Genomic DNA, 56830 nt, shown 5'->3' with positions numbered 1-56830 from the left:
AACCACAAGCGCGCAGCCGAAACCAAAGGCTGTGCCGACGCCCAGTCCGAGCATGTCCGATAAAATAGAACTTCGCGCAGAGGTGCCGTCCGAATTGGGCGGCCAACGCCTCGATCAAGTCGCCGCACAACTCTTTGCCGAGCACTCTCGCTCGCGCCTTTCCGCCTGGATCAAGGACGGCCGCCTGACTGTGGATGGGGCGGTGATTCGTCCGCGCGACATCGTCCATGGCGGCGCCATCCTCGAACTGACTGCCGAGCAGGAGGCCCAGGGAGAATGGGTCGCCCAGGACATCGCCCTGGACATCGTCTATGAAGACGATGACATCCTGGTGATCAACAAGCCTGCGGGCCTGGTGGTGCACCCGGCGGCCGGTCATGCCGACGGCACGCTGCTCAACGCCTTGCTGCACCACGTACCGGACATCGTCAATGTGCCCCGTGCCGGCATCGTCCATCGCCTGGACAAGGACACCACCGGCCTGATGGTGGTGGCCAAAACCATCCAGGCGCAGACACAGCTGGTCACACAGCTGCAAAGCCGCAGTGTCAGCCGCATCTATGAATGCATCGTGATCGGGGTCGTCACCGCCGGTGGCAAGATCAACGCCCCGATCGGTCGTCACGGCCAGCAGCGCCAGCGCATGGCGGTGATGGAAGGTGGCAAGCAGGCGGTCAGCCACTATCGTGTGCTGGAGCGTTTCCGTTCCCACACGCACGTGCGGGTCAAGCTGGAAACCGGCCGTACCCACCAGATCCGTGTGCACATGGCCCACATCAACTTCCCCTTGGTGGGCGACCCGGCTTATGGCGGACGTTTCCGCATTCCGCCAGCCGCCAGCCAGACCATGGTCGAATCGCTGAAGAATTTCCCGCGTCAGGCGCTGCACGCGCGTTTCCTGGAACTTGATCATCCGACGACCGGCAAGCGCATGAGCTGGGAGTCACCGTTGCCGGATGATTTCGTCTGGCTGCTGACGTTGCTCAAGCAGGACCGCGAGGCGTTCGTCGGATGACTGACTGGCTGACACCCGACTGGCCCGCGCCGGCCCGGGTCAAGGCCTGCGTCACCACCCGCGAGGGCGGCGTCAGCCTGGCGCCGTTCGACAGCCTCAACCTGGGCGACCATGTGGGCGACGACCCTAGGGCCGTCGCTGAAAACCGCCGTCGTCTCACCGATCAATTCGTCATTACCCCGGCCTGGCTTCAGCAGGTCCACGGCATTGCCGTGGTCGAGGCTGACCCGACCCAGGTGGCGACCGCCGATGCCAGTTGGACCGCCACGCCGGGTATCGCTTGCACGGCGATGACCGCCGATTGCCTGCCGGTGTTGTTCTGCAACCGTGCCGGCACCCGCGTCGCGGCGGCCCATGCCGGTTGGCGTGGGCTGGCGAACGGTGTGCTGGAAGCCACCCTCGACAGCCTTGCCGTGCCCGCGAATGAAGTCCTGGCCTGGCTCGGCCCGGCCATCGGGCCGCAAGCGTTCGAAGTCGGGCCGGAAGTGCGTGAAGCCTTCATCGCGCAACTGCCTGAAGCGGTAAAAACCTTTGCCGCGAGCTCCAATGCTGGCAAATTCCTTGCCGACATCTATCAGTTGGCCCGCTTGCGGCTGGCGGCGCGCGGTGTCACCGCGGTGTACGGTGGTGGCCTCTGCACCGTGAACGACCCTCGTTTCTTTTCCTACCGGCGCAACCCGCGCACCGGTCGCTTTGCCTCGCTGATCTGGATCGAACGCTAGACTTTCCTGATCTGCATCAAGGCTGCGCTGCTTGAAACTTCCAGAATCGACCACATCTATAAGGGTATCTGGCAGGTTTCTTCATTCAGGATGTGTTTAGGTCCGGCCTGCTCAAAAGGAAGGTGACCCATGCGTATTGATCGTTTAACCAGCAAACTACAATTGGCCCTGTCCGATGCCCAGTCCCTGGCCGTCGGCCTGGACCATCCCGGCATCGAACCGGCGCATTTGATGCAGGCCATGCTCGAACAGCAGGGCGGCTCCATCAAGCCCCTGTTGATGCAGGTCGGCTTTGACGTCAACAGCCTGCGCAAAGAACTGGCCAAAGAGCTCGATCAGTTACCCAAGATCCAGAATCCGACCGGTGACGTGAACATGTCCCAGGATCTGGCGCGACTGCTCAACCAGGCCGACCGCCTGGCCCAGCAGAAGGGTGACCAGTTCATTTCCAGCGAATTGGTGCTGCTCGCCGCCATGGACGAGAACAGCAAGCTCGGCAAGTTGCTGCTCGGCCAGGGCGTGAGCAAGAAGGCCCTGGAAAATGCCATCAACAACCTGCGTGGCGGCGAAGCGGTCAACGACGCCAACCACGAGGAATCCCGGCAGGCGCTGGACAAATACACCGTCGACCTGACCAAGCGCGCCGAGGAAGGCAAGCTCGACCCGGTGATCGGTCGCGACGATGAAATCCGTCGCACGATCCAGGTGCTGCAACGCCGCACCAAGAACAACCCGGTGCTGATCGGTGAGCCTGGCGTGGGTAAAACCGCCATCGCCGAGGGCCTGGCCCAGCGCATCATCAACGGCGAAGTGCCGGACGGCCTCAAGGGCAAGCGCCTGTTGTCCCTGGACATGGGGGCCTTGATCGCCGGTGCCAAGTACCGTGGCGAGTTCGAAGAACGGCTCAAGGCTTTGCTCAATGAACTGTCCAAGCAGGAAGGGCAGATCATCCTGTTCATCGACGAACTGCACACCATGGTCGGTGCGGGCAAGGGCGAGGGTTCGATGGACGCCGGCAACATGCTCAAGCCTGCGTTGGCCCGGGGCGAGTTGCACTGCGTCGGCGCGACCACGCTCAACGAGTACCGCCAATACATAGAGAAGGATGCGGCGCTGGAGCGGCGCTTCCAGAAAGTGCTGGTGGAGGAACCGAGCGAGGAGGACACCATCGCCATCCTGCGCGGCCTTAAAGAACGCTACGAAGTTCACCACAAGGTGGCGATCACCGACGGCGCGATCATTGCCGCGGCCAAGCTCAGCCACCGCTACATCACCGACCGTCAATTGCCGGACAAGGCCATCGACCTGATCGACGAGGCGGCCAGCCGCATCCGCATGGAAATCGACTCCAAGCCCGAAGTGCTGGATCGGTTGGAGCGGCGCCTGATCCAGCTCAAGGTCGAATCCCAGGCACTGAAGAAAGAAAGCGACGAAGCGGCGAAGAAACGTCTGGAAAGGTTGCAGGAAGAAATCGTTCGTCATGAGCGTGAGTATTCCGACCTCGAGGAAATCTGGAACTCGGAGAAAGCCGAGGTCCAGGGCTCGGCGCAGATCCAGCAAAAGATCGAACAGTCCCGCCAGGAACTGGAAGCGGCTCGCCGCAAAGGCGACCTCAACCGCATGGCCGAGCTGCAGTACGGGGTGATCCCGGACCTGGAGCGCAGCCTGCAGATGGTCGACCAGCACGGCAAGAGCGAAAACCAGTTGCTGCGCAGCAAGGTCACCGAGGAAGAAATCGCCGAAGTGGTGTCCAAGTGGACCGGCATCCCGGTCTCGAAAATGCTCGAAGGCGAGCGCGACAAGCTGCTGAAGATGGAAAGCCTGTTGCACCAGCGCGTGATTGGCCAGGAAGAAGCGGTAGTGGCGGTCTCCAACGCTGTGCGCCGGTCCCGCGCCGGGTTGTCGGATCCTAATCGTCCAAGTGGCTCGTTCATGTTCCTCGGCCCGACCGGCGTCGGTAAAACCGAGCTGTGCAAGGCGCTGGCCGAGTTCCTCTTCGACACGGAAGAGGCCATGGTGCGCATCGACATGTCCGAGTTCATGGAGAAGCATTCCGTGGCACGGCTGATCGGTGCGCCACCGGGTTATGTCGGCTACGAAGAGGGCGGTTACCTGACCGAGGCTGTGCGTCGCAAGCCGTACTCGGTGATCCTGCTCGATGAGGTCGAGAAGGCGCACCCGGATGTGTTCAATATCCTGCTGCAGGTGCTGGAGGATGGTCGCCTGACCGACAGCCACGGACGTACGGTGGACTTCCGCAACACGGTGATCGTGATGACCTCCAACCTGGGCTCGACACAGATCCAGGAGTTGGTGGGCGACCGTGAGGCGCAGCGCGCGGCGGTGATGGACGCGATCTCGATCCACTTCCGCCCGGAATTCATCAACCGGGTCGACGAAGTGGTGATCTTCGAGCCGTTGGCTCGGGATCAGATTGCCGGCATTACCGAGATCCAATTGGGTCGTCTGCGCAGCCGTCTCACCGAGCGCGAGCTCAAGCTGCAATTGAGCGACGAGGCCTTGGACAAGCTGATCGCGGTGGGTTACGACCCGGTCTACGGTGCGCGGCCGCTCAAACGAGCGATCCAGCGCTGGATCGAAAACCCGCTGGCGCAGCTGATTCTGTCCGGTCGCTTCATGCCGGGCGAAACCGTGACCGGTACGGTGGAGAACGACGAAATAGTCTTCAGTTGAAGGCCGGCTTTGCCGACGATGGAAATGGCCTTGCCTTGCAAGGCCATTTTTTTCATCAGGCCGTTGAACTCAAAGGAAAAGGCTTGTAAAGTGCGCCCCGCAGTACGTCACCCCAAGGACGACTTCCCACTGGGAAGGAATCCAAAATAAGTTGCAAATCATTGTCTTGAAAGCAATTTAAGGGGTTGACAGAGGTTTTTAAGATTGTAGAATAGCGCGCCTCAGACACACGAACGCAGCGATGCGTAAGGGTAGAAGAGGTTGAAGCTAGCTTCAACGTTGTAGCTTGAAATATCAGTTCCGTGATAGCTCAGTCGGTAGAGCAAATGACTGTTAATCATTGGGTCCCAGGTTCGAGTCCTGGTCACGGAGCCATTTCAATCGGGGTATAGCGCAGTCCGGTAGCGCGCCTGCTTTGGGAGCAGGATGTCAGGAGTTCGAATCCCCTTACCCCGACCATATTTGGGTCGTTAGCTCAGTTGGTAGAGCAGTTGGCTTTTAACCAATTGGTCGTAGGTTCGAATCCCACACGACCCACCATTTTTGAAACCAGTTCGCTGGAATCGAATCTTAAGATCAGAGGCCAAAAGCGCTGATCGAGAAGGCGACTTGCGAAGGTCGCCTTTTTTTTACCGGGGTATAGCGCAGTCCGGTAGCGCGCCTGCTTTGGGAGCAGGATGTCAGGAGTTCGAATCCCCTTACCCCGACCATATTGAAAATCCTCGTATCGAAAGATACGGGGATTTTTTTTGCCTGCAATAAAGTGGACTGACTTAAGTCATCGTACGACCTGCCGATAACCCAGCGACAGGGGCGTGGCCCCACCTCAGGCCAACAATAAAAAAGGCAGCCTTTATGGTTCTTCGTCAGTTGAATATCGCCCCGCGTGCCGCGTTGGGTTTTGCCTTGATCGCCGTGCTGGTGGCGTTGCTCGGGGTATTCGCGCTGGGGCAGATGTCGAGCATCCGTGACAGTGAAGTCGCCGTGGAAACCCAATGGCTGCCCAGCATCCGTGGAGGTGATGAAATTCGTGAGTGGATGCTGCGTATTCGCACGATTTCCCTGCGCATGGCCCTGGACCAGGACCCGAAGAATATTCCGGTGTACCGCGGACAAATGGACACCCGTGACAAAGAACTGGGCGAAAAAATCGCTGCCTACGAAAAACTCGTCGTCACGCCTGAAGGCAAGGCCCTCTATGACCAGTTCAAGCAGACCTTCGCCGCTTACCGCACGGGCATCGCCCAATCCTTCACCCTGGCGGAGCAGGGGCGCCGGGACGAGCTGATCAAGCTGTTGCTGGTGGACATGAAGACCGTGGTGGATGGTTCCGGTAAGCAGCTCAACGATCTGGCGGAGTTGTTCTCCAAGCAGGTGTCCATCGAAAGCCAGAAATCCCAGGAGCACTACGCCAATTCCCGGATGATCGTCAGTCTGTTCGTGGTGCTCGCGGCCCTGGCCACGGTCGTTCTGGCGATGCTGCTCACCCGCAGCATCGTCAAACCCTTGGGCGAGGCGCTGAATGCCGCTGAGAACGTGGCCCGAGGCGACCTGACCCGACCCATCGAGACCCATGGCAACGACGAAGTGAGCCGTTTGCTCAAGGCGCTGGCGACCATGCAGCAGAACCTGCGGGAAACCCTGCAGGGCATCAGCGGCTCGGCTGCACAGCTGGCCACCGCCGCTGATGAGCTGAACGCCGTCACGCTCGACAGTACCCACAGCCTGCAACAACAGAATAACGAAATTGAACAAGCTGCCACGGCGGTCACTGAAATGACCACGGCCGTGGAAGAGGTCGCGCGCAATGCGGTTTCCACCTCCGATGCCACGCGTCAGTCCAGTGAATCGGCGTCCCTGGGGCAGCAGCGGGTCAGCGACACAGTCGATGCCATCGGTGCCCTTGCCAGCGATGTGCAGGTGACGGGGGGGCTGGTGCAATCGTTGGCCAACCAATCGCAGGATATCGGCAAGGTGCTGGACGTGATCCGCGCCATCGCCGAGCAGACCAACCTGCTGGCCCTCAACGCCGCCATTGAAGCGGCCCGGGCGGGTGAGAGCGGGCGTGGGTTTGCGGTGGTGGCGGACGAAGTCCGGGCGCTGGCTTATCGCACGCAGCAATCGACCCAGGAGATCGAGCAAATGGTCCAGGGCATGCGCAGCGGTGCCACCCAGGCACTCAATTCCATGCAGGCCAGTTCCAGTCGCGCCGCCAGCACCTTCGCCATGGCGGAGCGGGCAGGGGACGCGCTGCAGACCATCACGACCTCGGTCAGTGAAATCCACGAACGCAACCTGGTCATCGCCAGCGCCGCCGAAGAACAGGCGCAAGTGGCCCGCGAAGTGGATCGCAACCTGGTGAACATTCGTGATTTGTCGGTGCGCTCGGCCTCCGGCGCGGGCCAGACCAGTGCCTCCAGCCATGAGTTGTCGCAACTGGCGAATTCGCTGCGCACGATGGTGCAACGGTTTCAGGTTTGATTATTGAAGGGATGATCGCTCCCACGCTCTGCGTGGGAGTGAATCCAGTGACGCTCTGCGTCACAAAGGACGCGGAGCGTCCCGGGCTGCATTCCCACGCAGAGCGTGGGAACGATCGTCAGTAAGGTCTCAGTGCAACTTCAGCCGTGGCTCGGTCCCACGCCCGATCTTGCTGCCCAGCATCAGCATGGCCGTGCGGAACATCCCGTACAGCGCCATCTGGTGCATGCGGTATAACGAGATATAGAACATCCGCGCCAGCCAGCCTTCGAGCATTACGCTGCCGGTCAGGTTGCCCATCAGGTTGCCCACCGCCGAGAACCGTGACAGCGAAATCAGCGAGCCGTAGTCGGTGTATTTGTAGTCGGGCAGGGCCTTGCCTTCGATCCGCAGCTTCAGGGATTTGGCCAGCAGCGAGGCCTGCTGATGCGCGGCCTGGGCGCGGGGCGGAACATTGCGATCACTGCCGGGTTGCGGGCAGGCGGCGCAATCGCCGAAGGCGAAGATGTTCTCGTCGCGGGTGGTCTGTAGCGTCGGCAGCACGTGCAGCTGGTTGATCCGGTTGGTCTCCAGTCCGTCGATGTCCTTGAGGAAGTCCGGGGCGCGAATCCCGGCGGCCCAGACTTTCAGGCTCGCGTCGATCACTTGGCCATCCGCGGTAATCAGGCTGTCGGCGGTCACCTGGCTGACGGAGGCGTTGGTCATGACGTTGACCCCGAGTTTCTCCAGGGTCTTGTGCACCGGTGCGCCGATACGCTCCGGCAGCGCTGGCAAGACCCGTGGACCGGCCTCGATCAGGGTGATGTGCATGTTCTCCGGTTTGATCCGGTCCAGGCCATAGGCGTGCAGTTCGTGAGCGGCATTATGCAGCTCGGCCGCCAGTTCGACACCGGTCGCGCCGGCGCCGACGATGGCGACGCTGATGCGCTGGACAACATCGGTCTGTCCAGCGTGGGCACGCAGATAGTGGTGGAGCAATTGCTGATGGAAGCGCTCGGCCTGCTTGCGGGTGTCGAGGAACAGGCAGTGCTGCGCCGCGCCTTCGGTACCGAAGTCATTGGTGGTGCTGCCGACGGCAATCACCAGGCTGTCGTAGCCCAATTCCCGAGCCGGCAACAGCTCGACGCCCGCCTCGTCATAGGTGGCGGCCAGCTGGATTCTCTTGCGCTCCCGGTCCAGGCCACTCATGCGCCCAAGCTGGAACTCGAAATGGTTCCATTTTGCCTGGGCGACGTAGTTGAGTTCGTCTTCCGAAGAGTTCAGGGAACCGGCAGCCACTTCATGCAGCAGGGGTTTCCAGATGTGGGTCAGGTTCGCGTCGACCAGCATCACACTGGCCGTGCCACGCTTGCCCAGAGTCTTACCCAGACGGGTAGCCAACTCCAGACCGCCGGCGCCGCCGCCAACGATGACAATACGATGAGTCATGGGGATATCTCGCAAGGCTAAAGGAATTCGGTGCCGTTACCCGAGCGAGCGCCAAGCGGCTCATAGCGTCAGGTAACTGATCAGTCGGCTCAACAGGCCCAGGCCAATCGTGATGGCCAGTACCACCACCAGGAGCATCCACGGCCGGAAAGGCCGGCGCTCGACTCGGTGCTGGGACAGTTGCAGGTACTCTTCGACATGCTTCTGGTCATCTGGGTTCAGGCGGCTGGTCATAAAGGCCTCGTCAGGTAGACGTTGCGAAAGGTGAAGACGTTACAGCGTCCGGCTAGCCGGCATTGAAAGCAGCGTAGCCGCTCGCCGGCACAGGCTCGACGCTCAGGCTGTCGTCCAGGCGAATGATTCCACTTTTTAACACCCGGGCGGTGATTCCGCCATGGCCGCGTACGGCCTGGAATGTGCCTTCGCCGAGGTTTCGCTCCAATCGGGCACAGGGCTGGCACCAGCCGGTGCTTTCAAAGATGGCTTGGCCGATGCGAAAGCGCCGGCCCTTGAGGCTGAACAGATTGATGCCGCTGACCACAATATTGCGGCGCAACTCCTGTGGCAGCACTGGCTGGTCCTCGGGGCGGCCCATCAGTGAGCCGATCACGGCCAGGTGCTCCCATTGGATCAGCGTTACTTGTCGCGCATTGCGCACACCGGGGCGGGCATGATCGCCGGTCAGTCCGGCTTCGAGGCGGGCCTCCACGGCGTCCAGTTCGATCATCGGCGCGTGCCCCTGGGGGCGCACGCCAATCCAGCGTACGCGGCCCTGCTGCGGCACGGCGGCGATCAGTTCCTGTAATGGGCTCACAGGCTGATCCCGACATCGAACACGATGCTGCGCCCCAGGTTGCCTCGCAAAAAGTCCGGTGCGTCGGGGTGGGCGAACAGCACCCGGGCAAACGTCGGCCCCACCAGCGACAGCGAGCGCCAGCCCTGGCGCAGGTATTCGGTCGGCGGTGGAAAGTGACTGTTGAGGTCCAACACTTCGCGCTTGAGGCTGGCGAAGGCGATGATGTCCAGGTCGCCCAGGTCCATGCCGCGTTCGGTGTAGTTGTGGGCTTTCTTGCGCAGGGTCGGGGCCAGGCGCATCAGGAATTCATTGGCCGGGATTCGCCGGGGCTTGGCCTCGCGACGCACCAGTTGGCTCAGGGAAAAGGCGCTGCGGCGACGTTGCAGTTCATCGCGCCATTCGTCATTGAGGCGGCGGCCCTCGTCGAGCACGAAAAACACCTCGAAATTGGCATCGCGAAACAATACGTCCGGTGGTTCGCCGGCCGGGGCGAACTCGTCGGCGCGATAAGGCACGTTCAGCCCTTGCAGCAGACGCTGGCAGACCCAACGCTCACGCTCCCATTTGCGGGCATTGGAGAGAAAGGCGTTGGCTTGCTCGGCCGCGATGGTCAGCAGGCGTAAATAATCGGAATCATCCATGAGCCCAAGCTTAGCGTTCAATTGCGACAAGCTGAAAGCATTGCGTGGATTAATGGACGTTATGGGTGGGGGTGTAGACTGCTGGTTTGAAGTAACCCCTGTTTGAGACAAGGGCAAGCGAAAGGAGTAGTCCATGATCGGTGCTGAACTGCTATCACCGCAAACCCTGGCGGTCGGTTGGCTGGTTTATGTGCCGGTGTTGGCCTGGGCTGTGGCGCGGGCACCGTGGGTCGAGCTGTTCACGGACAACCGTCGCCAGCATCTGCTGTTCGGCACGGTGCTGGCGCTGTTCATGCTGTGGCTGGTGCGACGGGATTTCGATACGGGCGTCTCGTATCACTTTATCGGCATGACCGCCGTGACGCTGCTGCTGGACTGGCCGTTGGCGATCCTGGGTGGCCTGTGCGCGCAGCTTGCGCTGGTGCTGCTGGGGCGTCAGGACATGGCGGCGGTCGGGGTCAACGGCGTGCTGCTGATCCTGCTGCCGGTAATGATCACCGAATGTTGCGCGATCCTGGTGGAGCGCGCCCAACCGCGCAATCTGTTCGTGTACATCTTCTGTTCGGGGTTTCTCGCCGCCGCGCTTTCGGCGTTGGCGTGCCTGCTGCTGGGGCTTGGTCTGCTGTGGTACGACGGTGTATTCGCCATGCCTTACTGGCTGGAGGATTTCATCGGCTACCTCTGGTTGATCATTTTTCCCGAAGCTTTCATCAACGGCATGGTGATCAGTGCGTTGGTGGTGTTCAGCCCGGAATGGCTGGAGACCTTCAACCGCACGCGCTACCTGTCGGCACCGTGGAACGATGATGACAAGCCTTGATTCACGTCAAGGCTGCCCCTGCGCACGCCCTGCATGCTCTGGAAAACTTCCAGGAGTACAACCATGAGTGTTTATGAGTGGGCCAGGCAAGAGATCAGGCGTAGCCACGATGCCGCCATGGAGATCGGTTTCGACCCGGGCTTGAGCCTGCGTGCCTTGCTCAGTGCGATCGTGCAGCAGAGCAAGACAGTGCGCAGCGCTGAAGACCTGGCCGACGAGTTGAGTTTCCTGGCGGAAAACCTCGACGACGAACAGGACTACGGTTTCATGCGGCCTTAATGGCGAATGCCGTACACCCAAGAAAACGATGACTCTGTGGCGAGGGGATTTATCCCCGCTGGGCTGCGTAGCAGCCCTGAAACCTGACACTGTGGTGTTTCAGATTCACTGCATTCAGCTTTTTGGGGCTGCTGTGCAGCCCAGCGGGGATAAATCCCCTCGCCACAATGACTCAGACCTTTCCTGAGTGAGCGACACTGCCTTAATGCCGGGGCTCGAAATCTTCGCTGAACAGCTCATCCTCGGCGTCGGGGCTGACCGGGATCTTGTGTTCTTCCGACGCCCAGGCGCCGAGGTCGATCAGTTTGCAGCGATCGGAACAGAACGGCCGGAATGTGCTCTGCGGGCTCCATTCCACAGGGGCGCCACAGGTTGGGCAATCAACGGTTGGGGTTTGGCTCATGAGTGGCCTCCACGCAAAGTAAGGTAAAAGTGATGCAGGCGCTCGACCTCGCTGTGCAGCCAGGCGAGGTCGCGATCATTGACCACCACGTCGTCGGCATGGCTCAGGCGATCCTGGCGGCTGGACTGGGCGTTGAGGATCGCCTGGACCTGCTGTTCGCTGGTCTGGTCGCGCTGCAGCGTACGTTCGATCTGCAGTTGTTCCGGCGCATCGATCACCAGGATACGCTGGGTCATGGCGTACTGACCTGACTCGATCAGCAGCGGCGACACCAGGATCGCGTAGGGCGATTGTGCCTGAGCCAGGTGATGGGCGATTTCCTCGGCGATCAGCGGATGCAGCAGCGCTTCGAGCCAGCGGCGTTCATCGGCATGTTCGAAAATCAGCTTGCGCAGCGCCGCCCGGTCCAGGGTGCCGTCGGCCTGCAATACGCCAGGGCCGAAGTGCTCGGCGATTTTCGCCAGCGCCGGGCGCCCGGGTTCGACCACCCAGCGTGCCGCATGATCGGCGTCGATGACGTGCACACCCAGATCGATGAAATGCTGGGCCGCCGCGCTTTTGCCGCTGCCAATGCCACCGGTCAGGCCGAGAATCCAGGGTTTTTCCAGAGGGGTATTCATTAGAAACCGACAGACTGCCAATAGAAGTCGGTTATTTGACCACCCCAGAGCAAGGCAATCCAGCCGGCAATGGCCAGATAAGGTCCGAAAGGAATCTGTGTCGACCCGGGCGCATCACGCAAGCGCAGTACAATGACACCGATAACGGCGCCCACCAGCGACGACAACAGCAACGTCAGCGGCAGGACCTGCCAGCCGCCCCAGGCGCCCAGCATCGCCAGCAGCTTGAAATCCCCGTAGCCCATGCCTTCCTTGCCGGTGATCAGCTTGAACACCCAGAACACCGACCACAGCGCCAGGTAGCCGGCCACCGCGCCCCACATCGCCTGGTCCAGGGAAACGAACAGCCCGAAGCTGTTGACGATCAAGCCCAGCCACAACAATGGCAACACCAAGGTATCGGGCAGCAGTTGATGCTCGGCGTCGATCAGGCTCATGGCCAGCAGGCCCCAGGTCAACACCATCACCATCGCGGCGTGCCAGCCAAAGCCGAAATGCCAGGCGACGAACGCCGACAGCGCGCCGCAGGCCACTTCGGTCAAGGGATAACGCTTGCCGATGGGCGCGGCGCAGCTCGAACAGCGGCCGCGCAGCATCAGGTAGCTCAACAGCGGAACGTTCTCCCAGGCGCGGATGCGATGGCCACAGTGCGGGCATTGGGAATGGGGCAGCATGAGGTTGTAGACCGGGCCCGGGGTCTCGGCCGGCAGGCCCAGCAGGTCGTGGGCTTGCAGGCGCCATTCGCGGTTGAGCATCTTCGGCAGGCGCCACACCAGCACGTTGAGGAAGCTGCCGACGATCAGGCCGAGCAATGCCGCAACGAGCACGAAAGCCACGGGATACAGCACGAAAAATTCGCTCAGGGGCATGTCAGATCGCAGAGCCGAGTTGAAAGATGGGCAGGTACATGGCAACCACCAGGCCACCCACGACGACCCCCAGGACCACCATGATGAAGGGTTCCATCAGGCTGGTGAGGTTGTCCACCAGATTGTCCACTTCGGCCTCATAAAAACTCGCCACTTTGTCGAGCATGTCGTCCAGCGCGCCGGATTCCTCGCCGATGGCGGTCATCTGGATGGCCAGGTTCGGAAAGATCCCTGACGCGCGCATGGAAAAATTCAACTGCATGCCGGTGGAGACGTCCTGGCGGATGCGCTGCACGGCGCGCTTGAATACCACGTTGCCGGTGGCGCCCGATACTGAATCGAGGGCTTCGACCAGCGGCACGCCGGCGGCGAACGTGGTCGAGAGCGTGCGGGCAAAGCGCGCCACCGCGGACTTGTACATCAAGGTGCCGATCAAGGGGAGCTTGAGCAGCCACTTGTCTCGCCAGTCACGAAACGCCTGGGAGCGCTTGAGGGCATATTTCACCCCGAAAAAGGCTCCCACCAAACCGCCAAGCAGCATCCACCACCATTGCTGCATGAATTCCGACAGGCCGATGACCATCACCGTGAACGCCGGCAGCTGCGCCCCGAACCCGGAGAAGACCGATTCGAACTGCGGCACCACCTTGACCAGCAGGATGCCGGTGACCACCGCAGCGACGAGTATCACCGCCGTCGGGTAGGTCATGGCTTTCTTGATCTTGGCCTTGAGCGCTTCGCTCTTTTCCTTGTAGGTCGCGACCCGGTCCAGCAGGGTGTCCAACGCACCGGCCTGTTCGCCAGCGTCCACCAGGTTGCAGTACAAGTCGTCGAAATACTGCGGGCATTTGCGCAGCGAGGCGGCGAAGCTGTTGCCGGCGGCGACTTCCTGCTTAACCTGGTCCACCAGCTTGCGCATGTTGGCGTTGTCGAAGCCTTCGCCGATAATGTCGAACGCCTGCAACAGCGGCACGCCAGCCTTGAGCATCGTTGCCATCTGGCGGGTGAAGAGGGCGATATCCAGCGGCTTGATGCGCTTGCCCTTGCTGAATATCGAGGTGGATTTCTTGCGCACCTTCTCCGGGTTGATGCCTTGTTTGCGCAGCTGTGCCTTGACCAGGGCCGGGCTCTGTCCCGTCAGCTCGCCGGTCATTTTCGCGCCTTTGCGGTCTTTGCCTTCCCACGTATAGACGTCGGTTTTTACTGCCTTGACCGCCATGCTCAATCCTTGGTGACCCGGTTGATTTCCTCGAGGCTGGTGACGCCCTGCATCACTTTGAGCAGTCCCGATGTGCGCAGGTCATTGAAGCCGTCCTTGCGCATTTGCAGATCGATTTCCAGCGAGTTGCCCTCAGCCATGATCAACCGTTGCAGCTCGGGGGTGTTCTTGACCACTTCGTAAACCCCTACGCGCCCTTTGTAACCGTGGCTGCATTGTTGGCAACCGACCGGCTCATAGATCGTGAATGTGCCGATGCGTTCCCGGGGGAAACCTTCCTTGAGCAGGGTTTCCTCGGGAATCTCGATGGCTTTCTTGCAGTGGGCGCAGAGCTTGCGCGCCAGCCGTTGGGCGATGATCAGGTGCACGGCGGTGGCGATGTTGAACCCCGGAATGCCCATGTTCTGCAAGCGAATCAGGGTCTCGGCGGCGCTGTTGGTGTGCAATGTGGAGAGCACCAGGTGCCCGGTCTGGGCGGCCTTGATGGCGATTTCGGCGGTTTCCAGGTCGCGGATCTCGCCGACCATGATCACGTCCGGGTCCTGGCGCAGGAACGAGCGCAGGGCCTGGGCGAAGTCCAGCCCTTGGCGCGGGTTCACGTTGACCTGGTTGATGCCTTCCATGTTGATCTCCACCGGGTCTTCGGCGGTGGAAATATTGATGTCCACGGTGTTGAGGATATTCAGCCCGGTGTACAGCGACACGGTCTTGCCCGAGCCGGTCGGGCCGGTGACCAGGATCAGCCCTTGCGGTTGCTTGAGGGCGGCCATGTACAGGTCTTTCTGATCCGGCTCGTAGCCCAGGGCATCGATGCCCATTTGCGCACTGGAGGGGTCGAGGATCCGGATCACCACTTTTTCGCCCCAGAGCGTCGGCAGGGTGTTGACCCGGAAGTCGATGGACTTGGTTTTCGACAGGCGCATTTTCAGCCGGCCGTCCTGGGGTTTGCGCCGTTCGGAAATATCGAGGCTGGCCATGACTTTCAGGCGGGCGGCGATACGGGTCGCCAGTTGGATCGGCGGTCGGGCCACTTCCCGCAGCATGCCGTCGGTGCGCACCCGCACCCGGTAGATTTTTTCGTAAGGCTCGAAGTGCAGATCGGAAGAGCCGCCCTTGATCGCGTCCAGCAGCATCTTGTTGACGAAACGCACCACGGGCGCGTCGTCGGTGTCCTGGCTGCCGATGGCGTCCTGCTTGGAATCGTCGATCGATTCGATGTCCAGACCGTCCAGGTCGACATCGCCCATGCCTTCCAGGCCCGTGCTACTGGACTCGAAGAATTTTTCGATGGCATCGCTGAGCTTGTCGTCCTCCACCAGGATGGCTTCGGTGGTCAGGCCGGTACTGAATTGAATGTCATTGATGGCTTGGTGATTGGTGGGGTCGGAGATGCCCACGAACAACTTGTTGCCTCGTCGCCACAGCGGCAGGGCGTGATGCTGGCGCACCAGTTTTTCGCTGACCAGCCCGGTGGGCTGGGTGTCCTTGTCCAGGCTGTTGAGGTCCAGCAGGGCTACGCCGAAATGCTCCGAGGCAATTTCGGCAACCCGCTGGCTCTGCACCAGTTTGTTTTGCACCAGATAACTGACCAGGGGCATACGACTGCGCTGGGCCTGTTGGTACGCCTGCTGCGCACTTTGCTCGGTGAGCAGTTCAGCCAGTACCAATTGTTTGGTCAGGCCGCTGAGGGCGATGTCATTCATGGGGATTCCGGCGGCGGACAGTTCATGACTTATAGCCTAGTCAAGCATCGACGCCAAACCAGCGAGCCAGGGTGACAAAAAACGTCAGATAGTGCGGTTGTTGAGGTAGGACGTCGCCGTTGTGGGGGGGCAACCCCTTTATTGATGGCGCTTCAGGGTTGGCATGTGCCCTGCAACGGCCATTTCAGGTCATGAGATTTCGACTCATGCATGGGAGATGTCTATGAGTAAGCAAAAGGGCTTTACGCTGATCGAGCTGCTGATTGTCGTGGCGATCATCGGCATTCTGGCGACCTTTGCGTTGCCGCAATATTCCAGGTATCAGGCGCGGGCGAAGGCCACGGCCGGGTTGGCCGAAATCACGGCCTTCAAGGTGCCGTACGAGGACAATATGAATCGAGGGGTTGACCCTACGATCGCCAACATGGGCATCACCTCACCTACCAGTAACTGCACAATCACCATTACAGGCACGGCGGCGGCCGGAGCGGGCACGATTGCTTGTGCTCTCCTGAATTCGCCTGCTCTCGTCCAGGGGAGGACGATTACACTCTCGCGTTCGGCTGCAGGTGTCTGGACCTGTGCTTCTACTGCTGCCCAGGAGTTCTTGCCGACTGGCTGTACCGGCGCTGCGAATCCATAACCCCATCCCGGTTGACTCGGCCCCGCTTAAACACCGGGGCTTTTTTATGCGCGTTGGAAATGTTCGGCAATTCAGGTGCTTAGCAGCTGAGCGAAACCCGCAACTTGCATGTAGAAAGTCGCCAGGTCATGCATTTTGCATGAATGTGAAATTTGCCGCTCCGCTTAACATGCTGATTTTTAAGGGTTTTATGAATGTTTCAAAAGTGGCACAGCCTTCGCACTACTCCTGATAACCCTGCCGGGATGCAACTCCGGCAGTTTCTGAGAAAAACAGGAGTTACTCGTATGAAGAAGTTCGCTATCACTGCCGCCGCTGCTACCGCACTGACCCTGACCATGGCTAGCGCATTCGCCGAGACCACTCAAGCAACTCAGGCTCCTATGATGCTGGCCGCAGGCGAAGTGACAGAGGCCAAGGAAGCCACCTCCGATACCTGGATCACCACCAAGGTCAAAGCTGACCTGGTCACCGAAAAAGGCATTCCAGGTACTGACATCAAAGTCGAAACCAACAAAGGCGTTGTGTCCCTGTCTTCCACTGTTGCCGTGACCGAACAGCAGAAGGAAACCGCCATGGCAATTGCCAAGAAAATCAAAGGCGTCAAGGCCGTATCGGCTGACGGCCTGAAAGCCGAGTAAGGCCAAGACTTCTCGCCTGGACTGGGAGAGGGCGCGGCAAGCGGGCTGAGTCATACGCTTGCCGCTGCTTTGGAGTTCATGCGAAGGCCACAGGGACGTGGCCATTACAGGCCCCCGGCATTCGTGCCGGGGGCCTGTTCTATTCTGGGGAGAAAAAATGTGCGGTCTGGCCGGGGAAATCGAGTTGCCCTTATCGCGAGCAAGCTCGCTCCCACAAGGATCGAGTTCCTTCAGAAAAAGTGATCAAGCTGTTCCACAGGGATCGAGTTCTGCCAGAAGGAATGCGGTCAAATGTGGGAGCGAGCTTGCTCGCGATGGCGGCGGCACATTCAGCGCCCCCGCTTGCTGGTAATCTGCACCAGCCGATTCCCCTCGAAGCGCAGGTACTGATACATGCCGCTGTTGGGCCCGTAGGTCCATTCCTCCACCGGATATTCTTCCCGGCGATTGACACTGCGTTTATAGCCCAGGTCATCCCGCGCCACAGGCTGTCCGCACTTTTGCAGCACTTCGCTGGAGCGGTCACCGACGCTGATCAACTGGCTGCCGCAGCGCAGCGTGTCAGCAGCCGAGGCCTGGCCGGCGATGAGCAATATACCCAGGCTGAGCCCGTACCAGGTTTTCATCTTATTCGGCATCCAGATGCATCGGGGTAATCACCCGGCCATCGCTTTCGGCCTGGCCGAGGCTGGCGTCGATGAAATACACGCGGTCGTCGGCCAATTGGCCTTTGTCCACCAGGAAGTCCTTGATGCTGCTGGCCCGTTCCTGCCCCAGTTGACGCAACAGCACGTCGCTGCCGCTCCAGAACTTGATCACGCTTTCGCGCAGTTTCTCGATGCGCGCCTTTTTATCCAGTTGCGCCCATTCGGCAGGCGGCTGAGTCTTGAGGCGCGTGCGGTAGATGCCTTCCAGCAGAGGGGGCTTTTCATCCTCGGGCACCTGTATCAGCGAGGCCTGGGCCGGTACTTTGTCGCCCCGACGTTGCAGCATCTTGTAGTAGTTGTACTGGTATTCGCGTTCCAGGCGCTGGGCGGCGAGCAATGGACCGTCGCTGCTTTCGGCGGCGGTGCCTTCGATCTCCAGGCGCAGCTCCGGTCGTTTGCCCAGGGCTTCGGAGAGTTTGAGCAGCGTGCTTTCGTTGTCCTTGCTCAGGTCGCTGGAGCCCGGTGCAAACGCCACGCTGCCCAGGTCTTCCGAGCCGCCCCCGGCCACCAGCCCGCCGATGAGCTTGAATGGCGCCTGGGCCGCGCGGACCACCAGGTTGCGCAGGGTCTGCCAGACGATCGGCATGACACTGAACTGCGGGTCGTTGAGGTTGCCGCTGACTGGCAGTTCGATGGAAATCTTGCCCTCGGAGTCCTTGAGCAACGCGATGGCCAGCTTCAGCGGCAGGCTCACGGCGTCCGGGCTGTCGACTTTTTCCCCCAACTGCAATTGTTCGACCACCACCTTGTTCTCCGCCTGGAGCTGGCCCTTGGTGATTCGGTAATGCAGGTCGAGATTGAGCCGGCCCTTGCGGATGCGGTAGCCGGCGAATTTACCGGAGTAGGGCGTCAGGGTCGTCAGCTCGACCCGTTTGAAACTGGTGGCGATGTCGAGGCTGGCCATCGGATCGAAGGGGTTTACCGCCCCTTTGATGGTGACCGGCGCGTAACGGTCGACCTTGCCCTTGACGTCCACGCTGGCCGGTTGGGCCTGGCGGCTGTCGATGGTGCCGATCTGGCCATTGAGCTGTTGGATGGCCGTGGCGAAATTGGGCGTCAGGCTGAAGTCGGCGAAGTTGGCCGAACCGTCGTTGATGGCGATGCCGCCGATGTGGATGCCCAGCGGTTTTTCCTGGGACTTCGGTTTTGCCGCGGTGCTCTTTGTACCGCTGTCGGCCGGTTGCGGGATCAGCAGGTCATCGACGTTGGTGGTGCGGTCGTCGTTGATCATGAAGCGCGCGTAAGGCTGGAACAGGTTGACCTTGTCGATGGACAGGCTGTCGCCGTGCTGATAATTGAGGCCTTCGAGCACCAGACGCTGCCACTTGAGGAAGTCGCGGGTCTTGAGGGTGTCGAGGGTGTGCAACTGCTCGACCTGGGCGCGGCCGGTGACGGCGAATGCCAGCGGCTCGGTGCTCTTGAGGTCGACCGCCAGGTCGCTGCCGAGCATCCCGGAGCGCAGCTCCAGGCGAATGAACGGGTTGATGTAGGACTGGGCGACGCGCAGGTCGATGTCCTGGGTCTTGACCTTGAGCCTGGCGCTGATCGGGTTCAGGTTGACCTCGCCATCGGCCAGGATCTTGCCCTGCTTGCCCAGCCCGGTGTCCAGCTTGAGGGTAAAGGGCGAGCCGTTGAGGGTGTCGTAGTTCTGCAGGTCGAGGTTCAGCGGGCCGACCTCCAGGGCCACGGCGGGCTGCGCCTGGCGATCGGCCAGGTGCACCTGGTAATCGCGCAGTTGCACGTCCTTCAACATCACTTGCCACGGTTTGCCGGGCGGTGTCGGTTCAGGTTTTGGCGAGTCGGCCGCCGCCGGGGCGGATGCCGGTTCCGCCTTGACCTGCGGTTTGGCTGGTTGGCTGGCGAAGAGCTTCTGCCAGTCCAGTTGCCCGTCCGCCTCGCGAGCGGCCCAGATTTCCAGCTTCTGGCTGCGGATCTTGCCGACCACCACTTGCTGCTTGGCCAGGTCCACCGTGGTTTCGCTCACGTCCAGGCGTTCGAGTTTCACCAGTGGGCGGCCATCGGGGGCCTTGATGGCAAAGGGCGCGACGCTGACCGCGACGTTGTTGAGCAGCAGTTCGGTGCCCTTGGCCAGGTTGAGCTTGTAGTCGGTACTGAGGTTCAAGACACCGTTTTCCAGCACCAGCGGTACGGCGTCGCGCACATAGGGCCACCAGGCTTTCATCTGGCCGCCAGTGACTTTGAGCGTACCTTGGGAGGCAATCGGTGTGAGGCTGAAATTACCGGTCCAGTCGATCTGCCCGCCTTCGGGGCCGGCGGCCACCAGGGTCATGTCGGCATTGTCGTCGGGCAGGGTGCTGAGATTCTTCAGCTCGAAATCGAGGGTGTCGTAGAGAAACTCGATGGGCTCACTGGGACGCAGGTCCTGGAAATGCACGTAGCCGCCGGTCAACTTGATTCGATCGACCCGTAGGGGAAACGGCTTGGCCTCGGGATCGGCGGGCGTCGGTTCGCTGGCCGGCAGCTTGAACAGGCCCAGCAGGTTCAGCTGACCGTCCTTGGCGAACACCACTTCGGTCTTGGGTTTGTCCATCTCGATGTCGACCAGGTGCAGGGCGCCGGACCACAAGCTGTCGAGTTGCAAATTGGCGTACAGCCGTTCGAAGCCGACCTGCTCCTTGCCTGGCTCGCCGATATTCAGGCCCCAGAGGGTCACTTCAAGGCTGAAGGGATTGAGTTCCACACGCTGGATCTGCGCCGGCACTGTCGCATGGGCGGCCAATTGCTGGTTGGCGATACGCAAGGCGATGCCTGGCAAAATCAGAAAACCCAACAGGCTGTAGAGGGCCAGTGCGGTCAACAGGGCGCCGAAAGCGCGAATCAATCCTTTGGGCATGTGCGGCTTCATCTAGTGTGAATTCGGAGTGCCTTGGAGTATGGCATGCGTTTACGGTTCCGAAGCCACTGTGATTTAACAGATTTGTCCGTTTTTTGCGTGAGAATTCTGAGCCTGGCTTAGAGCTGGAGGACCAGGGTCTTGAGCGGCGGTTGCTGGTCCAGGGAGGGGAAATCGCTGCCGGGCGTCAGCACGCTCCACTCGCGCACCGGGCGACCGGCTTTTTCCGCGCAACGCAACACCTGGTCGCGCCAGTCGTCCATGGACACTTTTGCCAGGTTGTTGCAGCAGATCAGTACGCCGTTTTCGGCGGTGGTGAGCAATGCCGGCTTCAGCAGGCTTTGGTAGTCGCGCAACAGGTCGACGGTGCCGAACGCACTTTTGGCCCAGGCCGGTGGATCGAGCAGCACCAGGTCGTACTGGCGTTGTTCCAGGCGCACGTAGCTGGGCAGTTTTTGCCCACGGCGCTGGCTGATGGGCAGGCCGGCCAGTTGGCGAATCGCCGGGAAGTAATCCGACTGCACGAACGCCATCGGCGGCAAGTCGGGGTTGAGCAGGCCATTTTCGCGACCCACCGCCAGGTTGCCTTCGGCGAAATCCAGGTTGCACACTTCCCGCGCGCCACCGGCCGCTGCGCTCAGGCCGACGCCGCAGGTATAGGCGAACAGGTTCAACACGCTTTTGCCGCGGCTGTGTGCCTGGACCCAGCCCCGGGCGTTGCGCAGGTCGAGAAACAGCAGTGGATCCTGCCCGGCATGGCGGCCGCGAACGCGATAATTCAAGCCCCACTCATGCCCGACCAGGTCTTGCAGGGCGGCTTCGTCAGCCTGATAGACCGTGTCCTGGCGGTCGACGCGCGAATTGCCCCGGGCGCGGTCGTTGTAGACCAACAGGGTTTCCAGGCCCAGCCGTTCGTTGACGAGGCCGTGCAGTTGCAGCAGGTCGTCCCGCTCCAGCGACTGATGGAAGCTCTGCACCAGCAGTTGCGGGCCGTAGCGGTCGACGGTCAGGCCGGGCGCGCCTTCCTGGCTGCCGTGGAACAGGCGATAGCAGTCGGTGCCTTGCGGGTGCAGTTGGCCGAGCAGCTCCTGACGCTGGTCGAGGGCGGCGCGCAGCGCCTGATTCAAGGAAGACATGCCGGGCGCGCCTTAGAGAAATGAGGCGCGGGAGTTTAGCAGTTATGCAAACCCGGCACCGACCTGTGGCGAGGGGATTTATCCCCGCTGGGCTGCGCAGCAGCCCCAAGATCTGGCTACTCGGAGTGTCAGCCAGACCTTGCTTGTTGTGGGGGGGGCTGCTGCGCAGCCCAACGGGGATAAATCCCCTCGCCACAGATAAATCCCCTCGCCACAGACAAATCCCCTTGCCACAGACAAGTCCCCTTGCCACAGGTAAATCCCCTCGCCACAGATAAAGGCTCTTGTCACAGAGGAACGGTGCCCCTGAGGAACCAAGTCGTCTGGCTCAGCGATTCAGACGCTTGTCGATCAGCCCCTCCACCACGCTCGGATCGGCCAGGGTCGAGGTGTCGCCGAGGCTGTCGAGTTCGTTGCAGGCGATCTTGCGCAGGATGCGCCGCATGATCTTGCCCGAACGGGTCTTGGGCAGCGCTGGCGCCCACTGGATCAGTTCCGGCTTGGCGAAGCTGCCGATTTCCTTGCTGACGTGGGCCAGCAATTCCTTCTTCAGCTCGTCATTGGCCTCCACACCGTTCATCGGCGTGACAAAGGCATAGATACCCTGGCCCTTGAGGTCGTGGGGATAGCCGACAACGGCGGCTTCGGCAATGTTGTCGTGCAGCACCAGGGCGCTTTCCACCTCGGCGGTGCCGATGCGATGCCCGGAGACGTTGATCACGTCGTCGATGCGCCCGGTGATCCAGTAATCGCCGTCTTCGTCGCGGCGCGCGCCGTCGCCGGTGAAGTAATAGCCGGGGTAGGGCTTGAAGTACGTGTCCACCATGCGTTGGTGGTCGCCATAGACACTGCGAATCTGCCCAGGCCAACTGGATTTGATCGCCAGTACACCGCTGCCGGCACCGCTGATTTCCTTGCCCACCTCATCCAGCAAGACCGGTTGTACACCGAACATCGGCCGGGTGGCGCAGCCCGGTTTGAGCCGTGGGGCGCTGACCAACGGGCTGAGCATGATGCCGCCGGTTTCGGTTTGCCACCAGGTATCGACAATCGGGCAGCGCTGTTCGCCTACCACGTTGAAATACCATTCCCACGCCTCCGGGTTGATCGGCTCACCGACGCTGCCGAGCAATCGCAGGCTTTTGCGGGACGTTTCCTGCAACGGTCCGGCCCCTTCGCGCATCAACGCGCGCAGGGCGGTCGGTGCGGTGTAGAAGATGTTGACCCGATGCTTGTCGATCACCTGCCAGAAGCGCGAACTGCTGGGGTGGCTCGGCACGCCCTCGAAGATCAGCGTGGTGGCGCCGTTGGCCAGCGGGCCGTAGACGATGTAGCTATGGCCGGTGACCCAACCGACGTCGGCGGTGCACCAGAACACTTCGTTGTCGCGATAGTCCAGCACGTACTTGAACGTCATCGCCGCTTGCAGCAGGTAGCCGCCCGTGGTGTGCAACACGCCCTTGGGTTTGCCGGTACTGCCTGAGGTGTAGAGGATGAACAGCGGGTCTTCGGCGTCCATCGGTTCGGGTGGACAGTCGTCGCTCATGTCGTGCATGGCCCGGTGATACCAGAGGTCCCGGCCTTCAACCCAGCCCACCTCACCCTGGGTGCGCTCGACCACCAGCACGGTGCTGACGTTCGGGCAGCTTTCCAGGGCCTTGTCGACGTTGCGCTTGAGCTGTATGAAGCGCCCGCCACGTACGCCTTCGTCAGCCGTGATCACGGTGCGGCAATCGGCATCGAGAATCCGGTCGCGCAGGGAGTCCGGCGAGAAACCGCCGAACACCACCGAATGCACCGCGCCGATGCGGGTGCAGGCGAGCATGGCGTAGGCGGCCTCGGGGATCATCGGCATGTAGATGCAGACCCGGTCGCCTTTCTTCACGCCGCGGCTTTTCAGCACGTTGGCCAGGCGGCACACATGGTTGTGCAGTTTCTTGTAGGTGATTTGCGCCGATTCGGCGGTGTCGTCGCCTTCCCAGATGATCGCGACCTGTTCGCCACGGGTGTCCAGGTGACGGTCGATGCAATTGGCGCTGACGTTCAGCTTGCCGCCGGCGAACCAGGTCGCGTCGCCGTTCTTGAGGTCATAGCGCTGGACGGTTTGCCAGGGCGTCATCCAGTCGAGAAAGCGTGTGGCTTGCTCGGCCCAGAAGGCGCTGGGGTGTTCGATGGATTCTTTGTAGAGCCGCTTGTACTCGTCCTGACTCAGTTGCGCAGCCCGGCGGACGGCATCGGCGTGGGGGTACTGGCTGATATCGAACATGACGGTTCCTTATTCTTGTTTTGCGACAAGTCATAAAGATGCGCCCTGGGAATATCGAGTTCAAGTTGTACATGGAGTCATTGTGGGAGCGGGCTTGCTCGCGAAAGCGGTGTGTCAGATACATTAATGGCAACTGACACACCGTCTTCGCGAGCAAGCCCGCTCCCACAAGGGCAGTGCAACCCCAAGATCAGCCGCGGTGACGCCCGCGGAAGTAGTTGATCAGGCCCTGGGTCGAGGCATCTTCGGCCGGGTTCTCTTCGCTGCCCACCAGGCGGTTGTAGACGCCCTTGCCCAGTTCCTTGCCCAGCTCCACGCCCCATTGGTCGAAGGCGTTGATGCCCCAGACCACGCTCTGCACGAACACTTTGTGCTCATACAACGCCACCAGTGCGCCGAGGCGCCGTGGGCTGATGCGTTCGACCACCAGGGTGTTGCTCGGACGGTTGCCCGGGATCACCTTGTGGGACGCCAGTTTCTGCACCTCTTCTTCGCTGGCGCCCTTGTCCCGCAGCTCGGCTTCGGCCTCGGCGCGGGTCTTGCCCAGCATCAGCGCCTGGCTCTGGGACAGGCAGTTGGCGTACAGCCACTGGTGATGGTCGGAAACCGGGTTGAAGCTGACGATTGGCACGATGAAGTCGGCCGGGATCAACTGGGTGCCCTGGTGCAGCAACTGGTGGTAGGCGTGCTGGCCGTTGCAGCCGACGCCGCCCCAGATCACCGGGCCTGTGTCGGTCGACACCGGGGTACCGTCCTGGCGCACGCTCTTGCCGTTGGATTCCATGTCCAATTGCTGCAAATGCTTGGTGATGTTACGCAGGTAGTGGTCGTACGGCAGGATCGCATGGCTCTGCGCACCCCAGAAGTTGCCGTACCACACGCCCAGCAGCGCCAGCAGCACCGGCATGTTCTGCTCGAACGGAGCGCTCTGGAAATGCTGGTCCATGGAGTAGGCGCCGGAGAGCAACTCCTTGAAGTTCGACATGCCGATGGCCAGGGCGATCGGCAGGCCGATGGCCGACCACAGCGAGTAACGCCCGCCGACCCAGTCCCACATCGGGAAGATGTTCTCTTCACGGATGCCGAAGGCCACGGCGGCGGCATTGTTGCTCGACACGGCGATGAAGTGGCGATACAGCTCCGCTTCGGAGCCACCCTGGGCCAGGTACCAGGCGCGGGCGGCCTGGGCGTTCTTCAGGGTTTCTAGGGTGTTGAAGGATTTCGACGAGACGATGAACAGCGTGGTCTCGGCGCGCAGCTTCATGGTCAGTTCATGGAACTCGCTGCCGTCGATGTTCGCCAGGTAGTGGCAGCGAACGCCTTTTTGCGCGTAGGACAACAGCGCTTCGGACACCAGTTCCGGGCCGAGGAAAGAGCCACCGATGCCGATGTTCACCACGTCGGTGATGGGCTTCTCGGTGTAGCCGCGCCACAGGCCGTCGTGAATGCGGCCGACCAGGTCAGTGATCTGGTTCAGCACTTTATGCACGTCTGGCATCACGTTGACGCCGTTGACCAGCAATTTGTCCCCCACCGGCCGACGCAGGGCGGTGTGCAGGGCCGGGCGGTTTTCCGAGGCGTTGACGATTTCGCCCTCGAACAGCGACTTGATCGCGCCCTTGAGATCGACTTCGTTGGCCAGGCCCACCAGCAGGTCGCGGGTCTGGGCGTTGATCAGGTTTTTCGAGTAGTCGAGAAACAGGCCACAGCTCGACAGGGTGAATTGAGTGAAACGCTGCGGATCGGCATTGAACGCTTCGCGCATGCTGAAATCCTGCATGGCTTTGCGGTGGTCATTCAGCGCTTGCCAGGCTGGCAGAGCGGTCACGTCATGAGGGGTTCGGTAATACGCCATCGCTGCGGGTTTCCTTTTTACTTGAACGACCTTTTGTACACTAAAAATTCCGGCGCGGCTCGAGGTGGGCATCCGGACACTGCATCGACATGATCGCCAGACGCAGGGCGACTACAGTAAACCTCGCGTTGCAATCTGTCTTGACTTTGTCTGACCGGTTCCCGGTACTTTTTTATACAACGGGATGGGAAGGGGCCGACAGACGGAACGCAGATGACTCTCTGTGGGAGCGAGCTTGCTCGCGATGGCGTCAGGTCAGCCGACATCGATGTCGACTGATGCATCGCTATCGCGAGCAAAGCTCGCTCCCACAGGGTTTTTGTGATGTTTCAGGCGGGGGTGTCGAGGTCCAGATGCAGGTTGTCGATCAGGCGCGTGGTGCCGAGGAAGGCGGCCACCAGAATCACCAGGTCGCGGTCCTCGCTCAACGCCGGGCGCAGGGTCTTGGCGTGACGGATTTCCAGGTAATCGGGACGCAGGCCGGCAGCTTCCAGTTGCTTGAGCTGTTCGCCGATCAGCGCCGGGAAATCCCGCTGGCCCTGTTTGATTGACTCGGCGATCTGGCTCAGGACGCGATAGACCACGGGCGCGACGGCACGTTGATCCGGGCTGAGGAAGCCATTGCGCGACGACAGCGCCAGGCCATCTTCGGCGCGGACGGTGGGCTCGCCGATGATCTGGATCGGCATGTTCAAGTCATGGACCAGGGCCCGGATCACCGCCAGTTGCTGGAAGTCTTTCTGGCCAAACACCGCCAGGTCAGGCTGGACCATGTTGAACAGCTTGCTGACCACCGTCGCCACGCCTTCGAAGTGCCCCGGACGGCTGGCGCCGCACAAGCCTTCGGACAATTGCGGGACGCTGACCCGGGTCTGTCCGGCCATGCCGTCGGGGTACATTTCTTCGACGCTGGGGGCGAACAGCAGATGGCAGCCGGCCTGGAGCAGTTTTTCCTGGTCGGCTGCCAGGGTGCGGGGGTATTTGTCCAGGTCTTCGCCGGCGCCGAATTGCAGCGGATTGACGAAAATGCTCGCCACCACGAAGTCGGCCCGTTGTGCGGCCTTGGTGACCAGCGCCACATGACCGCTGTGCAGGTTGCCCATGGTCGGCACGAAAGCGATGCGTTTGCCTTCGCCGCGGGCACGGGCCACGGCGGCGCGCAGTTCGCGTACGGTTTTGACGGTGTTCATGCAGAAAATCCGTGTTCGGCGCCCGGGAAAGTCGCGGCCTTGACTTCAGCGACGTAGGTACTCAACGCGCCCTGGATAGAGGTTTGCCCGGCCATGAAGTTCTTCACGAACTTGGGCACGCGACCGGTGATCGACAGCCCGAGCATGTCGTGGAGCACCAGCACCTGGCCATCGGTGGCGTTGCCGGCACCGATCCCGATCACCGGGATCTTCACCGCCTGGGTGATTTCTTCAGCCAGCTCGCTGGGTACGCATTCGAGCAGCAGCATCGCCGCGCCCGCCTGCTCCAGCGCAATCGCATCGGCACGCATCTGCCGCGCCTGGTTCTCATTGCGGCCCTGGACCTTATAGCCACCGAGGATATTCACCGCTTGGGGGGTCAGGCCCAGGTGCGCGCACACCGGAATGCCCCGCTCGGCCAGTAGCCGAATCGAATCGGCCAGCCACAACGCGCCTTCGACCTTGATCATGTGGGCACCGGCCTGCATCAGCATGGCGCTGTTGGCCATGGTTTGTTCGAGGGTGGCGTAGGCCATGAACGGCAGGTCGGCGAGGATCAGCGCATCGGTGTTACCGCGTTTGACGGCGGCCACATGGTAGGCCATCTCGGCGGTGGTCACCGGCAGCGTGCTGTCGTGACCTTGCAGCACCATGCCGAGGGAATCGCCCACCAGCAGCACTTCGACACCGGCCTCGTTGCAGGCATGGGCGAAGGTTGCGTCATAGCAGGTCAGCATGGTGATTTTCTCACCTTTTTGCTTGAGACCTTGCAGCGTGGTCAGGGTAATAGCTGGCATGAAAAAGTCCTCATTAGGCGCTCGTGAATGACTGCGAGTAACGCGCATGATTCGTTATCTATACAGGCGCACCTTCTATGCGTGGTGCTTGTAAGGCCTGGATTGCGCCCTTTAGTGCCGCGTTGGCGGCAGCGGGACGCCTATAGTCGTGAGGAGCAATCGGGAAGTCAATTGGATGTGTTACCGGCGGGTGTTACCGGGGTTACTGATGCGTTTCAGCGTGGAGGCGTGTTTCGGATCTGACTGCCGGGTCCCGAAACCTGTGGGAGCGAGCTTGCTCGCGATGGCGGTGTGTCAGTCACCCCGGATGCTGGATGTGCCGACGCTATCGCGAGCAAGCTCGCTCCCACAGGGGATGGTCTTCGTCAGTGGGAGGGCAGGCGTTCCAGGCCGGCAAACGGGCACGCGGCAAGCAGGTCCTTGAGCAAGCGTCCATCGGCCAGGCGCAGGTCGGCGGGGGCCAGTTCGGCCAGTGGGTACAGGACAAAGGCCCGGGCCTGCATGTGGTAGTGGGGGACCTTGAGGCGCGGCTCGTCGATCAGGCGATCGCCGAACAGCAGGATGTCCAGGTCCAGGGTGCGCGGCCCCCAGCGTTCGAGGCGTTCGCGACCTTGTCCGGTTTCGATGGCTTGCAGCGCATCGAGCAGGTCCAGCGGTGCCAGGTGACTGTCCAGCGCCGCCACCGCATTGGTGTAGCGCGGCTGACCGGGGAGCAGGGAATCGCTTTGATAAAACGCCGAGACACCCACCAGTTGGGTATCGGGCAGTTGCGCCAGCGCCTGGACGGCACTGCGCAATTGTTCGGCGGGTTCGGCCAGGTTGCTGCCCATGCCGATGTAGATGCGTTCCATCGATTACTCGCCCGATGCGCTCGGTACACCGGCACGCTTGCGCTTGGCACCGCTGCTGCGGCGACGCTTGCGTGGGCCGCTGGCGCCGTCATCCTTGCCGCTGAGCTCACGAATCATATCGCGGCGCTCGCTGTCGTTGGCGTCCTGGTAATCGGTCCACCATTCGCCCAGGCCATCGGTCTGCTCGCCCGCGCTTTCACGCAGCAGCAGGAAGTCGTAGCCGGCGCGGAAACGCGGGTTGTCCAGCAGCAGGTCGGCACGTTTTCCGCTGCGCCGTGGCAGGCGCTCCTGCATGTCCCAGATCTCGCGGATCGGCATCGTGAAGCGTTTGGGAATGGCGATGCGCTGGCACTGTTCGGCGATCAGCTCGTGGGCGGCTTCCTGCATCGCCGGGATCGGCGGCATGCCACGGTCTTGCAGGCGCAGCACCCGGGCCGGCAGGGCAGGCCAGAGCAAGGCGGCGAACAGGAACGCCGGGGTCACCGGCTTGTTCTGCTTGATGCGCAGGTCGGTGTTGATCAGTGCTTCACTGATCAAGGTGTGGGTATAGGTCGGGTTGTGCTCCAGGGCCTCGGCGCTGGCGGGGAACAGCGGATCGAACAGCTGCAGGTCCACCAGCATCTCGAAGGTGTCTGCCGCGTTGCCGGACAGGAACAGTTTGAGCACTTCCTCGAACAGGCGCGCCGAGGGAATTTCCCGCAGCATGGGCGCCAGTTCGCGAATCGGCACGGCGCTGTGTTTTTCAATGCCGAAGTCCAGCTTGGCGGCGAAGCGCACGGCTCGCAGCATCCGCACCGGGTCTTCCTGATAGCGCTGCTTCGGATCGCCGATCAGGCGGATCAGACGATTGCGAATGTCGTGGACGCCGTTGGCGTAATCGAGGATGCGTTCGCTGACCGGATCGTAATACAGGGCGTTGATGGTGAAGTCGCGGCGTTGCGCGTCTTCTTCCAACGTGCCGTAGACGTTATCGCGCAGGATGCGTCCGCTCTCGTTGCGGGAAGACTGGTTGCTGTCTTCCTCTTCATCGTTTTGCGGATGATTGGCGCGGAAGGTTGCCACTTCGATGATCTCGCGGCCGAAGTGGATATGGACCAGCTTGAAGCGCCGGCCAATGATCCGCGCATTGCGAAACTCCGCCCGTATCTGTTCCGGCGTGGCGCTGGTGGCGACGTCGAAATCCTTGGGGGTGATGTTGAGCAGCATGTCGCGCACGCAGCCACCGACCAGGTAGGCCTGGTAGCCGGCGTTCTGCAAACGTTCGACGATGTTCACCGCATAACGGCTGAACTGGGCCTTTTGCAGCGAGTGCTGGCCGCTGTTGAGCACCTCAGGCGTGCTGCGAATGTGTTGCGTACGACGCAAGGGAGAACGGAATGACTGGAACAGCTTCTTCAGCATGGGATGCACTGTTTGAAGGAATATTCGGCCAAAAACGAAGAATGACCGCATGATGGGCGGGGATTCTAGCATTTAGTCGAGGGATGGTGTAGGACGCAGCAGTTTTGAGCTGCAAGCTGCAAGCGACAAGCTTTGTAGGCTTCAGGGAGGGGGAAATGTCAGAAACCACAAGGGGAGCCGAAGCTCCCCCAGAATTAGTTGCGTGCTCTGTTTTTATTATTGGTTTCGGGCTTCTTGTTTTTGTTGAGTGCCCGCGCCACGAGGTTTTCCCTTCGTGACCCTCCCAATCGGGAGCCAAGAGCAAACGGATTGCTTTGGTCGCTGTGTTGCAGTGATCAATCGATCCAACCAGTTCAGGCACCTGTCTTGAGACAGTTTTTATTGTTCTCGGCCTGGTTGTGGGGCAAGCCCCAAATACAACGCCTCTCCAAAAGAATCAGTTAGCTGCGCCTCTCGCCGTCTTGTTTTTATTGTGCGTGAGTCGATTCGTCTTATTTTTATTGTCTTGTGCATTGCTTGTTATTGTTCTTGTACCAAAGCTATAGCAGGGTGCGTGCCAACTTTTGCGAAACCCAGGGAAACCGGGGGTTCTATGGTTATGGCCATTTTTTCGAGGCGAAAAAAAGCCGGGGTTTCGTTACCGTAAACCCCGGCTTCTGTTACGTGAAAAAGACTGAGGTAACAGTTTTTTCACATTCCCTGTGTACGCAGCGGGTTTCCCTAGTGGGAGCGGGCTTGCTCGCGAATGGGGAGTGTCAGGTAGCGTAAATTCGACTGACACACCGCATTCGCGAGCAAGCCCGCTCCCACACAGTCAGCTTTCGCTGGTCGCCCCGGTCTTGCGCCGTGGAATGCCCAGGCGCTGGCGCCGTTCCCACAGGCACTTGCGGCTGACGCCCAGCTTGCGCGCCAGTTCGGTCTCGGTCATGTGGTCCTGGTGTTCGAGGACGAAATGCTGGAAGTAGTCCTCCAGGGAGAGGTCTTCGGTGGGTTCGTGGCTGGTGTTGTTGGCAGCGCCGCCCTGTTGTGGGGCCAGGCCGATGAATTCTTCGTCGTCCAGGTCGCTCAGTTCGATGTCGATGCCCAGCAGGTCGGCGGAGATTTCCGGGCTCTCGCACAGGATCACCGCCCGCTCCACCGCGTTTTCCAGCTCCCGAACGTTACCCGGCCAGGCGTAATGACGAATGGCCTGTTCGGCGTCCGGGGCGAACTTGAGGTCGGTGCGATTGACCCGCGCGCTCTGGCGGGCCAAAAACGCCTGGGCGATTTCATTGACGTCCGCGCCACGCTCGCGCAGGGCAGGGAGCTTCAAGGCGATCACGTGCAAGCGGTAATACAAGTCTTCGCGAAACTGGCCGATTTTCGCCAGGCTCTTGAGATCACGGTGGGTGGCCGCGATCAGGCGGACATCGACCTTCTGCGACTGCACCGAGCCGACCCGGCGGATCTCGCCTTCCTGAAGCACCCGTAGCAAGCGCGCCTGAGCCTCCAGTGGCAGCTCGCCGATTTCATCGAGGAACAACGTGCCGCCGTCCGCCGCTTCCACCAGCCCGGCGCGCCCGGCGCTGGCGCCAGTGAACGCACCTTTCTCGTGACCGAACAGTTCGGACTCGATCAGGCTCTCCGGAATCGCCGCGCAGTTCACCGAGATCATCGGTGCCTTGGCTCGGCGCGACAGGTTGTGCAGGGCACGGGCCACCAGCTCCTTGCCGGTGCCGGACTCGCCCTGGACCAGGACATTGGAGTCGGTCGGCGCCACTTTGCGGATCTTGCTGTAAAGGTCCTGCATGGGCGGGCAGGAACCGATGATGCCGATCTCGCCATTGCTGTTGCTGGCCCCGACTTTCGCGGAGGCGCTGGCCTTGCCGACGGGTTCCGCCGGGTTGCTGGTCGCCGCCTGTCGGTCACGCAGGATGCGGGCCACGGCCTGGAGCATCTCGTCGTGGTCGAACGGTTTGGCAATGTAGTCCACCGCGCCCATTTTCATGGAGTCGACCGCCGAGCGCAGGCTGGCGTAGCTGGTCATGATCAACACCGGCGTGCCCTGGCCGAGCTTGATCAGCTCGGTACCCGGGGCGCCAGGCAGGCGCAGGTCGCTGACAATCAGGTCAAACGTGGGGATGCTGAAACGTTCTTGTGCTTCCTGCACTGAACCGGCTTCGCTGACCTGGTACTGGTTGCGTTCCAGCAGGCGGCGCAAGGCGGAGCGGATAATTGTTTCGTCTTCGACGATCAAAATGTGCGGCATTGATTCGATTCTCTCGACGGTCTCAGTTCACAGCGGACGTCGCTTCGACATGACGCGGCAAGGTCACCCGGATACGGGTGCCGCGTTGGCTCTGAACATCGGCCGGGCTGTCGATGGTGATTTGTCCATAATGCTCTTCAACGATGGAATAGACCAGTGCGAGGCCCAGACCGGTGCCTTCGCCAGGATCCTTGGTGGTGAAGAAGGGTTCGAACAATCGGTCCATGATGTTCTGTGGGATACCGCTGCCTTCGTCTTCGACGATCAGGTCGACCGTGTGTTCGAAGGCTTCGCTCTTGACCCGCACCGCGCTGCCGGCCGGTGAGGCGTCTCGCGCGTTGGAGAGCAGGTTGATCAATACCTGGGCGAGCCGCTGGGGGTCGCCATCGACCCAATGGTCCGGGTCGCACAGGTTGAAGAATTGCACTTCGAAATTGCGCCGGTTAAGGGCCAGCAGACCAATGGCGTCCTGGGCCACTTCGGCCAGGCAGACGGGTTCGTCATTGTGCTGGTGACCGCCGGCATGGGCGAAGCTCATCAGCGACTGGACGATGCGCGACACGCGCTTGGTCTGTTCGAGGATCTGGCCGCTGATTTCCGTCAACTCGCCGTCGTCCTCGCGCTCTTCGCGCAGATTCTGCGCCAGGCAGGCGATGCCGGTGATCGGGTTGCCGATTTCGTGGGCCACCCCGGCGGCCAGCCGGCCAATGCTTGCCAGGCGTTCGGAGTGGACCAGCTTGTCTTCGAGCATCTGGGTGTCGGTCAGGTCTTCCACCAACAGTACCAGGCCGCTGTTGCCCGGTGCCAACGGCTCGTCGATCGCCGCCTTGTGCAGGTTCAGCCAACGGGTCTGGCCGTCGAGGGCCAGGTGCTGTTTGTGCAGGTGCTCGTCAGGCAGGTCGATGAAGCCTTGCAGCAAGCCTTTCCATGGCTCGCCCAGGGTGCTCAGCCGCGAGCCGACCACGCGCTGGGCGGCGATCCCGGTCAGTTCTTCCATGGCCTTGTTCCACATCAGGATTTCCTGGTCCTTGGCCAGGGAACACACGCCCATCGGCAGTTCCTGCAGGGTCTGGCGGTGGTAACGGCGCAAGGCGTCCAGTTCGGCGGCCAGGCCGGTGAGGCGCGAGTGGTAATCCTCGAGACGGCTTTCGATGAAGTGGATGTCTTCGGTGACATAGTTCTCGCCGCCGGCCTTGTAGGGCAGGAACGTCTCGACCATGTCCTGGGCCACGCTGGGGCCCATCAGACCGGACAGGTTGGCCTCGATCCGGTCCCGCAGGCGACGCAAGGCATACGGGCGGCGTTCGTCGAAGGGCAGGTAAAGGTCGCGCAGGGCCTGTTCGACTTCCTTTTGCGCGGCTTTGGCGCCCAGGGGCTTGGCCAGTTGCGTGGCGAACTCCTGGGGCGAGGCGGCGTGCAGCTCGCGGCGCTGCGGACGACGAACATTGTCGACCGCACAGGCTTCGGCGGCGCTGGCCTCTTCGCTGCTGGCGTTGGTGAACAGCGAGATCAGGGTGAACATCAGTACGTTCGCGGCCAGGGAAGCGATGGCCGCCATATGCCAACTGGTGTCGTCGAGCACGTAGATCATGTTCAGCAGCGGAATATAGAAACCTTGCAAGTTACCCATCAGCGGCAGCAGCATCGCCACCAGCCACACCAGGATTCCCGCCAGCAGGCCGGCGATGAAGCCGCGGCGGTTGGCGGTCGGCCAATACAGCACCGACAGCACGCCGGGCAGGAACTGCAAGGTGGCGACGAAGGCGACGATGCCCAGGTTGGCCAGGTCCTGCCCGTCGCCCAGCATCAGGTAGAAACCGTAGCCGGCCATGATGATCGCGACGATCAGCGCCCGTCGGGTCCATTTCAGCCAGCGGTAGATGTTGCCTTCGGCGGGTGGCTGGTAGAGCGGCAGCACCAGGTGGTTGAGGGCCATGCCCGACAAGGCCAGCGTGGTGACGATGATCAAGCCGCTGGCCGCCGAGAGGCCGCCGACGTAGGCCAGCAACGCCAGGGCCTTGCTGTTGGCGGCGATGCCGATGCCCAGGGTGAAATACTCCGGGTTGGTGCTGGCGCCCAGCTTCAGGCCGGCCCAGAGGATCAGCGGCACCGCCAGGCTCATCAGCAGCAGGAACAGCGGCAGGCCCCAACTGGCGCTGACCAGCGAACGCGGGTTGAGGTTTTCGGTGAAGGTCATGTGGTACATGTGCGGCATCACGATGGCCGAGGCGAAGAACACCAGCAACAGCGTGCGCCACGGGCCTTCCTGCAAGGGCGTGTGCAGGGCGGCGAGGGCGGTCTGGTTCTGCAGCAACCACACTTCCAACTGTTGCGGACCATCGAACACCCCGTAAAGGGCATAGAGGCCGACTCCGCCGATGGCGATCAGCTTGATCACCGACTCGAAGGCGATCGCAAACACCAGGCCTTCGTGTTTCTCCCGCGTGGCGATGTGCCGGGAACCGAAGAAAATCGTGAACAGGATGATCAGCACGCAGAAACTCAACGCCACCCGGTGCTGTACCGGCTCGCGGGTCAGGATGCTGATGGAGTCGGCCACAGCCTGTATTTGCAGGGCCAGCAACGGTAACACCCCGACCAGCATGAAGATCGTGGTCAGGGCGCCGGCCCAGGTGCTGCGAAAGCGAAAGGCGAACAGGTCGGCCAGGGAGGACAGTTGGTAGGTGCGGGTGATTTTCAGGATCGGGTAGAGCAACACCGGCGCCAGCAGGAACGCGCCCGATACACCGAGGTAACTGGAAAGGAAACCATAGCCATACTGATAGGCCAGCCCGACCGTGCCGTAGAACGCCCACGCACTGGCATAGACACCCAGCGACAGGGTGTAGGTCAGCGGATGGCGGATGATCGCCCGGGGAATCATGCCCCGTTCGCTGATCCAGGCCACGCCGAACAGCACCGCCAGGTAGGCGGCGCTGATCAGGATCATCTGGGTCAGGCTAAAGCTCATCGGCATCTTTTTGGCTCTGCAGGATGAAGGTCACGACAATCAGGATCAGCCAGAGCAGATACGGCCGATACCAGGCACCCGTGGCATCGATCCACCAATCCATGATGGCCGGGGAGAACAAGTAAATCCCCACTACCAGGAGCAGGACCAAGCGATAGATATACATCCCGGCCTCTCTAATTTATGCGCGTGCCCGAAAACGTGCGGCGATGGTAACGGATGGGCGCCAAGCTGCAAGGGCCGTCAACGTATTTGCGCTTCGGGCAGGCTCAGTGTGCGCGGGATCTTGTCCGCGTCCCAGTGGCGAATGCCCCAGGCCTGCACTTCCCGTGGGCTGGCGTCGACCAGTTCGGGGCCCGGTTGCTGGCCCAGCGCGCGCAACGCCCGTAGCAGCAGCGGCGTGGCCTGGTCGGCCGCCAGTGGCGGTGAACGGTAGGATTTGCCGAGTTTGTGCCCGTCGGGCTGGGTGATCAGCGGCACGTGCAGGTAACGCGGTTGGGGCAACCCGAGCAGTTCTTGCAGGTAGAGCTGGCGCGGTGTGGAGTCCAGCAGGTCGGCGCCGCGCACGATATCGGTCACCCCTTGCCAGGCGTCGTCCAGGACCACGGCCAATTGATAGGCATGGAGTCCGTCGCGGCGGCGGATCACGAAGTCACCGACTTCACGGCCCAGGTGCTGGCGGAACTCGCCCTGGACCCGGTCAGTGAAGTGGTACTCGAGCTCGGGGACGCGCAGGCGGATGGCGGCGTCCTCGGTGCCGTGCCCGGCATTGCGGCACAGGCCCGGATAAATGCCCTGGTACGCTTCCAGTTGCTTGCGCGAACAGGTGCAGGCATAGGCCAGGCCTTGGCTGCACAGCCGGTTGATGACTTGGTCGTAGGCGTCATGGCGCTCGCTCTGGCGAACCATTTCGCCGTCCCATTCAAACCCGTAGCTTTCCAGCGCCTTGAGAATCGCGGCTTGCGCGCCCGGTTCTTCCCGGGGCGGGTCGAGGTCTTCCATGCGCAGCAGCCAGCGCCCGTCCACGGCCCGGGCATCCAGGTACGATGCCAGTGCGGCGACCAGCGAACCGAAATGCAGGTGGCCGCTGGGGGTGGGGGCGAAGCGTCCGATGTAGGCAGTCATAGGGCGAATGTTACTGGGTCCGGGCGGTGGGCGTGCAATCTCGACAACAAAGCATATCCCCTTGTGGGAGCGAGCTTGCTCGCGATAGCGGCCTGTCAGTCACATCACTGTTGGCTGACCCACTGCCATCGCGAGCAAGCTCGCTCCCACAAGGGGGGCATCGAAGCTTGGAGAAAATATCGGAAACAAAAAACGGAGCGTATGAACGCTCCGTTTCGGTAACAGCCCCGGCGATTACTTGCCGACCTGTTTTTCCTTGATTTCCGCCAGGGTCTTGCAGTCGATGCACAGGTCTGCGGTCGGACGGGCTTCAAGGCGACGAATGCCGATCTCGATGCCGCAGGACTCGCACCAACCGTATTCTTCGTCTTCGATCAGTTGCAGGGTCTTGTCGATTTTCTTGATGAGCTTGCGCTCACGGTCACGGGCGCGCAGTTCGAGGCTGAACTCTTCTTCCTGACTGGCACGGTCGGCCGGGTCGGGGAAGTTGGCCGCTTCGTCTTTCATGTGATCCACGGTGCGGTCGACTTCCTGCATCAAGTCCTGTTTCCACTTGTTCAGGATCTTGGTGAAGTGCGCGCGCATGGGGGCGCCCATATACTCTTCGCCAGCTTGCGGGACGTAAGGCTCAAACCCGCTGAGCGACTGATTTTGATTTTGCTTTGCTTGGGTGGGCATGAATGGACCGCCTCTACTCTTGTAATCCACTACGCAGGATTGCTCCATCACCGACACCTGCCGGCCCTGCGGCTGCAAGCGGGCGAACTTACCAGATCAAATCGGGCCGCGCTACTCCCGGTTGTCGAGCCTGCGGCGGCCGGGGCCTGTAAAACGGGGCCGGGTTCGCTTCGGTGGGGATGTAAACCTGCTCAATGCTTGATTCTAGTCAAGCCTGGGCCAATCGCGGGAGTCATTTCCTGCAATTCGAGGGCTCAGACCGCTTTGGCCTCGAGCGTGTTCCCGCAGTTCTTCCCGAGTTGGGTAGAATCGGTTCTTTTTCCTCTGAAGGAAGGCCAATGGCTCAGCCCTACAGTGCGCGCAGCCGCGCCATCGAACCTTTCCATGTGATGGCGCTGTTGGCTCGCGCCAACGAACTGCAAGCCGCCGGGCATGACGTCATCCACCTGGAGATCGGCGAGCCGGACTTCACCACCGCCGAACCGATCATCCAGGCCGGCCAGGCCGCGCTGGCGGCGGGCAAGACCCGTTACACCGCGGCCCGTGGCATTCCCGAGCTGCGCGAAGCCATCTCGGGCTTCTATGGGCAGCGCTACGGGGTGGACATCGATCCTCGACGCATCATGATCACGCCGGGCGGCTCCGGCGCGTTGCTGCTGACCAGCGCCTTGCTGGTGGACCCGGGCAAGCATTGGCTGTTGGCCGACCCCGGCTATCCATGCAACCGTCACTTTCTGCGCCTGATAGAAGGCGCGGCGCAGTTGGTACCCGTGGGGCCGGATGTGCGCTACCAATTGACGCCGGACCTGGTGAACCGTCATTGGGACCAGGACAGCGTCGGTGCGTTGGTGGCCTCGCCAGCCAACCCGACCGGGACGATCCTCACCCGGGACGAGCTGGCAGGGTTGTCCAAGGCCATCAAGGGCCACAACGGCCATCTGGTGGTGGACGAGATCTATCACGGCCTGACCTATGGCACCGACGCCGCCAGTGTGCTGGAAGTCGACGACGACGCCTTTGTCCTTAATAGTTTTTCCAAGTATTTCGGCATGACCGGCTGGCGGCTGGGCTGGTTGGTGGCCCCTTCGGCGGCCATCGGCGAGCTGGAAAAACTTGCGCAGAACCTCTACATCAGTGCGCCGAGCATGGCCCAGTACGCCGCCCTGGCCTGTTTCGAGCCTGCCACCATCGAAATCTTCGAGCAGCGGCGGGCCGAGTTCGCGCTGCGCCGCGATTTTCTGCTGCCGGCCTTGCGTGAACTGGGCTTCGGTATCGCGGTGGAGCCGCAAGGGGCGTTTTACCTCTATGCCGATATCAGTACCTTCGGCGGCGATGCCTTTGCGTTCTGCCAGCATTTCCTGGAAACCGAACACGTGGCCTTCACCCCGGGTCTGGATTTCGGCCGGCATCAGGCCAGCCACCATGTGCGGTTCGCCTACACACAGAGCTTGCCGCGGCTACAGGAAGCGGTGGCGCGAATCGAACGTGGACTGCGGAGCTGGCAAGGCTGATGCGTTTTTCCCCTGCGTTGGAAGAAGGTCGTCTGATTCGACGTTACAAGCGTTTTCTCGCTGATATCGAGACCGTTCACGGCGAACTCCTCACTATTCACTGCCCCAACACCGGCTCGATGCTCAACTGCATGGCTGAAGGCGCGCGCGTCTGGTTCAGTCGCTCCAGCGACCCCAAGCGCAAGTTGCCCGGCACCTGGGAAATCGGCGAAACCCCGCAAGGGCGGCTGGCCTGCATCAATACCGCACGGGCCAACGCCTTGGTCGAGGAAGCCTTGCGCGCCGGGGTCATCAGTGAGCTGAACGGGTTCACCGGGCTCAAGCGTGAAGTGGCTTATGGCATGGAAAACAGCCGCATCGATTTTCGCCTGGACTACGCTCAAGGCTCGGCCTGGGTCGAAGTCAAAAGTGTCACGTTGGGTTTCGATGGCACCCAGGTGGCGGCGTTTCCCGATGCGGTCACGCTGCGCGGAGCCAAGCACCTGAGGGAGCTGGCCTGCCTGGCCCGGGAAGGTGTGCGGGCGGTGCAGCTGTATTGCGTGAACCTGAGTGGCATCGAGGCCGTGCGCCCGGCGCACGAGATCGACCCGGTATACGCCGCAGCCCTGCGCGATGCGGTAGCGGCGGGTGTGGAAGTGTTGGCCTACGGAGTGACGTTGACGCCCGAGCAGATGTGGGTGGACCGTGCGTTGCCAGTGTTGCTTGAACCGCTACACCCAGATGCCTTGCTCGTCCTCCCGGCTGTCTAGCGCGGCCAGGAACTGACCGGCGCAGGGGCCGGCCACGCATTCACCGCTCTCGATCAGGAACAGCGCGCCGTGAGTGGCGCACTGGATCAGGCTGGCGCTGGGGTCGAGGAACTGGTCGGGTTGCCATTCCAGTGGCACGCCCCGGTGCGGGCAGCGGTTGAGATAGGCATACACCTGGCCGGCGCGTCGCACGACCAGCACCTTGCGCCCATCGAACTCGAAACCGCGACTGCCGTTGTCGGGCAGTTCGGCGGTAGTACAAAGAAACTTCATGTGTGTCTCTATATGTCTGTCGGAGTGAGCCTCTTTGGGCTTCATGTAGCAAAAGATCCACCCTTGACGGTCAAATGAAAACAATTATCAAATGGCGCCTCCTTCGCAGGTGGTTGAGGATACTTGGCCCGGCCCGGTCCTGCGAAAAACTTCTTTGAGGAAGCTGCCCGATGCGCCTGAACATCCGCGTTGTTGCGCTCTGTGTCGCACTGTTGCTCAACCAGGGGACCAGCGCGGCTGAATTGCCGCAGCGCTGGGTCAGCGCCGGCGGCGCCTTGTCGGAATGGGTCAGTGCACTGGGGGGCGAGTCGAAACTGGTGGGCGTGGACACCACCAGCCAGCATCCTGAATCCTTGCGGGCCCTGCCCAGCATTGGCTATCAGCGACAACTGTCCGCAGAGGGGGTATTGAGCCTGCGTCCGCAGATCCTGGTGGGCACCGAGGAAATGGGGCCGCCACCTGTGCTGGCGCAAATCCGCAGCGCCGGCGTAAAGGTCGAATTGTTCTCGGCCACGCCAGACCTGCCGACCCTACAGGGCAACTTGCAGCACCTGGGGCAATTGTTGGGGGCGCAGGCCGAGGCGACACGGTTGTTCGACCATTATCAGGAACAGCTCACCCAGCAGCATGCCCGGGTGACCGAAGCCCAGCGCAAGCAAAAGGCTCCCGGCGTATTGCTGTTGGTAGGCAGCTCCGGTGGCAAGCCGCTGGTCGCTGGCAAGGGCACGGCTGCCGATTGGCTGTTGCAGCAGGCCGGCGGTCACAACCTGGCGACCCACAGCGGTTACAAGTCTTTTTCTGTGGAAACCCTGGCCGGCCTGAATCCTGAAGTGCTGGTCTTCGCCGACCGTGCCTTGAGTGGTGAAGAAGCCCGTGCGGCGCTGTTCAGGGAAAATCCGATTCTTTCCTCGACCCGGGCCGCCAGGGACGGGCGCATCATGGAGCTTGACCCGACGCTGTTGGTGGGCGGATTGGGCCCGCGGTTGCCGCAAAACCTGGTGGAACTGACGGCAGGCTTCTATCCGGCTGAGCCGGCCGCGGCGCCATGACTTCGTTGGTCAAGCCACGCACTTTATTTCTCGGCCTGGGCCTGCTGTGCTTGCTGGCGACCTGGCTGTCCCTGGCCCTGGGGCCGGTGAGCCTGCCGCTGCTGGACACCTTGCGCGCTGCTTTGCGCCTGTTGGGCTTGCCGGTGGCCGCCGATGGCCTGGAGCAGGCCGAACTGATCCTCGGCCAGATCCGTTTGCCGCGCACGTTGCTGGGCCTGGCGGTGGGCGGGGTGTTGGCGTTGTCCGGCGTGGCGATGCAGGGGCTGTTCCGTAACCCGCTGGCAGACCCGGGGTTGGTGGGCGTGTCCAGCGGTGCGGCGTTGGGTGCAGCCGTCGCCATTGTCGGTGGCTCGGCACTGGGTGGATTGCCCGAAGCCTTCGGCCCTTATGTGTTGTCGTTGTGTGCGTTCCTTGGCGGGCTCGGCGTTACGGCGCTGGTCTATCGTCTCGGTCGTCGCAATGGCCAGACCCATGTCGCGACCATGCTCCTGGCGGGCATTGCCCTGACCGCGCTGTCCGGTTCCGCCGTCGGCCTGTTCACCTACCTGGCGGACGACGCGACCCTGCGCACCCTGACGTTCTGGAACCTGGGCAGTCTCAACGGCGCCAGCTACGCGAGGTTGTGGCCGCTGTTACTGGTCAGCGCCGGCGTGGCGCTCTGGCTGCCACGCCGGGCCCGGGAGCTCAATGCGCTGTTGCTGGGCGAGTCGGAGGCAGCCCATTTGGGCGTCAACGTCGAAGCCCTCAAGCGTGAGCTGGTGTTTTGTACGGCCCTGGGGGTTGGCGCGGCGGTGGCGGCGGCGGGCATGATCGGTTTCGTCGGGCTGGTGGTGCCGCATCTGGTGCGCCTGGTGGCCGGGCCTGACCACCGTGTGTTGCTGCCCGCTTCAGTGCTGGCGGGGGCAAGCCTGTTGCTGCTCGCCGACCTGGTGGCACGCTTGGCGCTGGCCCCCGCGGAATTGCCGATTGGCATCGTCACGGCCTTCATCGGCGCGCCGTTCTTCCTCTATCTATTGGTACGAGGGCGCGCCTGATGTTGCGAGCACAAAACCTGCACATTCAGCGTGGCCGCAACACCGTGCTGGCGGACATCGATCTGCTGCTCAACCCCGGCGAAGTGCTCGGCGTGCTCGGGCCCAACGGTGCGGGCAAAAGTACCTTGCTGGCGGGCCTGTGTGGTGAGTTGCGGCCGAGCCAGGGGCAGGTCTGGCTCGAAGACCGTCCACTGGCCCAATGGCAGGGTGCCGAGCGCGCCCGTCGCCTGGCGGTCTTGCCGCAGTCCTCGACCCTGGATTTTGCCTTTCGCGTCGAGGAAGTCGTCGGCATGGGGCGCCTGCCGCATCAGAGTGGTCGGCTGCGCGACGAGCAAATCGTCGTCGCGGCGCTGCAAGCGGCAGACGCCGCGCATCTGCACGGTCGCAGTTACCTGGCGTTGTCCGGCGGCGAACGCCAGCGGGTACATCTGGCGCGGGTGTTGGCGCAGTTGTGGCCGGGTGAAGCGGGGCAGACCCTGTTACTGGATGAGCCGACCTCGATGCTCGATCCGCTGCATCAGCACACCATTCTCCAGGCGGTGCGTGAATTCGCCGGTCGCGGCGCCGCCGTGCTGGTGATCCTGCATGACCTGAACCTGGCGGCGCGTTACTGTGATCGCCTGTTGCTGCTCGCGTCCGGTCGACCGGTGGCCCTGGACACGCCCCGGCATGTGCTGCTTCCGGAACCGCTCAAGGCGGTGTTTGGCCTGGACGTGCTGGTGCAAGACCATCCGGAGCGCGGGCATCCATTGATCATCGCCCGTTGAGGGCGCCCTGGAGGATACGGACGTGCGCCTGCTCCTGATTCTGGCATTGAGTGTACTGACGGCGTGCCAGAGCATCGCCCCGCCTCCGCTCGGCGGACGGATTCGTGATTTGCACAACGGCCAGGCCGTGACGCCCCAGGCGCTGGTCGAACGCCTGGCAAAGGCGCCTCGGGTGGTGGTCGGGGAGCGGCACGACAATCACGATCATCACGCGCTGCAGCTATGGCTGCTCCAGGCCTTGGCCGGACAGCGGGCCCAGGGCAGCCTGTTGCTGGAAATGCTCACCCCCTCCCAACAGCCACGCGTTGATTCGGTCCGCCAGATGCCCGCCTTGCCCAAGGACCTGCCCGACGCGCTGGCCTGGTCCCCCGGCTGGGATTGGAGCCTGTACGGACCCATCGTCGAGTTTGCCCTGGCGCAACGCTATCCATTGCTGGCCGCCAATCTGGACGCCGCCGAGATCCAGCATTTCTACCGCCAAGCGCCCAGCGTGATGGGCGCTCGCGCCAATGCCGCCACGGTGAAGGACGCGTTGTTGGGGCAGATCCGTGAATCCCACTGCGGTTTGCTGCCGGAGTCGCAAATGCCACCGATGCTGGCCGTGCAGCAACAGCGTGACCGGCGCATGGCCGAACGCCTGCTGCAAGCGCCGGCACCGGCATTGTTGTTCGCGGGCGCCTGGCATGGGCGAAAAGATCTCGGCGTGCCGCTGCACGCGTTGGACCTTGGCGCCAGCGAGGCGCCGATCGTCCTGATGTTGGCCGAGGAGGGCAGTGACGTGACGTCGGCCATGGCGGACTACGTGTGGTACACCCCGGCCATGCCGCCCCAGGATTATTGTGCGCAGATGCGCAAATCCAACCCCGCCCCGTAGGAGTTGGCGAAGCCTGAGATCTTTTGATTTTTCGCTTGGGATTCAAGTGTCTGGGGAAAGATCGCAGCCTCGTTGCACTCGACAGCTCCTACGCAGCTCCTACGGGGCGGTGTGTGGGAAAGAGGGTTTCTTCCAGGCAAAAAAAGACCCGGCAAGAGCCGGGTCAAATAACCGTGATTAGCCTGATGAGGAGATATCTGAGAGTCCGAACCAAGGGCTGTTCAAATATCGACCAGTCTCGCGACTGGATGTGGTAATCATAGCGATTCTCATTACCATGTCAAACATTGTTTTTGCTATTCGTCGAAATAACCTCGCGGCCAGGGTTCGCACTGGAAACGAAAGGGGTCTCAGACTTTGTGACGCGTCGAAATGGCGTCCAGCTGTTTATTCAGGGCTTCCTTGCGTTCAGCGGGAATGTCGTTCCAATGCACATCCATCAACGCCCCCTCGATGGCGTACAGCAACACCTTGGACGCCCGGAAGCCGCGCGTGCGCACGGCGCGATAGGCGTCTACCGCTCCAAGCCGGCGTAGATCGGAAGCACTGTGGATACCCACGGCGTGCAGCCACTGGGCCGATGTCTTGCCCAGATTCTTCAGGTGTTGCAGTTCATCATTCATCGAGCCTCCTTGCGACGGCCGACTGGTGCGGTGGGCAAGCTTCTGAGCAGTGTAGCGGTCAGTAGGAAAAGCGTGATTCTTTGGTGGGATTCGATGCAAAAGCTTCTAATGCATTACGCACGATGAGGAGGGAAAAGACTGCATTCTCCAGCGCAAGCGGGGGCGCTGGAGGTCCGTTCGGTCGTGGCAGGTCCGCGCGTTGGCCGGCGCGGTTCAGGCGCTGTCAGCGGGTGCGGTAGCGCAGCCGGGTGCCGAAGTTCATCGACATCAAGATTTCATCCGCAGACAGTTCAGGCGGAAAGTAGGCGCCGGATATCTGCGCATGGGCCAGGCTCGCGCCTTCCAGTGACGACTTGCGAAAATCGATGCCGCGCAAATCGGCGGAGCGGAAGTAGGCGTCGCTGAAGTCAACGTCGTCCGCGTTCAGTTCCCGCAGATCAAGCCCTCGAAAATCGCCGCCGCGCATGTCGACCGGACCTTGTGGGCGTTCGTTGTTGAACCCGGCGATATCATCTTTGCGCAGCAAGGCATAAAGCGGGGTACCGAGAAGTTTGGGGAGGCTCATTTCACATCACCTGATGGTTTTATGACGCCAGTATAGTGCCACTATTTGGCGGCCGTGAAGCCGGACATCGCTTCACGGCCGAAATAGTGATCTACAGGCCTGGCAGGCGCTGGCGGATCTGCGCGACCACGATGTCGAGCGTACCGCTTTCGTTGGTTTGGACCCGTTTGCTGCAGAGAATTTCCGCCGGGGTCAGGGCTTCACGGCTGGACTGTTGTGCGGCGATGACCGCCAGGTTCGCATCGGAGGGGTCTTGTTGGTCGGCCTGGCGCTGTGCCAGCCGGCTCTCGATGACCGCTTGCGGTGCGTCGCAGTCGAGGATCAGGAACGGAGCGCCAGTGGCCTCGGCGACTTTTGCCGCGGCGTCGCGCTGATCGTGTTTGAGGTAGGTGGCATCGATCACTACTGGGAATCCGGCGCGCAGGATCGCTGCGGCGACTTCATGCAGGCGGGCGTAGGTGGCGCTGCTGGCGTCGCTACTATAGATGCCGGCTTGTGGATCGTTGGGAACCTGTTGCTGGCCGAACAGGCGTTTGCGCTCCACGTCCGAACGCAGGCGAATGGCGCCCAGTGCCTCTACCAGGCGCATCGCGACATGGCTTTTGCCAACGGCCGAAACACCGTGGGTGATGGCCAGGAAAGGCGAAGGAATGGTGCTGTAGCTTTCGGCCAGGTTGGCGTAGTTGCGGTATTGGCGCAGGGTGGTGGCGCGTTGCACCGGATCGGCTTCGGCCGGCATGCTGAACAGCGCGACTTTTGCCCGGACGAGGGCGCGGTAGGCTTTATAGAAGTTCAGCAGCTCCAGGCCCTGGTAGTCGCCGGTCAGTTCCAGGTACTGGCTGACGAAACGCCGCGCCAGGGACTTGAGACCACGGTCCTCCAGGTCCATCGCCAGGAAGCCGGTGTCGGCGTAGACGTCGGTGAAACGGAACGGTTCGTTGAATTCGATGCAGTCGAAAATCACCACCTTGCCGTCGATCACGGTGGCGTTGCCCAGGTGGATATCACCGTGGCACTCACGGATGAAGCCTTCGGCCTTGCGCTGGGTGAGCAGCGGCTTGAGGCGTTCGAAACTGCTTTCGGCCCAGGCTTGCAACGCTTCGAGTTGCAGCAGGTCGGCCTTGTCGTTGAGGAACGGGCGGATCTGCTCGAAGTTCTGCAGCACCGGTGCCATCACGCTTTGCGGAGTACCGGCGGCGTTTTCGGCGGGCACCTTGGGCGTGGAGAGGTGGAACTGGGCGATCTGGGCGGCCATCTCGTCGATGTGCGCGGTGGTCAGTTCGCCGTTGGCTTGCAACGTGCTGAGCAATTGGCTTTGCGGGAACTGACGCATCTTCAGGGCGTATTCGATGGCCGGACCGTCACCACCCAGTTGTGGTGCTTCGACGCTACCGGTAATCGGCAGGACGTCCAGGTACAGGTCTTGGGTCAGGCGCTGGTTCAGGCGCAACTCTTCTCTGCAGAAATGCTGGCGTGCCTCGAGGCTGGTGAAATCGAGGAAGCCGAAGTTGACCGGCTTTTTGAACTTGTAGGCGTATGGCCCGGTGAGCAATACCCAGGAAATGTGGGTTTCGATGACCTGGAACGCTTCGACGGGATGCGGGTAGAGGGCCGGGTTTTGCAAGGCGGCGATCAGGGATTGGCTCACGGGCGGTCCTTCAGAGTCTGGGAAAATTCAAGGTCGTCATTATGGCGGCAAGCCGCGCTAACGCAAACCGCGTGGCGGGCTCATGTTGAACCGCAGCAAAGTGCGTATAATCCGCCGCCATGACTCGTACCCGATCCCCCCGTACCCCAAAGAAACCACCCGCCAGCCGCCTGCGGCCCTGGCTGGGCTGGGCCCTTAAACTCAGCCTGGTGGGCCTTGTCGTGCTCGCCGGTTTTGCGGTCTATCTCGATGCCGTGGTCCAGGAGAAAATCTCCGGCAAGCGCTGGACCATCCCGGCCAAGGTCTATGCCCGGCCGTTGGAGCTGTTCGTCGGACAAAAGCTGAGCAAGGACGACTTCCTGACCGAACTCGATGCCTTGGGTTATCGCCGTGAAAGCGTGGCCAATGGTCCGGGTGCGGCCTCGGTCAATGGCAATACCATCGATCTCAACACCCGTGGTTTCCAGTTCTATGAAGGCATGGAACAGGCGCAACCGGTGCGGGTGCGTTTTTCCGGTGACTATGTGGCTGCGCTGACCGGCGCCAACAACGCGAGCCTGTCAGTGGTGCGCCTTGAGCCGCTGCTCATTGGTGGCCTGTACCCCAAGAACCTCGAAGACCGGATCCTGATCAAGATCGACCAGGTACCGCCATTCCTGCTCGACACGCTGATTGCCGTCGAAGACCGCGACTTCTACCATCACTTTGGCGTCTCGCCCAAGTCGATCGCCCGGGCCATCTGGGTCAACACGTCCTCGGGGCATATGCGCCAGGGCGGCAGTACCCTGACCCAGCAGTTGGTCAAGAACTTCTACCTGACCAACGAGCGCAGCCTGACCCGCAAGCTCACCGAAGCCATGATGGCGCTGTTGCTGGAGCTGCACTACGACAAGCAGGAGATTCTGGAGGCGTACCTCAACGAGGTCTTCGTCGGCCAGGACGGTCAACGGGCGGTGCACGGTTTCGGCCTTGCCAGCCAGTTCTTCTTCAGCCAGCCGCTGTCCGAACTCAAGCTGCATCAGGTGGCGTTGCTGGTGGGCATGGTCAAGGGACCGTCTTCCTACAACCCGCGGCGTAATCCGGAACGTGCCCTCGAGCGGCGCAACCTGGTGCTCGACCTGTTGCAACAACAAGGTGTGGCGACGGCCGAGCAAGTCGAGGCGGCGAAGAAGATGCCGCTAGGCGTGACCAAGCGTGGCAGCCTGGCGGACAGTTCGTTCCCCGGCTTCATGGACCTGGTCAAGCGTCAGCTACGGGAAGACTACCGCGACGAAGACTTGACCGAAGAAGGCCTGCGCATCTTCACCAGTTTCGACCCGATCCTGCAGATGAAGGCCGAAGCCTCGGTCGAGGACACCTTCAAGCGGCTGGGCGGACGCAAGGGCGCCGAGGAAGTCGAAGCGGCCATGGTGGTGACCAACCCGGAAACCGGCGAAGTCCAAGCCATGATCGGCAGTCGCCAGGCCAGTTTCGCCGGCTTCAACCGGGCCCTGGATGCGGTGCGTCCGATTGGCTCGCTGATCAAGCCGGCGGTGTACCTCACTGCCTTGGAAAAACCGAGCCAGTACACGCTGACCAGTTGGTTGTCGGACGAGGCGTTCTCGGTCAAGGGCGCGGACGGCCAGGTCTGGAAACCGCAGAACTATGATCGTCGTTCCCACGGCACGGTGTTCCTCTATCAGGGGTTGGCGCATTCCTACAACCTGTCGACGGCTCGCCTCGGGCTGGAAGTCGGCGTGCCGAACGTACTCAAGACCCTCGCGCGCCTGGGAGTAAGCCGCGAACTGCCGGCCTTCCCGTCGATGTTGCTGGGGGCGGGTGGGCTGACGCCGATAGAAGTGGCGGCGATGTACCAGACGCTGGCCAACGGTGGTTTCAATACGCCGATGCGCGGGATCCGCAGCGTGCTGACCGCCGATGGCGAGCCGCTCAAGCGTTATCCGTTCCAGATCCAGCAGCGCTTCGACCCGGCCTCCATTTATCTGATCCAGAGTGCGATGCAGCGGGTCATGCGTGAAGGCACCGGCAGTTCGGTTTATAACGTGTTGCCCCGGACCCTGACCCTGGCGGGCAAGACCGGGACCAGTAACGACTCGCGCGACAGCTGGTTCGCCGGTTTCAGCCAGGACTTGTTGGCGGTGGTCTGGCTCGGACGTGATGACAACGGCAAGACCCCGTTCACCGGCGCCACTGGTGCGCTGCAGGTCTGGACCAGTTTCATGCGCAAGGCCGACCCGCTGCCGCTGGACATGCCGCAACCGGACAACATCGTCCAGGCCTGGGTCGATTCGCGTACTGGCCAAGGCTCCGACGCCAATTGCCCGGGGGCCGTACAGATGCCGTATATTCGCGGCAGCGAACCGCCGCCCGGTGCAGCCTGTGGCGGCACGAATCCCGCCGAGTCGGTGATGGATTGGGTCAAGGACTGGATGAATTAAGCAAAGAGGGTTTCAAGTGAACAAGTGGTTGATTCCAGCGGTAACGGCCGTGGCTTTGCTCAGTGGTTGCTCTACCGTACAACGCGGTTCGATTCCGGTCGTTGACTCCGGCACGGCTGTGTCCAACAGCGAGCGGGTTTCGGCCAACGGCGGTTTCCGTCAAACGACGGTGAAGCGGCCGGCACAGGGCCAGGTCCAGGCCATCCCGCAGGGTGACACCGGTGTCGTCGTGATGGTGCCTGGCGGTGGTGCGACAACCTCGGCGCCGATCAGCAGCACGCCGATCACGCCGGGCCCGATCACGCCAGGACCTATCGAAACTTCGCCGATCGATCAGGGCAGCTACAGCATGCCTTCGGCGCCGAGCAGCGTCCCGTCGGCAAGCTCCGGTGGTTTGTCCGCCGATGAACAACTGGACGGCCCAGTGCTGGCCCTGCTGACCACGGCACAACAGCAACAGGCCGGCGGTGACCTCAACGGTGCGTCCTCCAGCCTGGAGCGTGCCCAGCGTGTAGCGCCGCGCGAACCCCAGGTGCTTTATCGCCTGGCCCAAGTGCGCATGGCCCAGGGCGATGCGCCGCAAGCCGAACAACTGGCCCGCCGTGGCCTGACATTCTCCAGTGGTCGCCCGGCGCTTCAGGCCAGCCTGTGGGAATTGATCGCCCAGGCCCGTGAAAAACAAGGCGATTCCGCTGGCGCGGCGTTGGCCCGTCAGAAGGCCAAGGTTTCGCTCTGATGGATACGCGTTTTCCCCAAATCGCCGATCAGTTGCTGTTGATCGAGCGGGAGCTGCGGGTCCAGGGTTGGTGGAGTGAGGTATCGCCTTCGGCCGAGGCACTGGCCAGTGTAGAGCCGTTCGCGGTCGACACCCTGGATTTCGAGCAGTGGCTGCAATGGATTTTCCTGCCCAGGATGAAAGCCATCCTGGAAAACGACCTGCCGCTGCCCAACGCCTCGGGCATCCTGGCCATGGCCGAGATGGTCTATGCCCAGCGACCCGGGCAGGGCGTGGGATTGCAGCGGCTGTTGGCGCAGTTCGACCAGATGATCAGCAACGTCGGCTGACCGACGTTACTGGCAGTGCTCATCGATCTGCTTGCGGGTTTCCTCGATGCGCTGGCGCCGCTCTTCGTCATTGAGGCGGCGCATTTCCCCTTCCACGTCTTCACGCACCCGCGGGTTGTTCTGCAACTGCGCCAGGTTGGTCCTGGCCTGCTCGCAAAATGCCTTGAGCTGGGCTTCCTGCTCGGCAACCTGTTTCTTGACCTCTTTATCGATCGCCTTCTGGTCGCCAATGACACCGCCGGAAGGAGGCGCGGGCGGTTTGGTGGCGGACGGCGAGGACTTGATCACAGTCGTGGCCTCTGCGTCCTGGGGCGGCTGGGATCCGAAGTGGGTGACACCTTGGGCATCCACCCATTTGTAAACCTGGGCGGCCATGCATATCGGGCTCAGGCCAACCAGCAGGCTGGCCGTCAAGAAGATCATTCGCATGCTGTTTCCTTGTCTTGAGTTGCGCAATTGAAGCTAACACAGTTGCCGTTTAAGGGTTTTTTCTTGCGTTCTCATGCGCTTACTTCGAATAAAGCACATAGACGACTTGACTTGAAGGAGGCGAAACAGAAGAATCCAAAGTCCGCTGTAGAGGGACTGCCAGAAGCAGACCCACTCGGCAGATCATGAGGCGCACATCCGCGCCGACCTGTTACACCCGCAACGCGTTACCTCGCGCTGGGTGGGAAAGGCCCGCAACACTTGGGACGATCCCAATACTTGCTCAGTCAGTGCTGACGTAGTCGGCGACCACCGTCGCTCATGCTCTGCCGAGAAGTAAACCTATTAAGACCCGTCCCCTTTTCGTGGGTCGGTATTCTGGCGTTTTAGAGGTGAACAACGTGGAGCTTTTATCTGGCGGTGAGATGCTCGTCCGCTTTTTGCGTGACGAAGGCGTCAAATATATCTACGGGTACCCCGGTGGTGCTCTTCTTCATGTCTACGATGCCCTGTTCAAAGAACCGGAAGTGACCCACATCCTGGTTCGTCACGAGCAGGCGGCCACCCATATGGCTGATGGTTATGCCCGTGCTACCGGCAAGGCCGGCGTGGTCCTGGTGACTTCCGGTCCTGGCGCCACGAACGCCATCACCGGTATCGCCACCGCGTACATGGACTCCATCCCGATGGTGATCATCTCCGGCCAGGTGCCCAGCACCATGGTGGGCACCGATGCGTTCCAGGAAACCGACATGATCGGTATCTCCCGGCCGATCGTGAAGCACAGCTTCATGATCAAGCACGCGTCGGAAATCCCGGAAGTCATGAAGAAGGCTTTCTACCTGGCTGAATCCGGTCGTCCGGGCCCGGTCGTGGTCGATGTCCCGAAAGACATGACCAACCCGGCCGAGAAGTTCGAATACATTTTCCCGAAAAAAGCCAAGCTGCGTTCCTACAGTCCGGCGGTCCGTGGTCACTCCGGGCAGATCCGCAAGGCAGCCGAAATGCTGCTGGCGGCCAAGCGCCCTGTGTTGTACTCCGGTGGTGGCGTGATCCTCGGCGGTGGCTCCGCGCCGCTGACTGAACTGGCAAAAATGCTCAACCTGCCGGTCACCAATACGCTGATGGGCCTGGGCGCGTTCCCAGGCACGGACCGTCAGTTCATCGGCATGCTCGGCATGCACGGCAGCTACACCGCCAACCTGGCGATGCACCACGCCGATGTGATCCTGGCGGTCGGCGCGCGTTTCGATGACCGTGTGATCAACGGCCCGGCGAAGTTCTGCCCGAACGCCAAGATCATTCATATCGACATCGACCCGGCGTCCATCTCCAAGACCATCAAGGCAGACGTGCCGATTGTCGGTCCTGTCGAGAGCGTGCTGACCGAAATGGTCGCCATCCTCAAGGAAATCGGCGAGGTTCCGAACAAGGAGTCCGTGGCCAGTTGGTGGAAGCAGGTCGATGAATGGCGCGGCGATCGTGGCCTGTTCCCTTATGACAAGGGTGACGGCAGTGTGATCAAGCCGCAGACCGTGATCGAAACCCTGTGCGAAGTGACCAAGGGCGATGCCTTTGTGACCTCCGACGTGGGCCAGCACCAGATGTTCGCTGCGCAGTACTACAAGTTCGACAAACCCAACCGCTGGATCAACTCCGGTGGCCTGGGCACCATGGGCTTCGGTTTCCCGGCGGCCATGGGTATCAAGTTGAGCTTCCCGGATGCCGACGTCGCCTGCGTCACCGGCGAAGGCAGCATCCAGATGAACATCCAGGAGCTGTCCACCTGCCTGCAATACGGTTTGCCGGTGAAGATCGTGATCCTGAACAACGGTGTGTTGGGGATGGTTCGCCAGTGGCAGGACATGAGCTACGGCAGCCGTCACTCGCACTCCTACATGGAATCGCTGCCTGATTTCGTCAAGCTGGCGGAGGCCTATGGCCACGTTGGCGTGCGCATCACCGAATCGAAGGATCTGAAGTCGAAGATGGAGGAAGCGTTCGCCATGAAGGATCGCCTGGTGGTGATCGATATTGCGGTCGACACCAGCGAGCACGTCTACCCGATGCAGATCAAAGACGGCTCCATGCGCGATATGTGGCTGAGCAAGACGGAGCGTACCTAATCATGCGACACATTATTTCCTTGCTTCTGGAAAACGAACCGGGTGCGCTGTCTCGTGTTGTAGGCCTGTTCTCGCAGCGCAACTACAACATTGAAAGCCTGACCGTGGCGCCAACCGAAGACCCGACCCTGTCGCGTCTGACGCTGACCACCGTGGGGCACGATGAAATCATCGAGCAGATCACCAAGAACCTGAACAAGCTGATCGAGGTGGTCAAGCTGGTGGACCTGTCGGAAAGCGCTCACATCGAGCGTGAACTGATGCTGGTCAAGGTCAAGGCCACCGGCGCCCAGCGCGCCGAGATCAAACGTACTACCGATATTTATCGTGGGCAGATCGTCGATGTCAGCGCCAGCGTCTATACCGTTCAGTTGACCGGTACCAGCGACAAGCTCGACAGCTTCATTCAATCGATCGGCACTGCCTCGATTCTGGAAACCGTACGCAGTGGCGTCACCGGGATTGCCCGTGGCGACAAAGTACTGAGCATCTAACCAAATTAGCGAATGGCCTGAACGGCCGGATATAGGGGAAATTCATGAAAGTTTTCTACGATAAAGACTGCGACCTGTCGATCATCCAGGGCAAGAAAGTCGCCATCATCGGCTACGGTTCCCAAGGTCACGCTCAAGCATGCAACCTGAAGGATTCCGGCGTTGACGTGACTGTCGGCCTGCGTAAAGGCTCGGCCACCGTTGCCAAGGCCGAGGCCCACGGCCTGAAAGTGGCTGACGTGGCTTCCGCCGTTGCCGCTGCCGACCTGGTCATGATCCTGACTCCGGACGAGTTCCAGGGTGCTCTGTATCGCGACGAAATCGAACCGAACATCAAGAAGGGCGCGACCCTGGCCTTCTCCCACGGTTTCTCGATCCATTACAACCAGGTCGTGCCGCGTGCTGACCTCGACGTGATCATGATCGCGCCGAAGGCCCCGGGCCACACCGTGCGTTCGGAGTTCGTGAAAGGCGGCGGTATCCCTGACCTGATCGCGATCTACCAGGACGCTTCGGGCAACGCCAAGAACGTGGCCCTGTCCTACGCTGCCGGTGTGGGTGGCGGTCGTACCGGCATCATCGAAACCACCTTCAAGGATGAGACTGAAACCGACCTGTTCGGCGAGCAAGCCGTTCTGTGTGGCGGTACCGTCGAGCTGGTCAAGGCCGGTTTCGAAACCCTGGTCGAAGCAGGCTACGCACCAGAAATGGCTTACTTCGAGTGCCTGCACGAACTGAAGCTGATCGTTGACCTCATGTACGAAGGCGGTATCGCCAACATGAACTACTCGATCTCCAACAACGCCGAGTACGGCGAGTACGTGACCGGTCCGGAAGTGATCAACGCCGAATCCCGTCAGGCCATGCGCAATGCCCTGAAACGTATCCAGGACGGCGAATATGCCAAGATGTTCATCAGCGAAGGTGCTACCGGCTATCCTTCGATGACTGCCAAGCGTCGTAACAACGCTGCGCACGGCATCGAAATCATCGGTGAGCAACTGCGTTCGATGATGCCGTGGATCAGCGCCAACAAGATTGTCGACAAAGCCAAGAACTAAGTCGCGAACTTGAGTCGAAAAACGCGGCCTTGGCCGCGTTTTTTCGTTTGGGCGATGGCTTCTGGTATAAAGCTGCATCGTTTGCGGCCGAACCGTCGTCCCAGACATCTGTCGAACTTTTTTCACACCGTTGCAAGGTTATTGCCCATGAGCGAACGTCCCGACGAGCCAAGCCAGGCTCCTGACGCCGAAAGCCTGTTGCCCATCGATGAACACATCGAAGAAGGCCATGACGCTGAAGGCCGTAAGGTCCGGCATCGTGGCATCTATCTGCTGCCGAATCTGTTTACCACCGCGAACCTGTTCGCCGGTTTCTATTCCATCATCAACTCCATGAGTGCCCAGGCTGCCTTGAGCGCCGGTGATAGCGCAGGGGCGAGCCGTTACTTCGCCTTCGCCGCCATTGCCATCTTCGTCGCCATGGTGCTCGATGGCCTGGACGGGCGTGTCGCCCGCATGACCAACACCCAGAGCGCGTTCGGCGCCGAGTACGATTCACTGTCCGACATGGTCGCTTTTGGCGTGGCTCCCGCCTTGTTGGCGTTCGGCTGGGCGCTGGGAGACATGGGCAAGGTCGGCTGGATGGTTGCCTTCATCTATGTGGCGGGTGCGGCGTTGCGCCTGGCTCGTTTCAATACCCAGGTTGGCAAGGCTGACAAACGTTACTTCATCGGCCTGGCCAGTCCGGCCGCGGCAGGTGTGGTGGCGGGTGTGGTCTGGGCATTCAGCGACTACGGCATCCAGGGTTCTAAAATGTCGTTCCTGGTGGCGCTGCTGGTTGCCGCGGCCGGGATGCTGATGGTCAGCAACATCAAGTACAACAGCTTCAAGGAGCTGGATCTGAAGGGGCGTGTGCCATTCGTTGCGATTTTGGCAGTGGTACTGGTATTCGCGGTGGTGTTCAGTGATCCGCCGCGTATCCTGCTGCTGGTATTCCTCGCCTATGCCGCTTCGGGTCCGGTGCAATACTTGTTGCGTCTTCGCCGACGCTAAACGTTGCCTTAATGTAATTTCCCCCATACTCCGCAGTCTATTGGTGCATCTGCCCTCCAATACTGCGGAGTTGTCATGCTGATCAAGATCCCCAAGTCGTCCGACTGCCGTGAATCGGACGTCACGCCCGAATCCCTCTACCTATCCCGTCGTCAAATGCTTGGTGCAACCATGGCGGGTCTCGCCGTGAGCGGCTTGTCGCGATGGGCCAGCGCTGCCGACGCGGCGCGTTATGCCGAGGTCGAGCCGGGCAAGGCGCCGTCCTGGTTTGCCGAGAAATTGCCATCCGTCCGGTGGGAGGCGGTCACGGTCAAGAACGAGCCCATCACACCGTTCAAGGATGCGACCCATTACAACAACTTCTATGAGTTCGGGACCGACAAAGGGGATCCGGCTGCCAATGCCGGCTCCTTGAAGACCGAACCCTGGAGCGTGGTCGTGGACGGGGAGGTGGGTAAGCCGGGGCGCTATGGGTTGGAAGACTTCATGAAGCCTTATCAACTGGAGGAGCGGATTTATCGACTGCGCTGTGTCGAGGCTTGGTCGATGGTCATTCCGTGGATCGGTTTTCCCATCTCGGCATTGCTCAAGCAGGTCGAGCCCACCTCCAAGGCCAAGTACATCCGCTTCGAAACCTTGCAGGACCCCAAGGTCATGCCGGGGCAGCGTTCCGGTTTCGCCTTGATCGACTGGCCGTATGTGGAAGGCTTGCGATTGGACGAGGCGATGAACCCGTTGGCCATCCTCGCGGTTGGCATGTATGGGCGGGAGTTGCCGAATCAGAATGGCGCGCCGCTGCGGTTGGTGGTCCCTTGGAAATACGGTTTCAAAAGTGTGAAGTCCATCGTGCGCATCAGTCTGGTGAGCGAGCAGCCAAAGACCACCTGGCAAAGCATTGCGTCTGACGAGTACGGCTTTTATGCCAACGTCAATCCAACGGTCGATCACCCACGCTGGACCCAGGCACGTGAGCGTCGTTTGCCCAGTGGGCTGTTCAGTCCCAATGTGCGCGATACGCTGATGTTCAACGGCTATCAGGATGAAGTCGCTTCTTTATATACAGGGATGGACCTGAGGAAGGACTACTGATGCGTTTTCCAGTCTGGCGAATGAGCGTCTTCATCGCCGCGGCTGTCTGGCCGTTGCTCTGGCTTTACGAAGCCTTGATGAGCGTGTTGGGCCCTGACCCGGGCAAAGTGCTGGTGGATCGGCTCGGGTTGGGGACGCTGATTTTGCTGTTGATCACCTTGAGTATGACGCCGTTGCAAAAAATGACGGGGTGGGCGGGGTGGATTGCGGTCAGACGCCAGTTGGGGTTGTGGTGTTTTGCTTATGTGACGCTGCATTTAGGCGGGTATGCGGCGTTCATACTGGGGTTCGACTGGTCGCAGTTGGGCGTCGAGTTGAGCAAGCGGCCTTACATTATTGTTGGGGCCCTTGGGTTTCTCGGTCTGCTGACGCTGGCTGTCACGTCCAATCGCTACAGCCAGCGTCGACTTGGCGTGCGCTGGAAGAAATTGCATCGCCTGGTGTATCTGATTCTGGGTCTTGGGCTGCTGCATATGCTGTGGATCGTGCGGGCAGATTTGAAGGAGTGGTCGATATACGCCTTTATTGGGGCCGTGCTGTTGATGCTGAGAGTCCCGCCGGTTATGCGTCGGATCCCGCGTTTGCTGGGTAGGAAAGCCCCTTCTGCAACAAAAGCGTAATTAAGGGTTGACGGCAGATTCTGGAGGTCTATAATTCGCCCCACTTCCGGCGCAGTCGAAACGGAAAACTCCTTGAGATTCAATGAGTTAAGTAGGTTTTGAAGGCGCAGGGCTTCAGTTCATCGAAGTCTGGAAGGAGCAGATAGGGCGGTGTTGTTTGGCTCTATGTGCGGTTCGATCTTCTCGGTCGAAAGCGGTGAAAAAGAGGTGTTGACAGCAGCGAGTAACGCTGTAGAATTCGCCTCCCGCTAACGAGAGATCGGAAGCGCAAGTGGTTGAAGTTGTTGAGGTTTCCGAAGCGAAACTTTGAAAACTTCTTAAAATAACCGCTTGACAGATACACGGGGCGCTGTAGAATGCGCGCCTCGG

The 56830-nt window shown here is 61.3% G+C and carries 51 protein-coding genes and 4 tRNA genes; 27 read left to right on the top strand and 28 right to left on the bottom strand.

Translation table 11 applies throughout. The features are described from left to right. Positions 1–52: 52 nt before the first annotated feature. The 8 genes from rluD to BLP82_RS20695 all read left to right on the top strand — a co-directional run bounded on the left by rluD (position 53) and on the right by BLP82_RS20695 (position 6912). Entirely contained in the window at positions 53–1015 is a 963-nt protein-coding gene (gene rluD / locus BLP82_RS20730) for a 23S rRNA pseudouridine(1911/1915/1917) synthase RluD (protein ID WP_060740571.1), read from the top strand. Then, a complete protein-coding gene (gene pgeF / locus BLP82_RS20725) occupies positions 1012–1737 on the top strand; it encodes a peptidoglycan editing factor PgeF (RefSeq protein WP_092172416.1) in 726 nt (241 codons plus the stop codon). Before rluD ends, pgeF begins: the two co-directional genes overlap by 4 nt. 129 nt (positions 1738–1866) lie before the next feature. Next, a complete protein-coding gene (gene clpB / locus BLP82_RS20720) occupies positions 1867–4431 on the top strand; it encodes an ATP-dependent chaperone ClpB (RefSeq protein ID WP_092172413.1) in 2565 nt (854 codons plus the stop codon). Positions 4432–4730: 299 nt separating this feature from the next. Beyond that, positions 4731–4806 (top strand) — tRNA-Asn (locus BLP82_RS20715). A gap of 7 nt (positions 4807–4813) precedes the next feature. Continuing rightward, positions 4814–4890: transfer RNA gene (locus tag BLP82_RS20710), tRNA-Pro, on the top strand. 5 nt (positions 4891–4895) lie between these two features. Then, positions 4896–4971 (top strand) — tRNA-Lys (locus tag BLP82_RS20705). 93 nt (positions 4972–5064) lie between these two features. After that, a tRNA-Pro gene (locus tag BLP82_RS20700) sits at positions 5065–5141 on the top strand. A 145-nt stretch (positions 5142–5286) separates the two neighbouring features. Then, positions 5287–6912 (top strand): methyl-accepting chemotaxis protein, encoded by a 1626-nt coding sequence (locus BLP82_RS20695; protein WP_092172410.1) that lies wholly within the window; start codon positions 5287–5289, stop codon positions 6910–6912. A gap of 129 nt (positions 6913–7041) precedes the next feature. On the opposite strand, the gene BLP82_RS20690 is transcribed toward BLP82_RS20695, so the two are convergent. From BLP82_RS20690 to BLP82_RS20675, 4 genes are read right to left on the bottom strand one after another with little or no spacing between them, the layout of a single operon-like run. Continuing rightward, positions 7042–8340 carry an NAD(P)/FAD-dependent oxidoreductase gene (locus BLP82_RS20690; RefSeq protein WP_092172407.1) on the bottom strand — a complete coding sequence of 433 codons (1299 nt, stop codon included), beginning with the start codon at positions 8338–8340 and terminating at the stop codon, positions 7042–7044. A 60-nt stretch (positions 8341–8400) separates the two neighbouring features. Then, entirely contained in the window at positions 8401–8574 is a 174-nt protein-coding gene (locus BLP82_RS20685; protein WP_039593877.1) for a DUF3094 family protein, read from the bottom strand. Between the two features lie 52 nt (positions 8575–8626). Continuing rightward, the gene (locus BLP82_RS20680; RefSeq protein ID WP_092172404.1) at positions 8627–9154 is read right to left on the bottom strand and encodes an MOSC domain-containing protein; all 528 of its coding nucleotides are present in this window, start codon (positions 9152–9154) and stop codon (positions 8627–8629) included. Next, positions 9151–9777 carry a DUF1780 domain-containing protein gene (locus BLP82_RS20675; RefSeq protein WP_025215531.1) on the bottom strand — a complete coding sequence of 209 codons (627 nt, stop codon included), beginning with the start codon at positions 9775–9777 and terminating at the stop codon, positions 9151–9153. Before BLP82_RS20675 ends, BLP82_RS20680 begins: the two co-directional genes overlap by 4 nt. 133 nt (positions 9778–9910) lie before the next feature. Between BLP82_RS20675 and BLP82_RS20670 the strand changes: the two genes are divergently transcribed. Both BLP82_RS20670 and BLP82_RS20665 read left to right on the top strand, forming a co-directional pair. Next, on the top strand, positions 9911–10597 hold the full coding sequence (locus BLP82_RS20670) for an energy-coupling factor ABC transporter permease (RefSeq protein WP_092172401.1): 687 nt from the start codon (positions 9911–9913) through the stop codon (positions 10595–10597). 63 nt (positions 10598–10660) lie between these two features. After that, positions 10661–10876 carry a hypothetical protein gene (locus tag BLP82_RS20665; protein WP_053125334.1) on the top strand — a complete coding sequence of 72 codons (216 nt, stop codon included), beginning with the start codon at positions 10661–10663 and terminating at the stop codon, positions 10874–10876. Between the two features lie 202 nt (positions 10877–11078). On the opposite strand, the gene yacG is transcribed toward BLP82_RS20665, so the two are convergent. The 5 genes from yacG to pilB are packed head-to-tail and all read right to left on the bottom strand — an operon-like array spanning position 11079 to position 15690. Continuing rightward, the gene (yacG, locus tag BLP82_RS20660) at positions 11079–11279 is read right to left on the bottom strand and encodes a DNA gyrase inhibitor YacG (protein ID WP_046065035.1); all 201 of its coding nucleotides are present in this window, start codon (positions 11277–11279) and stop codon (positions 11079–11081) included. Next, positions 11276–11899, bottom strand: a complete 624-nt coding sequence (gene coaE, locus BLP82_RS20655) for a dephospho-CoA kinase (RefSeq protein ID WP_092172398.1) — start codon at positions 11897–11899, stop codon at positions 11276–11278. Before coaE ends, yacG begins: the two co-directional genes overlap by 4 nt. After that, on the bottom strand, positions 11899–12768 hold the full coding sequence (locus BLP82_RS20650) for a prepilin peptidase (protein ID WP_092172395.1): 870 nt from the start codon (positions 12766–12768) through the stop codon (positions 11899–11901). The genes coaE and BLP82_RS20650 overlap by 1 nt, the downstream gene beginning before the upstream one ends. 1 nt (position 12769) lies before the next feature. Further along, a complete protein-coding gene (locus tag BLP82_RS20645) occupies positions 12770–13987 on the bottom strand; it encodes a type II secretion system F family protein (RefSeq protein WP_092172392.1) in 1218 nt (405 codons plus the stop codon). Between the two features lie 2 nt (positions 13988–13989). Beyond that, the gene (pilB, locus tag BLP82_RS20640) at positions 13990–15690 is read right to left on the bottom strand and encodes a type IV-A pilus assembly ATPase PilB (RefSeq protein ID WP_092172389.1); all 1701 of its coding nucleotides are present in this window, start codon (positions 15688–15690) and stop codon (positions 13990–13992) included. A 223-nt stretch (positions 15691–15913) separates the two neighbouring features. On the opposite strand from pilB, the gene BLP82_RS20635 reads away from it, so the two are divergent. After that, positions 15914–16333, top strand: a complete 420-nt coding sequence (locus tag BLP82_RS20635; RefSeq protein WP_092172386.1) for a pilin — start codon at positions 15914–15916, stop codon at positions 16331–16333. A gap of 287 nt (positions 16334–16620) precedes the next feature. Beyond that, entirely contained in the window at positions 16621–16974 is a 354-nt protein-coding gene (locus BLP82_RS20630) for a BON domain-containing protein (RefSeq protein WP_092172383.1), read from the top strand. A 329-nt stretch (positions 16975–17303) separates the two neighbouring features. Here the strand turns inward: BLP82_RS20630 and BLP82_RS20625 are convergent, their stop codons facing one another. The 14 genes from BLP82_RS20625 to dksA all read right to left on the bottom strand — a co-directional run bounded on the left by BLP82_RS20625 (position 17304) and on the right by dksA (position 37053). After that, positions 17304–17600, bottom strand: coding sequence for a DUF2845 domain-containing protein (locus BLP82_RS20625; protein ID WP_092172380.1), 297 nt, complete (start codon positions 17598–17600; stop codon positions 17304–17306). A 1-nt stretch (position 17601) separates the two neighbouring features. Next, positions 17602–20535: a DUF748 domain-containing protein gene (locus BLP82_RS20620; RefSeq protein WP_170842352.1), complete on the bottom strand. Its 2934-nt coding sequence runs from the start codon at positions 20533–20535 to the stop codon at positions 17602–17604. A 119-nt stretch (positions 20536–20654) separates the two neighbouring features. Next, positions 20655–21671 (bottom strand): class I SAM-dependent rRNA methyltransferase, encoded by a 1017-nt coding sequence (locus BLP82_RS20615; protein ID WP_092172374.1) that lies wholly within the window; start codon positions 21669–21671, stop codon positions 20655–20657. Between the two features lie 328 nt (positions 21672–21999). After that, positions 22000–23937 carry an acetate--CoA ligase gene (gene acs / locus BLP82_RS20610; RefSeq protein ID WP_092172371.1) on the bottom strand — a complete coding sequence of 646 codons (1938 nt, stop codon included), beginning with the start codon at positions 23935–23937 and terminating at the stop codon, positions 22000–22002. A 190-nt stretch (positions 23938–24127) separates the two neighbouring features. Continuing rightward, the gene (gene pgi / locus BLP82_RS20605) at positions 24128–25792 is read right to left on the bottom strand and encodes a glucose-6-phosphate isomerase (protein WP_060740585.1); all 1665 of its coding nucleotides are present in this window, start codon (positions 25790–25792) and stop codon (positions 24128–24130) included. A 329-nt stretch (positions 25793–26121) separates the two neighbouring features. Continuing rightward, on the bottom strand, positions 26122–26982 hold the full coding sequence (gene panC / locus BLP82_RS20600) for a pantoate--beta-alanine ligase (RefSeq protein ID WP_060740586.1): 861 nt from the start codon (positions 26980–26982) through the stop codon (positions 26122–26124). Next, on the bottom strand, positions 26979–27779 hold the full coding sequence (gene panB / locus BLP82_RS20595; RefSeq protein ID WP_092172368.1) for a 3-methyl-2-oxobutanoate hydroxymethyltransferase: 801 nt from the start codon (positions 27777–27779) through the stop codon (positions 26979–26981). The genes panC and panB overlap by 4 nt, the downstream gene beginning before the upstream one ends. Before the next feature lie 365 nt (positions 27780–28144). Then, positions 28145–28630, bottom strand: a complete 486-nt coding sequence (gene folK / locus BLP82_RS20590; RefSeq protein ID WP_092172365.1) for a 2-amino-4-hydroxy-6-hydroxymethyldihydropteridine diphosphokinase — start codon at positions 28628–28630, stop codon at positions 28145–28147. A 3-nt stretch (positions 28631–28633) separates the two neighbouring features. Next, positions 28634–30031, bottom strand: coding sequence for a polynucleotide adenylyltransferase PcnB (locus BLP82_RS20585; protein ID WP_170842351.1), 1398 nt, complete (start codon positions 30029–30031; stop codon positions 28634–28636). 814 nt (positions 30032–30845) lie between these two features. Further along, a complete protein-coding gene (locus BLP82_RS20580) occupies positions 30846–32279 on the bottom strand; it encodes a sigma-54-dependent transcriptional regulator (protein WP_092172359.1) in 1434 nt (477 codons plus the stop codon). Positions 32280–32301: 22 nt separating this feature from the next. Further along, entirely contained in the window at positions 32302–35256 is a 2955-nt protein-coding gene (locus BLP82_RS20575) for a sensor histidine kinase (RefSeq protein WP_162491245.1), read from the bottom strand. Further along, complete coding sequence (locus BLP82_RS20570) at positions 35240–35416, bottom strand: hypothetical protein (protein WP_003176118.1); 177 nt, start codon at positions 35414–35416, stop codon at positions 35240–35242. The genes BLP82_RS20575 and BLP82_RS20570 overlap by 17 nt, the downstream gene beginning before the upstream one ends. A 77-nt stretch (positions 35417–35493) precedes the next feature. Continuing rightward, entirely contained in the window at positions 35494–36375 is an 882-nt protein-coding gene (gene gluQRS, locus BLP82_RS20565; protein ID WP_092172356.1) for a tRNA glutamyl-Q(34) synthetase GluQRS, read from the bottom strand. 234 nt (positions 36376–36609) lie between these two features. Next, a complete protein-coding gene (gene dksA, locus BLP82_RS20560) occupies positions 36610–37053 on the bottom strand; it encodes an RNA polymerase-binding protein DksA (RefSeq protein ID WP_003205639.1) in 444 nt (147 codons plus the stop codon). Between the two features lie 338 nt (positions 37054–37391). Between dksA and BLP82_RS20555 the strand changes: the two genes are divergently transcribed. Together BLP82_RS20555 and sfsA are read left to right on the top strand one after the other, a co-directional pair. Then, a complete protein-coding gene (locus BLP82_RS20555) occupies positions 37392–38564 on the top strand; it encodes a pyridoxal phosphate-dependent aminotransferase (protein WP_092172353.1) in 1173 nt (390 codons plus the stop codon). Continuing rightward, complete coding sequence (gene sfsA / locus BLP82_RS20550) at positions 38564–39313, top strand: DNA/RNA nuclease SfsA (RefSeq protein WP_092172350.1); 750 nt, start codon at positions 38564–38566, stop codon at positions 39311–39313. The genes BLP82_RS20555 and sfsA overlap by 1 nt, the downstream gene beginning before the upstream one ends. Here sfsA and BLP82_RS20545 read toward each other — a convergent pair. Further along, positions 39275–39586 carry a Rieske (2Fe-2S) protein gene (locus tag BLP82_RS20545; protein WP_092172347.1) on the bottom strand — a complete coding sequence of 104 codons (312 nt, stop codon included), beginning with the start codon at positions 39584–39586 and terminating at the stop codon, positions 39275–39277. The genes sfsA and BLP82_RS20545 overlap by 39 nt on opposite strands. Positions 39587–39756: 170 nt before the next feature. On the opposite strand from BLP82_RS20545, the gene BLP82_RS20540 reads away from it, so the two are divergent. The 4 genes from BLP82_RS20540 to BLP82_RS20525 are packed head-to-tail and all read left to right on the top strand — an operon-like array spanning position 39757 to position 43310. Then, positions 39757–40635 (top strand): heme/hemin ABC transporter substrate-binding protein, encoded by an 879-nt coding sequence (locus BLP82_RS20540; RefSeq protein ID WP_092172344.1) that lies wholly within the window; start codon positions 39757–39759, stop codon positions 40633–40635. Positions 40636–40685: 50 nt separating this feature from the next. Then, on the top strand, positions 40686–41669 hold the full coding sequence (locus BLP82_RS20535; protein WP_170842354.1) for a FecCD family ABC transporter permease: 984 nt from the start codon (positions 40686–40688) through the stop codon (positions 41667–41669). After that, complete coding sequence (locus BLP82_RS20530; protein ID WP_092172338.1) at positions 41669–42436, top strand: heme ABC transporter ATP-binding protein; 768 nt, start codon at positions 41669–41671, stop codon at positions 42434–42436. The genes BLP82_RS20535 and BLP82_RS20530 overlap by 1 nt, the downstream gene beginning before the upstream one ends. Positions 42437–42458: 22 nt before the next feature. Beyond that, a complete protein-coding gene (locus BLP82_RS20525) occupies positions 42459–43310 on the top strand; it encodes a ChaN family lipoprotein (RefSeq protein WP_092172335.1) in 852 nt (283 codons plus the stop codon). A 350-nt stretch (positions 43311–43660) separates the two neighbouring features. On the opposite strand, the gene BLP82_RS20520 is transcribed toward BLP82_RS20525, so the two are convergent. The 3 genes from BLP82_RS20520 to BLP82_RS20510 all read right to left on the bottom strand — a co-directional run bounded on the left by BLP82_RS20520 (position 43661) and on the right by BLP82_RS20510 (position 46146). Then, a complete protein-coding gene (locus BLP82_RS20520) occupies positions 43661–43933 on the bottom strand; it encodes a TfoX/Sxy family protein (protein WP_072411727.1) in 273 nt (90 codons plus the stop codon). Positions 43934–44156: 223 nt separating this feature from the next. Further along, a complete protein-coding gene (locus BLP82_RS20515) occupies positions 44157–44498 on the bottom strand; it encodes a pentapeptide repeat-containing protein (protein ID WP_092172332.1) in 342 nt (113 codons plus the stop codon). A gap of 91 nt (positions 44499–44589) precedes the next feature. Next, positions 44590–46146, bottom strand: a complete 1557-nt coding sequence (locus BLP82_RS20510) for a bifunctional aminoglycoside phosphotransferase/ATP-binding protein (RefSeq protein ID WP_092172329.1) — start codon at positions 46144–46146, stop codon at positions 44590–44592. Positions 46147–46265: 119 nt separating this feature from the next. Between BLP82_RS20510 and mrcB the strand changes: the two genes are divergently transcribed. The 3 genes from mrcB to BLP82_RS20495 are packed head-to-tail and all read left to right on the top strand — an operon-like array spanning position 46266 to position 49649. Next, positions 46266–48584: a penicillin-binding protein 1B gene (gene mrcB / locus BLP82_RS20505; protein WP_092172325.1), complete on the top strand. Its 2319-nt coding sequence runs from the start codon at positions 46266–46268 to the stop codon at positions 48582–48584. A 16-nt stretch (positions 48585–48600) separates the two neighbouring features. Beyond that, positions 48601–49320 (top strand): tetratricopeptide repeat protein, encoded by a 720-nt coding sequence (locus tag BLP82_RS20500; protein ID WP_092172321.1) that lies wholly within the window; start codon positions 48601–48603, stop codon positions 49318–49320. After that, the gene (locus BLP82_RS20495) at positions 49320–49649 is read left to right on the top strand and encodes a YqcC family protein (RefSeq protein WP_060740604.1); all 330 of its coding nucleotides are present in this window, start codon (positions 49320–49322) and stop codon (positions 49647–49649) included. Before BLP82_RS20500 ends, BLP82_RS20495 begins: the two co-directional genes overlap by 1 nt. A gap of 6 nt (positions 49650–49655) precedes the next feature. On the opposite strand, the gene BLP82_RS20490 is transcribed toward BLP82_RS20495, so the two are convergent. Then, positions 49656–50078, bottom strand: coding sequence for a DUF4124 domain-containing protein (locus BLP82_RS20490; RefSeq protein WP_170842350.1), 423 nt, complete (start codon positions 50076–50078; stop codon positions 49656–49658). Positions 50079–50479: 401 nt separating this feature from the next. Between BLP82_RS20490 and BLP82_RS20485 the strand changes: the two genes are divergently transcribed. The 6 genes from BLP82_RS20485 to msrQ all read left to right on the top strand — a co-directional run bounded on the left by BLP82_RS20485 (position 50480) and on the right by msrQ (position 56461). After that, positions 50480–52204, top strand: a complete 1725-nt coding sequence (locus BLP82_RS20485; protein WP_060743130.1) for an acetolactate synthase 3 large subunit — start codon at positions 50480–50482, stop codon at positions 52202–52204. 2 nt (positions 52205–52206) lie between these two features. Next, on the top strand, positions 52207–52698 hold the full coding sequence (gene ilvN, locus BLP82_RS20480) for an acetolactate synthase small subunit (protein ID WP_003205610.1): 492 nt from the start codon (positions 52207–52209) through the stop codon (positions 52696–52698). A gap of 44 nt (positions 52699–52742) precedes the next feature. Continuing rightward, a complete protein-coding gene (gene ilvC, locus BLP82_RS20475; RefSeq protein ID WP_024779611.1) occupies positions 52743–53759 on the top strand; it encodes a ketol-acid reductoisomerase in 1017 nt (338 codons plus the stop codon). A 147-nt stretch (positions 53760–53906) separates the two neighbouring features. After that, on the top strand, positions 53907–54752 hold the full coding sequence (gene pssA / locus BLP82_RS20470; RefSeq protein ID WP_092172315.1) for a CDP-diacylglycerol--serine O-phosphatidyltransferase: 846 nt from the start codon (positions 53907–53909) through the stop codon (positions 54750–54752). Positions 54753–54827: 75 nt separating this feature from the next. Continuing rightward, positions 54828–55841 carry a protein-methionine-sulfoxide reductase catalytic subunit MsrP gene (gene msrP, locus BLP82_RS20465; protein WP_092172311.1) on the top strand — a complete coding sequence of 338 codons (1014 nt, stop codon included), beginning with the start codon at positions 54828–54830 and terminating at the stop codon, positions 55839–55841. After that, positions 55841–56461 (top strand): protein-methionine-sulfoxide reductase heme-binding subunit MsrQ, encoded by a 621-nt coding sequence (gene msrQ, locus BLP82_RS20460; RefSeq protein ID WP_092172308.1) that lies wholly within the window; start codon positions 55841–55843, stop codon positions 56459–56461. Before msrP ends, msrQ begins: the two co-directional genes overlap by 1 nt. Positions 56462–56830 lie beyond the last annotated feature (369 nt).

The sequence above is a fragment of the Pseudomonas sp. NFACC37-1 genome (assembly GCF_900101575.1).
GTDB lineage: Bacteria > Pseudomonadota > Gammaproteobacteria > Pseudomonadales > Pseudomonadaceae > Aquipseudomonas > Aquipseudomonas fluorescens_AA.
The sequence above is the reverse complement of the archived record's forward strand: the minus strand, read 5'-3'. Positions and strand labels throughout refer to the sequence as shown.

Coding starts and splice junctions, on each gene's coding strand:
- BLP82_RS20520 (WP_072411727.1), bottom strand. CDS start 43,933: ATGAATGATGAACTGCAACACCTGAAGAATCTGGGCAAGACATCGGCC.
- acs (WP_092172371.1), bottom strand. CDS start 23,937: ATGTTCGATATCAGCCAGTACCCCCACGCCGATGCCGTCCGCCGGGCT.
- BLP82_RS20545 (WP_092172347.1), bottom strand. CDS start 39,586: ATGAAGTTTCTTTGTACTACCGCCGAACTGCCCGACAACGGCAGTCGC.
- BLP82_RS20540 (WP_092172344.1), top strand. CDS start 39,757: ATGCGCCTGAACATCCGCGTTGTTGCGCTCTGTGTCGCACTGTTGCTC.
- BLP82_RS20555 (WP_092172353.1), top strand. CDS start 37,392: ATGGCTCAGCCCTACAGTGCGCGCAGCCGCGCCATCGAACCTTTCCAT.
- BLP82_RS20580 (WP_092172359.1), bottom strand. CDS start 32,279: ATGCCGCACATTTTGATCGTCGAAGACGAAACAATTATCCGCTCCGCC.
- dksA (WP_003205639.1), bottom strand. CDS start 37,053: ATGCCCACCCAAGCAAAGCAAAATCAAAATCAGTCGCTCAGCGGGTTT.
- clpB (WP_092172413.1), top strand. CDS start 1,867: ATGCGTATTGATCGTTTAACCAGCAAACTACAATTGGCCCTGTCCGAT.
- BLP82_RS20685 (WP_039593877.1), bottom strand. CDS start 8,574: ATGACCAGCCGCCTGAACCCAGATGACCAGAAGCATGTCGAAGAGTAC.
- yacG (WP_046065035.1), bottom strand. CDS start 11,279: ATGAGCCAAACCCCAACCGTTGATTGCCCAACCTGTGGCGCCCCTGTG.
- BLP82_RS20650 (WP_092172395.1), bottom strand. CDS start 12,768: ATGCCCCTGAGCGAATTTTTCGTGCTGTATCCCGTGGCTTTCGTGCTC.
- msrQ (WP_092172308.1), top strand. CDS start 55,841: ATGCGTTTTCCAGTCTGGCGAATGAGCGTCTTCATCGCCGCGGCTGTC.
- coaE (WP_092172398.1), bottom strand. CDS start 11,899: ATGAATACCCCTCTGGAAAAACCCTGGATTCTCGGCCTGACCGGTGGC.
- BLP82_RS20490 (WP_170842350.1), bottom strand. CDS start 50,078: ATGCGAATGATCTTCTTGACGGCCAGCCTGCTGGTTGGCCTGAGCCCG.
- BLP82_RS20575 (WP_162491245.1), bottom strand. CDS start 35,256: ATGCCGATGAGCTTTAGCCTGACCCAGATGATCCTGATCAGCGCCGCC.
- BLP82_RS20570 (WP_003176118.1), bottom strand. CDS start 35,416: ATGTATATCTATCGCTTGGTCCTGCTCCTGGTAGTGGGGATTTACTTG.
- pilB (WP_092172389.1), bottom strand. CDS start 15,690: ATGAATGACATCGCCCTCAGCGGCCTGACCAAACAATTGGTACTGGCT.
- BLP82_RS20645 (WP_092172392.1), bottom strand. CDS start 13,987: ATGGCGGTCAAGGCAGTAAAAACCGACGTCTATACGTGGGAAGGCAAA.
- BLP82_RS20675 (WP_025215531.1), bottom strand. CDS start 9,777: ATGGATGATTCCGATTATTTACGCCTGCTGACCATCGCGGCCGAGCAA.
- rluD (WP_060740571.1), top strand. CDS start 53: ATGTCCGATAAAATAGAACTTCGCGCAGAGGTGCCGTCCGAATTGGGC.
- BLP82_RS20695 (WP_092172410.1), top strand. CDS start 5,287: ATGGTTCTTCGTCAGTTGAATATCGCCCCGCGTGCCGCGTTGGGTTTT.
- panC (WP_060740586.1), bottom strand. CDS start 26,982: ATGAACACCGTCAAAACCGTACGCGAACTGCGCGCCGCCGTGGCCCGT.
- BLP82_RS20515 (WP_092172332.1), bottom strand. CDS start 44,498: ATGAGCCTCCCCAAACTTCTCGGTACCCCGCTTTATGCCTTGCTGCGC.
- BLP82_RS20625 (WP_092172380.1), bottom strand. CDS start 17,600: ATGAAAACCTGGTACGGGCTCAGCCTGGGTATATTGCTCATCGCCGGC.
- panB (WP_092172368.1), bottom strand. CDS start 27,779: ATGCCAGCTATTACCCTGACCACGCTGCAAGGTCTCAAGCAAAAAGGT.
- BLP82_RS20615 (WP_092172374.1), bottom strand. CDS start 21,671: ATGTCTTCCTTGAATCAGGCGCTGCGCGCCGCCCTCGACCAGCGTCAG.
- BLP82_RS20495 (WP_060740604.1), top strand. CDS start 49,320: ATGGATACGCGTTTTCCCCAAATCGCCGATCAGTTGCTGTTGATCGAG.
- folK (WP_092172365.1), bottom strand. CDS start 28,630: ATGGAACGCATCTACATCGGCATGGGCAGCAACCTGGCCGAACCCGCC.
- ilvC (WP_024779611.1), top strand. CDS start 52,743: ATGAAAGTTTTCTACGATAAAGACTGCGACCTGTCGATCATCCAGGGC.
- ilvN (WP_003205610.1), top strand. CDS start 52,207: ATGCGACACATTATTTCCTTGCTTCTGGAAAACGAACCGGGTGCGCTG.
- msrP (WP_092172311.1), top strand. CDS start 54,828: ATGCTGATCAAGATCCCCAAGTCGTCCGACTGCCGTGAATCGGACGTC.
- pgeF (WP_092172416.1), top strand. CDS start 1,012: ATGACTGACTGGCTGACACCCGACTGGCCCGCGCCGGCCCGGGTCAAG.
- BLP82_RS20635 (WP_092172386.1), top strand. CDS start 15,914: ATGAGTAAGCAAAAGGGCTTTACGCTGATCGAGCTGCTGATTGTCGTG.
- BLP82_RS20690 (WP_092172407.1), bottom strand. CDS start 8,340: ATGACTCATCGTATTGTCATCGTTGGCGGCGGCGCCGGCGGTCTGGAG.
- pgi (WP_060740585.1), bottom strand. CDS start 25,792: ATGGCGTATTACCGAACCCCTCATGACGTGACCGCTCTGCCAGCCTGG.
- BLP82_RS20620 (WP_170842352.1), bottom strand. CDS start 20,535: ATGCCCAAAGGATTGATTCGCGCTTTCGGCGCCCTGTTGACCGCACTG.
- BLP82_RS20670 (WP_092172401.1), top strand. CDS start 9,911: ATGATCGGTGCTGAACTGCTATCACCGCAAACCCTGGCGGTCGGTTGG.
- sfsA (WP_092172350.1), top strand. CDS start 38,564: ATGCGTTTTTCCCCTGCGTTGGAAGAAGGTCGTCTGATTCGACGTTAC.
- BLP82_RS20585 (WP_170842351.1), bottom strand. CDS start 30,031: ATGCTGAAGAAGCTGTTCCAGTCATTCCGTTCTCCCTTGCGTCGTACG.
- BLP82_RS20665 (WP_053125334.1), top strand. CDS start 10,661: ATGAGTGTTTATGAGTGGGCCAGGCAAGAGATCAGGCGTAGCCACGAT.
- BLP82_RS20630 (WP_092172383.1), top strand. CDS start 16,621: ATGAAGAAGTTCGCTATCACTGCCGCCGCTGCTACCGCACTGACCCTG.
- pssA (WP_092172315.1), top strand. CDS start 53,907: ATGAGCGAACGTCCCGACGAGCCAAGCCAGGCTCCTGACGCCGAAAGC.
- gluQRS (WP_092172356.1), bottom strand. CDS start 36,375: ATGACTGCCTACATCGGACGCTTCGCCCCCACCCCCAGCGGCCACCTG.
- mrcB (WP_092172325.1), top strand. CDS start 46,266: ATGACTCGTACCCGATCCCCCCGTACCCCAAAGAAACCACCCGCCAGC.
- BLP82_RS20530 (WP_092172338.1), top strand. CDS start 41,669: ATGTTGCGAGCACAAAACCTGCACATTCAGCGTGGCCGCAACACCGTG.